This window comes from Paenibacillus sp. 05T425 (assembly GCF_056396205.1).
This window is the reverse complement of sequence record NZ_JBFTLA010000004.1, coordinates 346030-402936: the sequence shown is the minus strand read 5'-3', so window position 1 is coordinate 402936 and position 56907 is coordinate 346030. Positions and strand designations below refer to the sequence as shown.

The following is a 56907-nucleotide window of genomic DNA, read 5'->3' as shown; positions in this document are numbered from 1 at the left end:
AGAAGCGAATGAAGCTTGCGCGAGAAATACGAGTTTCCTTTCATGTTCTTCCTTCTCCTTTCAAGACTGTAGTTGCATACTTTTCCATCTGTAAATTCTAAGCCTCTAAGTTACACCACTTATATGTACTTAGAATTTAGTGCAAAACGTACTTTCACCGCTAGTGACGGTTGAAGCCGTTTCCGCTCATACAAACCATTCACCATTGTAACCCCAGCATGTACCTCCGTCAACAAAACTCGACACAATCTAGCCACACTTTCCATCCTACTCCTTTTCAGCTTATAATGGAATTGCTTATTTTTTATAATTTCTTATAACAAAATGACATAAGGGGATTTTGTCGTGTATGATGAGCTCCATGTATTCTCTGTAATCGTTGAGCAGTCGAGTATGAACAAAGCATCTGCCCTGCTCAATCTGTCGCAGCCTGCCCTATCCCGCAAGATCGCCAAGCTGGAGCAAGACATCGGGTCGCCGCTGTTCCGCCGTATTGGCAAACGGCTAGAGTTGACACGAATAGGCCAGCTTACGTACGAGTATGCGATTGAGCTTAGACAGCTTCATCGCAACTATTTGCAAACGGTATCCGAATTCACCGCGACCGGCCGTTCTTCGCTAACGATCGGCGCAAGCCTCACGACGCTGCAGACGACACTGCCGGATCTGATCCAAATGTTGACGAGCGCACATCCCGAGGTGGATATCAAAGCCGTAACCGGCAAAACGCATGAAATCGTCTCGCTAGTCCGCGAGCATAAGGCCGATATCGGCATCGTCGCTTCCAGTATTGAGGATTCGACGCTGCGCTGCCTGCCTCTCTTCGATGATCATCTGCTGCTCATTCTGCCGCGCAATCAGGTCGTAACCGACAAAGGTTCGCTGGGCATTATGGATCTGGACGGCATGCCGATGATTTTATTCTCCCGCGGAACCTGGTACCGCGTATTGACCGACGAGCTGTTCGATAAGTATCAATTGCAGCCTGACGTTCGAATGGAGATCGATTCCTTCGAAGCTATCCTTCGCCTGCTGCATACATGCCGCGCAGCCACATTGCTTCCGCAATCGTATATGCGCCAACAATTGATCGACGACAATGAGCTTGTTGTCGTACCGATCCGCGAGCTTGAGGATACGAAACGCACGACATCGCTTATTCATGCCGATCCCGCGGGGCTAAGTCCTTCGGTTCGACTGTGGATTAATGAAATTGCGGCCCGCTTCCCGAGCAAGCAAGCTTAACATAATGGACAAAAAACAGCGGCGAAAAGCATTAGCCGCTGTTTTCATCATTTCCAATATATCGCTTTCGAATCCATAAGAACGGCGCTCTATTTAACGGATAACCGTCGCCTCGAATTCCTCGATTTGATCGTTCGTCCCTATAATAACCATAATGTCTCGTTCCGTAAGAACATCTGTTGCCGAAGGAGCAATAATTATACCGTTAGGCTTGTTGATCGCAACGATGCTGCACCCGAATCTTGCCCGGGGATTAAGGTCGCTCAACGACTTTCCGTTCAAGCATTTCGGGACGGCAAGCTCTGCGATCGTATAATCCTTGGATAGCTCGATATAATCAAGCAGGTTTGGCGATACGAGCTGATGCGCAACCCTAATGCCCATATCCCTCTCCGGATAGACGACCCTGTCAACGCCGATCTTCTCAAGCACACGGCCGTGCAGCTCGGACATCGCCTTCGCGACAACCTTCTTCACGCCAAGATCCTTCAATAATATGGCAGTTAGAATGCTCGCCTGAATGTCATCGCCGATCGCAACGACGCCGCAGTCGAAGTTGCGTACGCCTAGCGAGCGAAGCGTCTCCTCATCCGTGCAATCCGCCGATACGGCGTACGTTAGCACGCTGCTCATATCCTGCACCGTTTCTTCATCCTTATCGATGCCGAGCACTTCATGACCAAGCTCGATGAGTTCCCTTCCAAGGCTTGAGCCGAACCGCCCCAAGCCCACAATGACAAACTGACTGCGTTTGATAGCCACCTGTAAATCCCCTATCCAATTGTTATTTTACCTTCCGGATACCGGTACAATTCTTTATCTGTTCCAGGCCCAAGCGCATAAGCGAGCGTTAATGGACCTAGCCGACCGGCAAACATCGTGAATGCAATAATCATTTTGCTAATATCGCTAAGCTCCGGGGTCAATCCAATGGATAGTCCTACGGTGCCGAACGCGGATGTTGCCTCGAACAATATTTTCATGAACGGCTGATTCTCGATCGTTGCAAGAATCATCGTCACGACCACGACGAGCGTTAACGACAAAATCGTAATCGTCAGCGCCTTGAATATGCGGTCCTTGGCAAGCCGATAGCGGAAGAAGACGATATCCTCACGTCCGCGAATCATCGAGATTACGGCGCCGATAAGCACCGTGAACGTCGTGGTTTTAATGCCGCCCCCCGTCGAGCCCGGCGATGCGCCGATGAACATAAGGATGATCGTAAAGAAGACGGTAGCCTGCCTTAGAGCTGTATAATCGAGCGTATTGGCGCCAGCCGTACGCGGTGTAATGGATTGGAATAATGAGGCCCATATCTTGCCTCCCCAATCGAGCGAGCCGAGCGTGAGGGGGTTCGTGAATTCGAAAACAAACAACACAATCGCGCCTAACGCGATCAATGTCCCCGTCATGGCGAGAACGATTTTACTATGCAGCGACAGCTTGCGCTTCTTCCGATATTCCATTAGATCTGACATAACGACGAAGCCGAGTCCTCCGAATACGATTAGCATCATTGCGGCAATATTAACGATTGGATCGGACACATACAGCGTTAAGCTGCGGTAATCTCCGAAAATATCGAAGCCGGCGTTGTTGAACAGCGATACGGCGTGGAAAGCGCCGAAGAAAGCTGCCTTGCCAAGCGGCATATCGAACGAGAACCGGAACGTGAAAAGCAGCATCCCGACGAGTTCAATAGATAGCGAGTAGTAGATGACGCGGCGAATTAGCCTAATAATGCCCTCCATGCTTGTCTGATTCATCGCCTCTTGAAGAATCAGCCTCTCGCGCAGCGATATTTTCCGCCGCAAAACGAGCGCGATTAGCGTTGCCATCGTCATGAAGCCGAGGCCGCCAAGCTGGAACAGCACCATCAGAACGATCTGGCCGGCTGTCGAGAAATAGGTGCCGGTATCGACGACGACGAGGCCGGTCACGCATGTCGCTGAAGTCGCCGTGAACAAAGCGTCTATGAAGTTCAGCCGTTCGCCTGTTGCCGAGGCGAAGGGCAAAGAGAGCAAAAATGCCCCAATGAATATAATGAGCGCGAAGCCGCTAACAAGTATCCTCGGCGGAGACCAGTTCTTCACGTCCCAAATCCATGCGAATTTCATCTTATATTGTGCACCTCAATCTTCGAAAATCTGCTGCGTTATCGTTATAAGCGCACAAAAAAAAGCACTGGAAGCTCAAGTGCTCAAGAAGATGAGTCCTGTTCCAATACGCCTACGAGGTTAGCTGACGGATTCGGGCCTGGACAGGCAGCCCTATTCAATCGCCTGAAGCTGCGCTCCGGCAATGTAGAAATTCACCCCATGCCGCCGGATGCCCGGCAACAATATGGTTCCCCCGTTTTCCTAAGGAAATTCGGCTGTGCTATTCATTTGGTATGACGATAACGATTATAAGCCCAAATACGTCCTTGCATAAAGCTCCCTTTTCTCACATTAGAGGCTATATTCGACCAAAAAGACGCAGTTATGCGCTTCACCTTGCCCTACACTTCATGAACATCGTTATTTCGCGGGTTTATGAAAATAAAGACCTACTTTCAATGGATAATTCAGGGAACGTTGTGATATGGTAGTATAGTATGCTTCATCCTACTCCTATACGCATGAGGTGAACTGATGATCGATTCAATTAAACACAAGGAATGGAAGCGTTACATATGGGCAGCCGTTATTTGTCTTCTAATTTACATGTTCGTCGATATCGTCCCGCTAATAAAGGCGAGCTCTTCAGATGAGCTAGGCGGCAGAGCCATCAGCAAAGCACAAGCAGAGCAGGCAGCCGCGTCGTTCGCCGAGAAGCTCGTAGGACGAGAGGTGGACTCCGCCAAAGCCGTCCATCAATCCGACAAGCTTATGAACGGCTACCTTACGCGCGATGAGCTGACAGAGGCGTATGCTGATCAATACGATAAACAATTTCCAACCGATACGTATCAAGTCGAGGTCGACTTCGAAGGGACAGGCGGCAAAGGATTCGTCTACGTCCATATGCAGAGTGAACGTATCGTGGCCTGGAATCTGCATGGCGGCGAGCCTGTTCGGGACGACGATCCGGAAATCGATAAGCTGAGCATCGCGTTGCTCGAGGAGCAAGGGTTCCGTGCAGAGGAACTTGCAAGCGGAGCGGCCTATCCGAACGGCGAGTGGGGAGTTAGCCCAAGCGACCATTCGATCGGCCAATCGAAGCTGCAAGTGACGATTGCCGTAAGCTTGATCGACGGCAAGCCCGTTATGACGAAATACAAGCCAGCCTTCATTCCGCCGGCAGAGTATAGGGACTATGTGAAAGGCCAAGACAAGTGGGCGCAATTCATGACCGGCTTCGGCTACTTCCTCATGAGCTTTATCCTGTTCGTGCTTGCGGTCATCTACGCCGTCCTTTACCGAGGACATACGTCATTCAAGCGCGGAATCGTACTCACTATCATTTACTTCGTTACGTATGTCATCATCAATATAAACGTACTCGACGGAGTTAGAGCATCGCTAGGCGAAAATGAGCTCGGCGGTCAGACGATTCTGATAACCGCCATATTCACCGTCCTATTGTCTATTCCGATGGCCGGCTCGATCTATATCTCGCTCGTGGCGGGCGACGGCTTGTGGAAGGCGCAAGGACGCGCCTTATGGCCGCGTTTCGGCCAGCCTGGGTACGGAACGTACGTGTGGCGCAGCATGGGGCTTGGCTACTGCTTCGCCGCTATTCTGTTCGCGCTGCAGGCGGCCATCTTCATCGGCTTGAAACTCACGATCGGCACATGGTCGACCAGTGACGTTACGCAATCGCCATACAACATGAGTTATCTATGGCTCATGCCCGTGCTTGCTTGGGCGGCAGCTATATCCGAAGAAGCCGTATTCCGGTTCTTCGGCATCGGCCTGTTCCGCAAATGGTTCAAAAATACGTTCGTAGCAGCCATTATCCCAACCGCATCATGGGCGCTCGGCCACGTCATGTACCCGCTATATCCGTCGTCGACAAGGCTCATCGAGCTTATGATTATCGGGCTCATCTTCAGCTTCATCTTCGTCAGATACGGCTTGATTACGGCGATGTTCACGCATGCGATATTCAACAGCGTCGGCGTAGCGCTTACTATCGTTACCGTCGGTTCGGCGTTCGATATCGCATCAGGCATTTTCTTCGTTATTCTGCCGATTCTAATCGCATATGTGATTAAGTATTTGGACGATAAAAAAGAGAAGAAACCGCCGATTACGACGATTCCTCCTCATTTAGAGCAGCAATAATTTGTCCAGCCAGCTTTTCCCCGATAGAGAGAGGCCTGAAGTCTTCGACGGAGGCCTCTTTTATTTTGCGGATCGAGCCAAAATGCTTGAGCAGCAGCTTGCGCCGCTTCTCGCCAATGCCGGAAATCAAATCGAGCTTCGATTCGACCATCGACTTGGCGCGCTGCTCGCGGTGGAACGAGATCGCGTAGCGATGCACCTCGTCTTGTATGCGCTGAAGCAGATAGAACTCCTGACTGTCGCGCGGCAGAGGCACAACCTCAGGCGGGTCGCCCGTCATGAGCTGCGCCGTCTTATGCTTCGCATCCTTCACGAGTCCGCAGACCGGAATGGATAAGCCTAGCTCGTTCTCCAGCACGTCCAGAGCGGCCGATATTTGCCCTCTGCCGCCGTCGACGACGATTAGATCAGGCGGCGTCAGCTGCTCCTTAAGGACGCGCTCATAGCGTCTGCGAATGACTTCGCGCATCGTTTCGTAATCGTCGGGTCCTGTTACGGTCTTCACCTTATATTTGCGGTATTCTTTCTTGTCCGGCTTGCCGTCCGTGAAGACGACCATCGCCGATACTGGATTCGTCCCTTGAATGTTCGAGTTGTCGAATGCCTCAATGCGGTGCACCTCGGCTAATCCTAACCAATCGGCAAGCGACTCGGACGCCTTCACGCTGCGTTCCTCATCTCGGGCAATCAGTCTGAACTTATCCTCAAGCATGACCTTCGCATTCTCCATCGCCATAGAGACGACTTCGCTCTTGCGTCCGCGCTGCGGCATGAGTACCTTCACCTTAAGCCAGCTGTGCAGCGAAGCCATCACATCATCCGCACGCGAGCCTGCAGCCGCTTCTTCGGATTCGGCGTCACCGTTCAACGAGGCCGCAGACGGTTGCTCCTCAGCTTGCTCCAGCTCAGGAGGCAGCGGCAAGAAAATTTGCTTAGGCAGCGCTGGATTGTCGCTATAATATTGCGTGACGTACGTCATGAAGTCATCATACTCTTCGCCGTAATAAGGGAATGTCGACGCGTGACGTTCGATCATTTTGCCATGGCGCATATAAAGAATTTGTACGCACATCCAGCCCTTCTCTACCGCATAACCGAATACGTCGCGGTCAAGCGCATCGGAGAGCGTAATTTTCTGCTTCTCCATAACAGCCTCGATCGCCACGATCTGATCGCGGAATTCCTTTGCCCGCTCGAATTCGAGCTCCTCGGCTGCCGATTCCATCTTCCGCTGCAGCTCCGCCTTCACGACATCCTGGCCGCCGCCGAGGAAACGGGTAATTTCCTGAACCATCGTGTCGTAGGACTGCTGCTGCACCTCGTACTCGCATGGAGCGAGACATTGACCTAGATGATAATATAGACATACTTTGTCCGGCAGCGTCTTGCATTTCCGCAGCGGATAGATCCGCTCAAGCAGCTTAAGCGTCTGCTGTGCCGCATAAGCGTTCGGATAAGGGCCGAAGTACTTCGCTTTATCCTTCACGACACGCCGCGTCACCTCTAGGCGCGGATGCTTCTCGCTCGTTATTTTAATATAAGGAAACGTCTTGTCATCCTTTAGCAACACGTTATAGCGCGGATGATATTGCTTGATGAGATTGCACTCCAGAATGAGCGCTTCCATATTGCTGCCGGTCACGATAAATTCGAAATCGCGTATTTCCGAGACGAGACGCTGCGTCTTCGCGTTGTGGCTGCCGTTAAAATAGGAGCGCACGCGATTCTTCAATACTTTCGCTTTGCCTACATATATAATGACGTCGTCGCCGTTCTTCATCAGGTAACAGCCCGGCCCGTCGGGAAGCAAGGCTAGCTTGTTTCGTATAAGTTCTTTTGCTGCTATTAACTGCTGATCCATGCTCGCACCTCCGATTGCCATACAATCCTGTTCACATTTTAGCATAAAAGGGCGTAATTTTGTCTCATATTTGTCACGACTGGTTGCTTTACAATTGTTCGACTGTTTCGGTATACTAATATAAGTTGAAATAGCCGATACTGTAGGAGACGACCGCTTGCGGCTGTCGCTGCAGCATCCGGTCTTTCAAGGAGGACGTCTACGATGGAAAACGTAAGAGATCCGCGCGAGCACTTCAATGAAGAGCCGCGCCACGACTTGATGGACGTCGTATTCGGCTTTGGCGGCATGCTCGGTTTCATGACCGTAGTATTCGCTGTAGCTGTAATCGTTAAGTTCATCATCTCGTAAAACATTTAAGGGAGGATAGGCCGCTAGGCTTATCCTCCCTTAATATGTAATTGCCAACATACAAACAAAGAGCTTCGATACCAAGGCTAAGCTAGCCTTAGGAATCGAAGCTCTTCTTCTTGAATTGGACTATTGAACAATTCGCAAGCCGTCACTAGCTGCTGCGTTGTTATCGCGGCCTTTGGTCGACTGCTGCTCGGATTGATTTTGCTTCGAAGAGGGTTGATCGTATCGTGTGCGTTCCAATCGATCAATCTGTACGATTCGGCCGTCATGAACGGTAATCGTAACATGCCCGTAGTGCAATCCGCCGACCTGCTCCGCAATTCGCTCCAGCCACTGTTGATCTACTTCCAACGGTTTCGCCATAATGAATCCCTCCAATGAAATTATAAATATATGCTGCCGCCTTGTTGATTAATGTGAAGACGATGACGACTTCCACTCTACGATGCTCTTCACGATCAACGTGATGACTGCGAGCATGACGAGCAGAGAAGCTACGGCGAATGACGCCGAAAACTGGTATTCGTTATACAAAATTTCGATATGCAACGGGAGCGTGTTCGTCTCTCCGCGAATGTGGCCGGAGACGACGGATACGGCACCGAACTCGCCCATCGCGCGAGCATTACAAAGAATGATGCCGTAGAGCAAGCCCCACTTGATGTTCGGCAAGGTGACTCGCCAGAAGATTTGCCAGCCTTTCGCGCCAAGACTCGATGCCGCTTCCTCCTCTTGCACGCCTTGTGCTTGCATATGAGGAATAAGCTCCCGCGCTACGAATGGCACCGTTACAAAGACCGTGGCGAGCACGATGCCCGGCAGTGCGAATATGATTTGGATGTCATTGTCGTCCAGCCAAGGACCAAGGAAGCCCTGCGCTCCGAACAAGAGCACGTAGACCATACCAGATATGACAGGCGATACGGCAAACGGCAGATCGATCAATGTAATAAGTATATTCTTGCCTCGAAAACGGAACTTCGTAATGGCCCAGGCCGCCGCGATGCCGAATACGGTATTAATCGGAACGGCGATCAGTGCCGTTGTAAGCGTCAGCTTAAGCGCCGACATCGCGTCCGGGTCTGTAATGGAATCGACATAGACGCCTATGCCTTTCTTAAGTGCTTCTACGAATATCGATACGAGCGGCAATAGGACGATAAGACCCAGAAACAGCAGCGCGATCGTAATCAATATCCAGCGAACCGGCCCGGATTCCGTCGCATGTTTCGGACGTTTGGACGCTTCTTTGTCTAAATGAACGGTAATGGCACCAGCCATGCTTGACTCCTCCTCATCCGTTTTTGGTGGTTAGTCGTCTGTTGCCGAGGAAGCGATCACTCGCTTATCTCGCAACAGTCCGCCGATTCATTCGCCATTGCAGCAAGTTGATGACGAGAAGCATAAGGAACGAAACGATCAACATCACCAGCGCAATCGCTGTCGCGCCTGCGTAATCGTATTGTTCGAGCTTCGTCATAATGAGCAGAGGCGTAATCTCCGTCTTAAGCGGCATATTGCCGGAGATGAATACGACTGAACCATACTCGCCAATCCCCCTTGCGAATGCCATCGCGAACCCTGTTAACATCGCTGGCATAAGCTCGGGCAAGATGACTTTCCAAAACGTGCGGAGTCGGTAAGCGCCAAGCATAACCGCGGCTTCTTCCGTTTCTTTCTCTAGATCCTGCAGCACCGGCTGCACCGTCCGTACGACGAACGGGAGGCCGATGAAGATTAAGGCAATCGTAATGCCGATTGGAGAGTAAGCGACCTTGATGCCGAGCGGCGCCAAGTAGGAGCCGATCCAGCCATTAGGAGCGTAGATCGCGGTTAAGGCGATCCCGGCTACCGCGGTCGGCAGTGCGAACGGCAAGTCGACTAAGCTGTCGATGAGCTTTTTGCCGGGAAAACGATACCGTACCAGCACCCATGCAATAAGCAAGCCGAACACCAGATTGACAAGTCCGGCGAAGAAAGCGGTCAGGAAGCTTACCCGGTAAGAGGCGAGAACCCTCGCACTCGTTACCGTCTTCCAGAACTCGGGCAAGCTCAGCTCGAACGTCTTGAACAATACGGCGCTAAGCGGGATCAGGACGATAACGCTTAGATAGAAGATGGTAAAGCCCATCGATAAGCCAAAACCCGGCAAGACATTACGGGGCTTGGAACCTTTCATGTGAAGTCAGCTCCAGTCGTATAGGGATCAAGCATTAAGAACCTGGTGTGTAGATTTTGTCGAACACGCCGTCGTCTGCGAAATGTCTCTCTTGCGCCACTTTCCAGCCGCCGAAGTCTTTATCGATCGTAAGCAATTCAATGTCTTTGAACGTATCTTTGTATTTAGCAAGAATCTCTTGGTTTATTGGACGGTAGTAGTTTTTCGCCGCGATTTCTTGGCCTTCATCTGAATAGAGGTATTTCAAGTAAGCTTCGGACACTTCGCGCGTATCGCGTTTGTCTACAACTTTGTCTACTACTGCTACCGGAGGTTCAGCCAAGATGCTTAGGGACGGATATACGATTTCGAATTTGTCCGGGCCAAGCTCGTTGATAGACAGGAACGCTTCGTTCTCCCAAGCTAGCAATACGTCGCCAATACCGCGTTCTACGAATGTTGTTGTTGAACCGCGTGCGCCGGAATCCAGAACCGGTACGTGCTTGAACAATTCAGCTACGAACTCTTGCGCTTTCGCTTCGTCGCCGCCGTTTTGTTTCAGAGCGTAACCCCATGCCGCAAGGTAGTTCCAACGTGCGCCGCCGGATGTTTTCGGGTTCGGCGTAATGACTTCCACTTTGTCTTTAATGAGGTCGTTCCAGTCTTTGATGCCTTTCGGGTTGCCTTTGCGAACGAGGAATACGATCGTCGACGTGTATGGAGCGCTGTTGTGCTCGAACTTCGTTTGCCAATCTTTATTGATCAGACCCGGTTCAACAATAGCGTCGATATCGTAACCAAGTGCAAGTGTTACTACGTCTGCTTCAAGTCCGTCGATAACGGCACGGCCTTGTTTACCGGAACCGCCATGCGATTGCTTGATTGTTACTTCTTGGCCAGTCTCTTCTTTCCAATGTTTCGCGAAAGCTTCATTGTATTCTACATAAAGCTCGCGAGTAGGGTCATACGATACGTTAAGCAGTTCAACCGGCGGCTTAGGCTCTGCCTTCGGTTCTTCAGTAGCGGCATTCGTTGCTGCCGGCGTGTCCGTTGCTGCATTTGCTGGTTTATTTGAAGTTGTATTCGTGTTGTTGTTGCCGCCCGATTGGCCGCAAGCCGCGAGTACCAACGATAATGCGAGAATAATAAGGACCGAACGTACATGAGTAATCTTTTTCATAAATGATTGCACCCCTTTTTATTGTTCTTCACAGGCCACGACAACGCGTCATGAGCGATTAGGTGTCAACTCCGGTGGTCCGGTCGCAAAACAATTAATTCCTACCTGTTTAGTTGGTTATGGGAGAATTCTACCAGCGCAACCCTAATACTGTCAATAGGTTATTTCAAAAAAAATAATGCGGTACATAAGATCGGCTTATAAGAGGGCTTAACTGTAAGGGATACTTGCGGTTGGATGGCAAGTAGGCAAGGCATCCATAGTTGGTGGACACCACACCACGGGGCAACGTCTCCATTGAAGGGATAGCACAAAATCGTTGCGCTATCTGATCGAATATTGTGTGTGTGAGCTTAAATAGCGAAAGGTTTTTGTGCTATTTCGGTCGTAAGAGCGATTTGCCTCAGCCTCCCAACATAAAAAAGCCTTGGTCAACAGATACGTCATATCTGCCAACCAAGGCTTTGCCCGTTCTATTTGCGACCGCGCTTATTCTCGCCAGTAACCATGACTACTTCGACATAAGGCTTAATCCGGTCCATGATCCGCTGCCCCTTATGGAGCTCTTCGCCGTCCTTGCTGGTGAAGCTGAAATGCTTCTCGAGCGCATCAATCTCGTAATTGGACGTGTAGAAAGTCGGCTTGCGCTCCATCCGGTAGTTGAGAATCGCACCAAGCACATGATCCCGCACCCATGGATTCAAGTTCTCCGCACCTATATCGTCGAAGATCAGAAGGTCGGTCTCCTTCATCATCTCAACGGTCTCCTTCAGCTTGCCAGGCTCATGCATAAGCGACTTCAAATCCTCGACGAAGTCAGGCATATAGACGATAACGCCCGAATGGCCTTGCTTCGCCAGCTCCTGCAGCATGTAACACATAAGGAATGTTTTGCCCGTTCCGAATCGGCCCGAGAGGAACAGCCCCTCCTGCTGAAGGCCATGCTCCTTCGTACGATCAATGTATCGCAGCAGCTGCCCGACTGCCTTCGCACGCTCCAAGTCGTTAGTCAGTATCTCGTCGGACGAGTAGCCGCGGCGAAGCGCCGCGTCGTCCACATAGAAGCTGCGTATGCGGCTGCGAATCTTCTGCTCGCTCTCGCGGGCAACGAACTTCTTGCAGGCGACCTTGCGGTCATACAACTGCACGCTATCGTTCACCGTCTCCGAACTAAGCAACGTATAATGGCCTTCGAAGTCGTTCGGACAGCGATCCAGTCCCGGACAATTGGTGCAGTTGCGATATTCCGTTACATATTGGTACACGCGGTTCAGGTTCAGACGGATCGCCCGTTCGTCGAGCTCCGGGTATCTCACTAGAAGCTTCTCTACGAGCGGATCAGCCATTAGCTCGTCCATCTTCTCCTTCGCCTGTTCCGTTATCGATCTGCCTGTCGGCCAAGCTTTCAACAAATCGCCTAGCGATTCCATCCTCCGTCACCTCGTCTCTATGATTTGCCGTCGATCTTGCGGGCTAGCTTGCGCAGCTCCTCCAGTTCATCAGCCGACACTTTAGCTCCCGGCTGTCCGTCTTGAACGATCGGAATCGATGGCTTGCGGGAAGTACCGCCGCCGCTCCTGCTTCCTCCGCGGCCGCTGACGCTTCTCGCTCCGCCGCTGTAGCTGTTCGCCGCTTCCTTGCGGCGTTCCTTATCCTGCTCAACCTGCGCTTGCTCACGAACGTATTGTACCGCCTTCTCGAAGCTGTCGATCTGCTGCATCAGCATATTGGATGCAACTGCATCGAGAAACGCCTTCGTCACGCGCTGCGCATCATTCGCGCCAATAACATAATGAATGAGGACATTAATAACTGGGGCTGCTAGCCGGTAGTTGAGATCGATACGCTCGAACACACGATCGATCCATTCCGGAACCGCTCCCGGAAAGAAGCGCTGCAAGAACCGCGTATGAGGCTCGTTGCGCATAAGCATATTATATTGATGAATATCGCAGCGCCCGAGCAACTGGCTCGGCACCTGCAAATAAAATTCCTCATTAACCGCGATTTCCTCGTCCGGCTCTTCAGACTCCTCATCCGACCTTGCGGCTGCTTGCGAACGCGCGATAACACGCTGACGATCGCCTTCCCGCTTCTTATCTTGCCGGTAAAGCGAGTTGGCCCGCAGCTGAAGCTCGTCAATCTGAAGCTCACCGTTCGAATCGAATATGCCGTCCTCGTCAAGCAAACGGCATATATCAACGACGCTTAAGCTGTACTTGTAAGCGACGTAATTCACCTGAGCAAGCTGCTCGTTATCGTTACGCAGACGCTCAACGAATCGGCGATTAGCGGAGTTGCGCGGGAAACGCAATATAATCTCGCCATACGCGATACCCGCCGTCTCCAACTGCGGTCTCGGCGCGGCTTGCCTTGCGGGCGCAACCTCAGTTAAAGCTTGCTCCAGCTCGTCATCCACCGATTGCATATTAAGCTTGAATAGCTCATAGAACGGTACGGAAATGTTCTCTTTGGTCAATTGCGCGCTTGCAAGCTCATCCGGTTCGTTAGCTCCGAACGACTCTCGCAGCGAAATAACCGCATATTTACCGATCTTGTCACGAAGCAGCATCGTCAGATGCATGTTGCGGAAAAACTCAGCAGGCGACAACGGCTCAGACAGCTCGTATTCATAAATAACATCGGCATTATCAGGCATTCCTAGCCGGGAGGTCTGAAGCAATCCGACAGCCTCCAGCTTCGAAGCTTGCTCGATCAAATGCTTCCTGCTTCTTTCATTCATCTCAAGTCCTAATCCAAGAAACAGCTTGCGCTGGGGCTCAAGCGCCGAGAAACCAGATAGTCCATCAGCAATTCCGTGATAAAGCTGCTGGTACAATGCCACGGCAAAAGCACCGATCATCGGCTGATAGATCAGCGATAGCATTTTGTAATCCAAGCTGCTTAGCGAAAAATCACGAAATATGTAATAACGGTGGTGTTCCGTATAATGCAATATATTATTGATGCGCATTGCACCGACTCCATCCCAAACTTACTTTCTATCATTTTAGCACAAATCCCGCTCAGAAGGTCGAGTCGAAAAATAGAAAAATCCCCCGAACGAGGGATTTCTGTGAATATAGCAACTAGAACATTTTGTAGCCGCCTCTGCGCAAAGCGCGTATGGCCCAGCCGCTTATGTACGCGCCTACGAGCGCACCGATAACGGGAATATAATCGAACACGGTGTAATCCGCAAAATTCTGAATCGTCGTCTTAGCCGAAGCGTCCCATGGAGCCCATATGCCTAACGGAATAATTCCGATTATGAACAAGTATAATGGAAACCACGTTGTCTTAAGCAGCATGTTCAATATAAAGCCGATTCCGAACAACATGACCATAAAAAGCACTGTCGCAATAACTAGTTGAAGCATCTCAGACTTCCCCTTTCATACTCTCGTTTCCTAGTTTAAATAATGGCAACAGGGAAGTCAATTAGCGATGGACAAATGTCACAAGACCGCCATTTGCTCTGCTAAGAGTGATTACGATACAATGTTAGAAGTCAAGCCTAAATGGAGAGGAGCTTTTATCTATAATGAGTGAAGCCGCACAAACACTAGAGGGCTGGTATGCCCTGCATGATTTCCGTTCGATCGATTGGACCGCTTGGAGGCTCGCAGGAGAGGCTGCGAGAGCGAAGGCGCTCGATGAGCTTCAATCTTTCTTGAGCGAGTGGGCTGCAACAGAAGAAAGCAAGCAAGGCAGCACGGCCGTATACAGCATCGTAGGCCAAAAAGCTGACTTCGTTCTTATGCACCTGCGCGAGACGCTTGAAGAGCTGAATGCGATCGAAACGGCGTTCAACAAAACATCGTTCGCTAGCTTCACCAAACCTGCTCATTCCTATGTCAGCATCGTTGAGCTGAGCAATTATATGGCGCAGCCCGGCAGCGACCCGATGCAAAACCCGGACATCATCGCCAGACTGAAGCCTACGCTTCCGAAAGCGAACCATATCTGCTTCTACCCGATGAACAAACGCCGCGAAGGCAACGACAACTGGTATATGCTCAGCATGGACGAGCGCCGCACGATGATGCGCAGCCACGGCATGATCGGCCGCCAATACGCGGGCAAAGTGAAGCAAATCATTACTGGCTCGGTCGGCTTCGACGACTGGGAATGGGGCGTAACGCTGTTCGCAGACGACGCGTTGCAATTCAAGAAGCTCGTCTACGAGATGCGCTTCGATGAAGTTAGCGCGCGCTTCGGCGATTTCGGCGATTTCTACGTCGGCAACCTGCTCGACAGCAGCAAGTTCGCAGCATTGCTCAGCATCTAGACTCGTTTTCATAAAAAACCGTCTCCAGGCTTTAGGCCACGTGAGACGGTTTTTTAGTAGGTTTCTTTCCTGCTAGTTAGCGTTATTCTCCAAACTATCCAGAACGCTCTTCATATTGTAAGTATAGATCGCCTCGGCGAACGCCTTGTTTGGAAACCCGCGCTGCAACAGCTTAAGCCCACCCGAAGCGCTTGAAATATGATGGTGCAGCCGATAAAATCTCATTCGATCAGGATCAAGATTTTGCCCGCTCAAATAACGATTGTAAACATCGCCAAAGCGAAAAGCCAAAAAGCTATGCTCATGCTCAATGTCATGAAACGCCGCTCCTTCGATATCGATTAAATACGGCTCAAGCCTTTCGTTTACAAGTACGTGATCCGGTCCTAACTCGCCATGGATGAAGCCGTACGTCTCCCTCCCGTCTATTCTAGTCTCCAGCTTATGAATAAGGTTAATTATCATCGTTTCCTTCATCTTTATCTCTTCCGAATGCTTCACAAGGTAAGACAACTGTTCCTTGGCGTTGCGAAGTTGTATATAATGACACGGATCCGCTCGATCCAGCTCACTAACTAAATTTCCATATGACTTGCGGTTAACTGCATGCATACGTTCAAGTAATTCCTTTATTCTTGAAAAAACGACTTTCTGTTCATTCGCAACCGACGACATATACGCTTCAGCGTTGTGCCCGTGCACGAATTCGACGTATGCATAATCAAAGGGATACCGAACTTTATCCTTGCTCATGTAGTAGAGTTTAGCCGTTTGAACACCAATTCGACCTAAATAGTCGTTGTTCAATTCGAATAGGTCACTCCCGTACGAGCGTTCATCCTCGGTATTATCTCTTATTTCGTCCTGAAAATAATTGCTCGCCATATCCCATACGTACAGCATGCACGCAAAACCGTTCTGGCATTCGATCTTGTAAACAACCTTCTGTGCGCCACCGTGCATTTTCGCAACACTGCGCACCAAGTAGCTGTTCCCGAATACGGACCTCATATCTCGTTCCAAATCTTCGAGCGATAAGTGACACCCTTCCGCCATTTGCGTATCCGCCTCCTACACCTATTTGCCGGCCGGCAATCCAACTTTATACAATTCGGCCAAAAAAGTATAGACTGTTTATTCATCTTCGTTTATGATGTTGAATAAGGTCTTTGCAAAATGAACGACTCAAATACAAAAGAGCTGTTACTGTTGGTCATCCAATAGTCGCAGCTCTTTTTTGTTCAACAAAAAAGGCTTCCGCACTAGGGCGGAAGCCTTTATCTTATTAGTCCTCGTCATCCTCTTCGTCCTCTTCAAGACCGAGACGCTTCGCTTCCAAGTACTCCTGGGTTGCTCTGTCCCGTTCACGGCCCTTATCCTTCAGACGCTCGATAGCCGGTTGAATAAGAAGGTCAACTTCCTTCTGCACCGTATAAGCGAGGTCGTAACGCGTTTGCGATTCTAAAAATGAGCCGACCTCCATCAGCGCATTGTAACGATCGAGCTCGTCTCTCGTTAACAAACCGCGTACTTGTACGCTGCAGTGGCGCATTATAGGAACTTTCCTTTACGAAGTACAAGCGGAATACCGCCGATAATGAACAGGTAACGCAAGTCGATCATCTTCTTCAACCAAGCAGCCATCCGGCCTTTGTATTTCTTGCCGAAAGCAATGCCGATTGCTTCGCCCTTGCCAAGCGACGCTACCGTTCCTTTATTGCTGAACGTGAACGTCTTAAGCGGCTGGTTGCGAATCGAAGCGACAAGGTTATGCGCGCATACGACACCTTGCTGCATAGCGATCTGTGCAGTCGGCGGGTATGGACGGCCTTCTTCATTGAACATCAGCGAGTTGTCGCCGACGATATAGATGTTCTCATTGCCCGGCGAACGAAGGAATTCATCCACCTTCACGCGGCCGCGCATCGTTTCGAAGCCAGCTTCCTCAATAAGACGGTTGCCGCGAATGCCGCCGGTCCAAATAACGGTTGCCGACTTGATCTCTTCGCCTTCGCCAACGATAACGCCTTCCGGGGAGCATTCCTTGATAGCCGTGCCGATACGGAACGTAACGCCTTTCTTCGTAAGGACGTCCATGCCGTATTCCACCAGCTCAGGGTCGAAGCCTGGCAGTGCAGTTGGCGCAGCCTCGATGTTATAAACCTTAACTAACGACGGATCAACGTCGAATTGCTTGCACAGCTCAGGAATACGGTCGGACAGCTCGCCAACGAATTCAATACCTGTGAAGCCTGCTCCTCCGACAACGAACGTCAAATAATCGGTGCGGTGAGGCTCGCGCTTGTAACGCGCGAATTGATATTCAATATGTTCACGGATCAGACGAACCGAGTTAATGCTGCGAATGTTCATCGCGTGCTCGCCAAGACCAGGGATACCGAATGTTTCCGGTTCTCCGCCGAGACCGATGACCAAGTAATCGTAAGACAAAGTTCCGTCTTCAAGGATGACTTTCTTGTCTTGCGGACGGATCTGTACAACCGTCGATTTGACAAAGTCGATCTTGAATTCGTCGATCAGCTTCGAGATGCTGACACGCGCATTTTCCGGATTGTCCGTACCTGCTGCAGGCATATGGAGATGCGTAGTAATGTAGTGATAGTCATGTTTGTTAACCAAGGTCACATCCGCTTCGTTGTAGTTCAGCTCTTTCTGCAAACGAAGTGCAGTCAAGACGCCACCGTAGCCCGCTCCCAGTATGACGATTTTAGGTATGTTGCTCATCGTATGATCCCATCCAATCCTAGTCTTTTTTCTCTGTGAAAAATTACACAAACCCATCCGAATATTTAAAATGATACTAACAGTTTGCGCTTAATAACGAACATTTATCAACATTCCAACGGCTTACGGCAATGCCTGAACGATTGACAAAATAGCTTCTGCAATAGTTAAAAAACGCCGCTGTTCTGCTTCTCTAATCTGTCTCTACACAACACTCCGTACTTAACATACATCAGAAATATTACATAGTTTTCATGAAAAGTTCAAGGGCAAAATATACGAAATTGTTTAGAGTTCTATACAAATTAAATATTTCCTTCTTTCCCCTTGAAAGTTTATAATGAAAATCGTACGGATTAAGAACAGTCAGCAATATGGAGGTGCTCAAATTGTCTATTTCTCAATCATCTGTAAATCCCATCGATATCGTCATCATCGGCGGAGGTCCAGCTGGACTATTCGCAGCTTTCTATGGAGGGATGCGCCAAGCATCCGTTAAACTTATCGAAAGCATGCCGCAGCTTGGCGGCCAGCTTGCCGCGCTTTACCCGGAGAAGTATATATATGACGTTGCCGGATTCCCTAAAGTTACAGCCCAGGAGCTGGTTGATCGTCTAAAAGAACAGCTACAGCTTTTCAATCCGGAAATTTGCTTGGAGGAGAAGGTGCAAAACGTAATCAAGCATGATGAGCGCCTCTTCGAGATCGTGACGGACAAAGGCACGCACTTTGCGAAAGCAGTCATTATAACGGCTGGCGTAGGCGCATTCGAGCCTCGCCGTCTTGAGTTGCCGGAAGCAGCCCAGTTTGAGAAAACGAACCTGCATTATTTTGTTGGCGATCTCCAAAGGTTCAAAGGTCAACGGGTGCTTATAAGCGGCGGCGGCGATTCGGCCGTGGACTGGTCGCTTATGCTTGAACCGATAGCTGAGAGCGTAACGCTAATACATCGCAGAGATAAGTTCCGCGCGCACGAGCATAGCGTCGAGAACTTAATGAATTCAACGGTTAAGATCGTTACCCCTACTGAAATTACGAAACTTCACGGCGAAAGCCGCATTGATAAAGTAACGCTTACGAATGTGAAGACGCAAGAGACCACTGAGCTTGATGTCGATGCTGTCATCGTCAACTTCGGCTTCGTATCTTCACTTGGACCTATCGCGGATTGGGGAATTCATATTCAGGGTGGATCAATAACCGTCGATACTCGCATGGAGACGAACATTCCGGGCATCTTCGCGGCTGGAGATATTACCACCTATCCCGGTAAGCTGAAGCTGATTGCCGTCGGATTCGGCGAAGCGCCTACTGCGATCAACAATGCCAAAGTGTACGTGGACCCTAGCGCCAAGCTGTCACCGGGTCACAGCAGCAATATGAAGCTCTAAACCTTTATTATAAATTGTACAAAAGGGTATCCTAACCTTGGCTAAGTCAATCATTCGCTTACGCATTAGCATGCGCGGCGAGCCAAGGAGGATACCCTTATGTTATGTCCGGTGTGCAACGGGCTTGCGTCCATTCAAGAAAGCTGCTCTTCCTGTAAGGGACAGTTAATCGACGGAGGCCGAGTCACCGATTGGATCGGACCTTATGCCCCGTACGAGCCCATTCAGGAACCATTCGCGAATGAATCCTATCAACGGCTGGAAGCTCCCCCCGCCCATTGCAACCATATTATATATTGCCCAGCCTGCCAGCAGACAAGCGAGGTATTGGTTAACGAGTGGATTTAAGCTGCATCTGTTAGCGCCGCTTGCAAGACTGAAACTATGCCGTAATTTTACTGGAATCCGGATTAACCTGACGGCGCTTCAATTCCATCGCAAGCATACGGATAAATTCTTGATCCAGATTGTACTGGATTGCTGCAAAATAAGTGTCGACGAGCATTTCGTCAGAAAGCAACTCCATACCTGCACACCCTTTCTTCAAATAAAAGATTTATAAGGGGTTATTCCTTCGATATTTCTTCTATATAGTAGCATGGCACTATTTGAAAGGACAACAGTCCCATTTATTCACATAAGCTTGTGGATACTGTGTGTATACTGTGTGTATACGAGTCGAAATATGAGGAATTACGGCGTGGATAGTGTGGATAGAGTTATCCACAGGCGCTTTCCTTACTCTTCTTAATAAAAAACTTTAATTGAAATCTATAACTCTATTAATGGAATATATTAACGTCATTAGTTAATAGATGTATTCGGACTTTTCACCTAGTCGTCCCGACAACACAAATAAGGAATTCCGAGCTGCCTGCGCCCGTCTTTCCTCATATGCCCGGCTATATCCAAATGACTATTGCGGTCTCGTATTCACCTCGAAAATCCAAATCTTCCCTTGTTTATCAATACCATAGTCGAAACCCAGCCTGCTAACTCCTGGAAAACGATTCTCTATGATTTCGGTTGCAAGAATCGTAAGTTCGCGCATCTTGCTTTTCTTCGCTTCTACGAGGTTTTCAGAGAAAGAAGCGGCAATTCCTTTGGCTGCCGATATAAGTGTACCGCCTTGGCGAATATTCGTCACGAACAGTCCCGGTCTTGCCATTTTTCCAACGAACGCTTTGATTCTCCACTTGCTGCCTGTCTTCACATATTTGACCCGATAATCAACCGGCTTGCCGCTTAGTTCGGCAAGAAAGATGCCTCGTTGCACGAGATACGGCCTACCCTTGCGCTGTTTGTTTATCGCCGCCAGCAAGTTCCTAAAGTCCGTATAATATCTCGTCCTTGTTAAGTAAGAGAGCGCATAACCCGTTGGCGTTCTGCTAACCTTCATAACACCTACTCCGCCCGAGCCGTTAACCGGTTTGATGACAACCATCCAGTACGTATCCAGCATCGATCTTAATTGTTCAGCTCCGAACGGCTTCGTAAGCGGGATATGCGGACTCACTCTCGGGTGCGACAGCAACGCGATCGTTTTGGCCCATTTGTCCGTAATATGCCTGCCTCTGCGAACGCCCAACTCTATCAAGCTCCTTTCCTACCTTATCATCTATAGCATATGCCGCCGATACACATGTCTCTTGGATGATTGCAGTAGGTTAAGAGCCTTTCTTGCACCTTTCTATTACGGTCCTGTCATTAAGGTTTCACCACCATCAGAAACAAGACGATAATCGGTATGATCGTATTCACCGACCCCCACACATTCCAACGCTTCGATACGAGACTGTATTGTGCAGGAAGTTGACCTGTCTTCAGTCCTTGCTCGCTCAGCTTTACCATCTGCAATTGGCAAGGGAGCAGCACGGTTCCCCATAGGATGCCAGAGATCGCGAAAAGACCAATCGACATTGTAAGCCAATTCCACTCCGCAAGCGAATAGCCGTATGCATGGGCGGTAAGAATGCCGAATACAACGATCAAAGCGATACCCGGAATAGTGAATACGTAATCGGCCTTCATGACGCTTACCGCCATTCGATGAGTCGATTCAGGTGCAGGATAACGATCCTGCGAGACTTTCCAGAAGGCGGTCGTAATAATATTGCCTAGAAAAAGCACCGCTCCAAGAACATGCAGAAATACGAATAGTTTGTCCATCGTCATCCTCCGCTCATTATTAACGTTTGAAGCATAAGGTTATAAAAATCTTCTTTCTCGAACGACCGCGCGGACGACTCTCCCGCCTCGCTCATCATCATATTGCGCATGCACATGCCGTAAGACAACATGACGAAATGTTCGGATGCTTTGCGGGCATCAACCTTTGGATTAATAACACCTTCCCGTTGCCCCATACCGATCCAACTGAAGGCCGCAGCCGCAGAGCGCTCGTGATACTGCTGGAGTAAAGCGACAACGCCTGATTTATCCTTCTGGGCCAGCAAATAAATAATGATCTGATTCACGACGCTATCTTTCTCTTGAAGCTTCGTCAGCCCTTCGGCAATCGCCGCTAGCGGTGCCGTCAGATTGCCTTGCTCTTCTACCGCACGTTGAAAAGACTCATTGATCGCTTCGACCTGCGATGTAAGCAACAGTCCGAACAGCTCCTCCTTGCTCTTCACATAATGATAGATCGCTCCTTTGGATAATCCCGTCGTCTGCATGATTTGTTGCAGTGTCGTGTTTCGGCAGCCATGCTCCGCGATCAGTCGCTCTGCTGTCTCCAGCAACTGCCTATATGTTGCGTTTCCCGTAATACCAACCATTGTTCGCCCCCTTCACATAATTGTTTCTTATTCCCATATTACAGACCGACGGTCGGTTTGTAAAGTGAGAAAACCTTAAATCGTTGAAATAGATCAATAAAAAATCCCCGCTTCCCGACGTGGCGGGATATCAGGGATTTCTTAGCTTGCTATTTTTTCTTGCTCAAGACACAGGGCTACTCGCCCTTCTGCTCCATCGCGGCTCGCAGCTTGTCGGCCAAGCTGTTCGTAAGCGGCGCTTTGTCGCTAAATTGCTCGACGAGCTTCTGTTGCTGCCTCTTGTTCATGCGGCCGCCGCCATCCTTATCCTCCAGCATCTCGATCACGTTGCATGGTCTGCACTGCGCATATTTGCCGGCCTTGCCCGTGTGCATCTCCATCTTTTTATGGCATTGCGGACAACGCTTATTCAGCAGAACGGGGTCGGCTGAGCGGCGATAGCTGCATTCCCGATCCGAGCATACGAGCGAACGGCCACGCTTGCCTTTAATCTCAAGCAATGGCTTGCCGCAATCCGGACACTTCGAATGCGTCACGTTATGAGGCTTGTACTCCTTCGACTCAGCAATGACCTCGGATACCCATTTCGACGCTTGCTCGCGGATCGTCTTCATGAAGGCAGCCGCATTGCCTTTGCCTTGGGCAATCCGCTCCAGCTCCAGCTCCCACTTCGCCGTCATCTCCGGACTGCGAAGGGCGTCAACAACCAGCTCAATAAGCTGCTTGCCCTTGCCTGTCGGTACGAGACGATTCTGTGAACGGTCAATGGTATCGCTCGACAGCAGCTTCTCAATAATATCCGCGCGCGTAGCAGGCGTGCCGAGTCCGTATTTCTCCATCTGCGTCAGCAGCGTCGCCTCTGTATATCTCGCAGGAGGCAACGTCCGCAGCTCCTTGATTTTCCCGTGCTTCACGGCTACCGATTGCCCGGTCGTTAACGCCGGAAGCAATTGCGATTGCTGCTTATCGGCTTTGGCGCTGAAAGACCCATCGGAGTCGTCTTCGTCATCATCATCGCTATTCGCATCGGCAGCAGTGCCGTACACTTCCTTCCAGCCCGCATCCTTCAGCGTCTTGCCTTTGGCATATAAGCGATGCTGACCGACAGCCAGCGTAACGCTCGTTTCATCGTACTTGTAAGGACCATAGAATAACGAAATGAAACGTCTCGCGATCAAGTCATAGAGACGACGCTCATCATTGCTTAACTCGGATAAATTCACGAATTGCTCCGTCGGTATAATCGCATGATGGTCCGTCACTTTGCTGTCGTCGACAATCCGCTTTGTTACTGGAAGCTGTCCTCTAAGCAGCCTGCGGGCAAGCGCCGTATAAGGACCTACCGCAATACTCTCCAATCGCCCTTTGAACGTAGGCACCATATCGCTGGACAAATATTTCGAATCGGTTCGCGGATAAGTGACCAGCTTATGCTGCTCATACAGCTTCTGAAGCACATTGGACGTCTGCTTAGCCGAGAAGCCCAGCCGCTTGTTCGCGTCACGCTGCAGCTCTGTCAGATCATATGCTTGCGGATGCAGCTCCGACTTCTCAACCGTGCGTAGGTTCTCCACCTTGCCGCTGCCCGACTTCCCGATGGCTGCCACTACTGCATCGGCAGCTTCCTTGCTCCACAGCCGTCCATCATGGCCATCCTGCTCGCGCCACATAGCCGAGAAGCCATCAAGATCTGCACCCACGGTCCAATAAGGCTGCGACTTAAACTGCTGAATATCGCGCTCGCGATCCATCATAATGGACAAAGTCGGCGTCTGAACCCGCCCTGCGGACAGCTGTGCGTTGTATTTAGTCGTCAGCGCCCGCGTTACGTTAAGCCCGATCAGCCAATCCGCCTCGGCACGGCATACAGCCGATGCATACAGAGCATCATAGTCCTTGCCTGGCTTCAAGCTATTGAAGCCGTCATTGATCGCCTTGTCGGTCTGGGAAGAAATCCAAAGCCGCTTGAACGGCTTGCGCCAATGGACAAGCTCCATAATCCAGCGCGCGACAAGCTCCCCCTCGCGACCTGCGTCGGTGGCGATAATAAGCTCGTTAATATCTTGCCGCTTGCATAGCTGGGCAACAGCCTTATATTGATGTGACGTCTCCTTCATCACTTTCAAGTTCATCTTTTGGGGCAGTAATGGAAGGTCCTCGAGATTCCAATTGCGGTACTTCGGATCGTAATCCTCCGGCTCGGCGAGTGTTACAAGATGACCAAGCGCCCAAGTTACGACGTATTTAGGGCCTTCCATATAGCTCTTATGCTTCTGTCCGCAGCCAAGCACGCGCGCAATTTCTTTCGCAACGCTTGGTTTCTCTGCCAATACTAACGATTTCATTCTGTCTAACGCTCCATTCCTGACATCTATTAATAACGATTATGATGCAATTATCTCGTCACGATACCATACGCCTTCAGCATGCGCAACGCATCGAACGTGATAAAGCCTTTCCAATCCTGCTTCGCCTCGGGCCATGTGTCTTCATATTGTCCCCATGACCAAGTTGGCCACCATGCACCGTCGTCTTGCTGCTTCGTCAACATAAAAGGCAAATACTGCTCCACGCTTTCCTTCAACTGCCCGTAATAAAGGCTCGATGGAGAACCTGCCGCCTGAACAGGCGTAAGGCAATAGCCTTCCCACTGCTCCGGATTAACGGAAACGCAGCTTCCAACCATCTCGTCAAACACCGGCTTGACCTCATTCAACACCGAGGGCGGCACCAGCTCAGCGAATCGCAAACAGCACAATAGCTCGTGAAAATCTTTTCGCGTGGACTTCTCGTTTATATAAGTAACGGCACGCTGCGTCAGCTCGTCGAGAAGCGCGGCAGGCACTAATTCGGAGTATCGATGGAAGTAACCAACGATCTCGATTGCCGGATTGCCCCATCCGTCATGCTGCTCGTTATAATTCCACCATGGCGCGCGTGGCGCGGATTCAACCCCGCGGGGCACAATGTCCCATCCGCCCGGCTGTGCCGTATTATACGTTTCGATCAGGAAACGTATTGCTTCCCGTACGAGCGGCTCCTTGTAATCGACCTTGATGTATACCAAATACTGCAGCGCAACCGTAGTCGCCAAGGCAGATGAAACCGCGCAACGCGCATCCGGTTCAAGACCATGGCCGAACCCTCCGTCTTTATTTTGAAACTTGGCCAATTGCTCCGTAACCGCGCTCTTCGGTCCGTCTTCGAATTCATACGCATACAATGCTTTCTCCAGCGGGCGAGCCTCTTCATTCATGAAGTGAACCGCTGCCCTCCATTGCTCCTCAGCAATTGTCAATAAAGTCATGCCGATCTCTCCTTTATTCGTCGTAATGAATCTCTCGGCAATTGCCGGACGCTTTATCTTTTCTGCTATAGAATATCGTATCCAATCACCCGCATATAAGCAATGCCGCCTGCTGCTCTATCCTATTTGGAGGTGGTATAGCCAATATGATATAGTAGTTTCAGTTTCATTCCTACTATTATCAATCGCCTACGGGCTCGCAGGGAGCGTTGCAAAAATGAATCGTCGTTTTATCGTTTCGTTAATCGGAATATTGTTATTCTATGGCGGCTTGTCCTTATATCTTGGATGGAACGGCTGGGTCTATCTGTCTGCCTTATACGATTGGAATCATGCGGGCATATACAGCGTAATCGTCGCTCTGCTTGCTCTCGCTTTTATTATTGGAAGAGTAGGACAAACCACATTGCTAAAGCCGATCGCGGGACCGCTTAAGCTCGTTGGCTCATATTGGTTCGCGATTCTAGAGTACGGCGTACTGTTATTCCCTGTTGCCGATATCGTTGCCCTCCTGCTCAAGCTAGGCGGAGCAGAGCGCGACGCTTATGTCATAGGTACTGGCAGTATCGCATTGTTCGTGCTGCTGATTCTATTGATCGTAGGTACTCGCAATGCCTGGTCACCTGTCATTCGCCACTACAAGGTGCAAATTCCGAAGCAAGCTGGCAACAGGCAAAAGCTTCGCATCGCGATGGCTTCCGATATACATCTAGGCACAACAATCGGCAACGGCCATCTGCAGCGCCTGATCCGCAAGGTCAAGCAGATTGACCCGGACATTATATTATTGCCCGGCGACATACTCGACGACGATATCGAGCCGTTCATTCGCCATAAGATGGCGGATACGTTAGGCAAGCTTGATGCACCTTTAGGTGTATTCGCCGTAACCGGCAACCACGAATACATCGGAGGCAAGGTTCCCGAATTTGTAGCAGCGATGGATGCGATCGGTATTCGAGTATTGATGGACGAGACAGCGCTTATCGCCGACAGCTTTTATATTATTGGCCGCAAAGACAAAGCTTCTGCCGGATTCAGAGCCGGTAGCGCTGGGCGTCTTCCAATCAGCGAGCTCGTCTCGCCTTTGGATAACACGCTGCCCCTAATTATGCTGGATCATCAGCCGTCGGATCTAACGAACGCCGCTATGAATGGCATCGATCTATCGCTTTCGGGCCATACGCATCGTGGCCAAATGGCGCCGAACCACCTCGTTACGAAGCGACTGTTCGAGCTTGATTGGGGCTACCTGAAGAAAGGCAGCCTGCACGCCATCGTCTCCTCCGGATTCGGCTTCTGGGGTCCGCCGGTCCGTATCGGCAGCCGCTCCGAAGTGCTTCAGATTGATGTTGAGTTTGTGCCTGCCTAATTAAACATAGAAGCCGAACGCCGGTCATCATTGGATGACAAGGCGTTCGGCTTCTATGCATCAATACGTTCTTTTAATGGGTTACTCATAACCAATGTAGGCCTTCGAGCCGGGAGTCGGCACGCCAAAACCGGTCTTGTCAGCCTCCGTCAACAACGCCTTTAGCTTCTTCGCTGACGACTTTCCTACCGTATACAAGGTGCCGGACGCTTTACTGTTTATAAACTGTACCACGTCATATTTTGGCAATGCATACAGCAGATAGGTTTCTCCATGCAGCTTAAAAGAGTAAGGCGGCGCGCTGATATCGACGACACCTCGATTTTTCTTCGCGAAACGGACAGCATATTCGAACACGCGGATATCATCCTTGGAATTCCATATCATCTCTGTACCCGGCTCTACCTGTTCAAAGTCAAGCATTCGGTTAGCGACAACTTCGTCTTCCGTTATCCGAAACACATACATCCCTATTGCTGCTAACGCAATTAGAACGACAAGCCCCCAGGTCCACCCTTTTCTCATTCGAACCCCCCGCTTTCCATACAGATACTCGATGTCATCGCCAAGAACTTGCAGGTTGATCTGACGCAAATTCCCGTACATGATTACCATTAAGACGATGGTCTGAGGGAAAAGGTTCGCACTTATAGCTTTTTTACAAAATAAAGATTGAGGTCATCGTCTACTACTGTCTGCTGTCCATATCGCAAATACTCGCCGTTCCGATAGATTCCTTGGCCATCCGGAACATATCCGCGCTTTACATACATCGATTGAGCCGCGCCGTAGTCGCTGAACAACCCTACCCCGATGCCGGCAAGCTCTGAACGATGAGCGATGATTTCCTCGGCTCTGTCGAGCAGCAGCGTTCCGTAACCAAGTCTGCGATATTTGATTAATACGTTGAAATCTTGAATTTCGGGTATGGAGCGCTCCTTAAAATATTCATAGTCCGACATCCATACGATATTCACGTAACCGGCAAACTGACCATTTGCTTCCGCCACCAGCGTCTCGCGAAGTCCGCCAGCCTGCTCATTCACATATTTTTCATACAGTTCTACGGGCTTATGCCAGCCTTGACTTGCAAAAGCGTCGGATATCGTTAAAGGGTCATTGTCCTTTAAGCTTCGAATTAGGAATTGGTTCATAGACACACCTCATTTCATTGAATTCACCTTTTAGTATAATGAATAATGATTTAATGAGCTGGTAATAAACGAATAAAATTAAATATTCACTGTGCTTCTCCTCGTTCGGACGGCAACGTAACATACGTGCCTACGCTCGATTGCAAGAGGCCAATCAAATCTTCATTCATATATCCATATTCGTCAGGGATATGGAGGCATATGATCTTTTTGCCTATTAGAGCATACGGGAACTTATCCTGCAACCGCCTAACATGCTTCTTCTCCATCGCGAAAATAACATCTGCCCAGCCAATATGGCCTTCATTCACCTTCACTCGGGCTTGCTCTTCTGTTCCTGCCGACTTGACCTCGATTCCGTCAACGCCTCGGAAGATCGTCTCCGCCGTCAGACTGCGCCATTTATTGCGACTGCATACAAAAAGCAACTTCTGCATATATCGATCCTTTCAATAGGTGATAGTGACAACCGAAGTCGCTTTTGAGCTGATGCACGTTTCTATTCGACATTCCTCCGCTTTTAACAAATGACTCCTTTTTAAATCATAATGTATATTGACAAATAATTATTTTTGTGGTATAATAAAATATTTCGCAGTTTACATGAAATTATCTTCCTGATATGATGTTCTATGCTTGCATGAAGACACGGATCAGCCCGTGATTCTTCAACATCTGATTAGGGAGGTTTTTTTGCATGCAACAACAAAGCGGGATACAGGCCTTATCTATTTCAGCCGAGATGATGGGCAAGACGGAAACGATCTTTCCTACCGTGTTGTGGGACGAGGAGAACGTCATATTGGTCGATGCCGGGTTTCCCGGACAACTTCCGCTGCTGAGAGACGAATTAGAGCGAGTTGGTATTCCAATCGATCGGGTGAACCGCATTATTGTAACGCATCAGGATCTTGATCATATCGGAGGTTTGCCGGCGATTAGGGCTGCTCTCTCGCATAAGCCCGTTGTATATGCTTCCGCTCCAGAAATACCGTACATTCAAGGTGAACGGAGGTTGATCAAAATTACGGAGGCCGCGATCGAGCATGCTATCCGTTCGCTTCCTCCGGAAGTGCCCGAAGAATGGAGATCCGCATTTCGAAAAACGCTTGAGCATCCTCCTTCGGCTTCAGTCGATTCCGTACTGGAATACGGGGAGCAACTCCCTTACTGCGGCGGTATCGTCGTCATCAGCACATCTGGGCATACACCAGGCCACATTAGCCTCTATCATAGACCGAGCAAGACGCTTATCGCTGCCGATGCGCTCAGGGTCGTTGATGGACAACTGCAGCTTCCTGATCCGAGTCTATGCACGGATTATGAGCAAGCCTGTCGCTCCATATCTGAGCTTGCACAATACGATATAGACACTGTCATTTGTTATCATGGCGGCATCTTCACCGGTCTTGCGGGCGAACGCATTCGCCAGCTAGCCAGAGGGACGGCTGGTTAACGTACTGCGAATGATATTGGACCCGGCTATAATCCAGGCTACGAGCATATACAAACAGAGAGGTTACCCCCATCGTCCAATTGGACGCTCTGTTTAGGGATAACCTCTACATATGTGTTTCGAATTGTCAGGAGCACTGCTCTACGCCGTTACTCTCGTACGCCGATCTTGCGCAATTGATTCCGTTCATGGCTCAAGCCCAGATTAGCGAGCGTTCTCATGCATAATAAGAACATTTTGCGGTCATCGGGAATGATTTTTTTGTACTGCAGATTGCGAATGGTCGCAAGCTTCGTCTCCGCGTCGGCTTGTTCGAAAGCGGTTTGCAGAAGCTCGGCGCTTTCCGGCGTATCGTTAGCCACTGCCGATAGGCCCTGGCTGCTCGAACCGGATAACGGCATAACGCCTACCGAATCCAACGTGTGCCGCCGAACGCGAGCTGCACGCTCAGCCTTCACCTCGTCGATATGCGAGGCAAGATCATCTATGGCCTCGATGCCGAATACTCCCATGAGTCGGTTCACCGCATATCGCTGCCCTTCATTTATCTCCTCTGGCTCCCGCTTGTGAACGTCGGCCAAATACGCTTGACCCGATCGATAATTGTTGTACAGCACACTGCGGTCTGTACATACAATTCGGAGAAATTCCTCTATGTTTCTGGCAACTATCGCTATTTCATTGTCGAAATCCATAGGAGAGACAACGGCAATATAGGCGTTCTCCAAGTCGCCCGCCGTACCGAAGTCAGTAACGAAGCAATAATGAATGCCATCCACTCCTGGACTTGCGAACGGGATAAAATCGGGCGGCGTGCAAGCGTAACGAAAGTCCTGCTTCTGCATGAGCAAGCCCAGCTTCAAATCCATATCACGCCCAAGCTCCAGCTCGAGCTCGTAGAGACGGATCACGGTTTGCGGTACAGTATACTTGCCATATTGGCCATGAACCTCTGGGGGAGGCTCTAGAACCGGCTTATCTTCATCGCTTATCCGTCCGAATTTCACTTTGTTCGAAAGATTGTCTCTGTCTATGCTAGCGTAAGCTTGAATGATATCAGGTACATATTCCCTTGTCATCTGAATGCCCTTCATCACCTGGAACAGCGTATGCAGCTTAGGTTGTTCCCACTCTAGAAGCACCTTTTCCGTAATCTCTCCCTGCCAATTGAATTCAATTTCCAGCAGATGATCGATTTGATTCCGGTGCTTGTCGGTCAGCAAATTCATTTCCTTCATGATGAGCTCGATTGCAGATTGCTTGTCCATGCGCAAATCCTCCCGGCTTATTGAAACTCCCAGCATTTGTATGACCTGTTGTTTTATTACGCATCGCGCAACAAGTTGTTTCAACAGAATGCCGGCCGCAGTCAAGCAATCCAATCCTTTTATACAATCTCTATAATATTCTCTTCCGGAATCGGCAATTTCCTTTTCAAAGCCGCGAGATGCTCATCGTTCATATATTTCTCCTGCCGTTCGAACATCCCCAGATAGGAGCCCGTTATGCCTATAGCCTCCGATAGTTCGGCTTGAGTCAGCTTAGACTTTCTCCGAATCGTTCTGAGCTCCAAAACAATAAATCGGTTCGGTCTATTCGTTGTTCCCGGAATACCGTTCTTGCCGTTGCTTTCAGTTCTTGCTGCTTTGTATTGCTCAAGATCTTTGTTTGCCTTTTCAAGTCCCGCCACTCGCTGTCTTAATTCCATAATTTCTTGCTTCAATTGCTCGATGTTGTTATCACCGTTTGTTACGGGATTGCCTTTTGCATCAACAAACAGCAGTACATCGCTAACTGGAACGCCGAGCATGGCGCAAAACCGATTGATCGTTTCAAATGCTATCGGCTTATCTTTATTTATTTTTGCGGTAGTCGTCGATGACATCCCTTCTTCGTTCACGATATCTGTAATTTTAATATTTCGGTAAGCAATGACTTTCCTTAACGGTTCGAAAGATAACATTTTTTCCGTTCACCTCTAGTTGCAAATATTTCAACGAACTTCTCATGACAAGCGTAAACGGCTATCGCCGTCCTCTGGCGGCGTAAGCTAACGTTTCGCGGATGAAATATAAGCCAAGAATAAGCGTACAATTTTATACTTTCTTATATTTTTAAAAAAGAGCTACCCCGTTCAACAAGGACCGTTGAGAAGGGATAGCTCGCCAGCATCCAGGACCCGTTGCCCGCCTAGATAAGCCCGGACTTCATAAGCAATCGTCGGACGATTATGGCTGCCTCTGCTTTGGATATATAGGTTTTTGGAGCCAGCTCGGTACCCGTCATGCCGACAATAATGCCTGCTTGCAGACAGTCGATGACGCTGCTCTTCGCCCAACCCGAGATCAGGCCTGCGTCAATGAACGCACTTAATGTTTGTTCAGCGGAATCGGAAGTGGAAGCCAGCTTCGCCTTAAGCCCTGTCAGCTTCATTGCTTTCGCTATGATTTCAAAAGCTTGCTCGCGAGTAATGAAGTCCGCCGGATGAAACTTGCCGTCCGCGAGCCCGCTGATCAAGCCATAGGTGTACGCCGTGTTAGCCGAGCAGTTGAACCAATCCGCGCTGTTAACGTCCGGGAACGGAGTTATGCCGCTTTGTGGCTTCAGCCCAAGGCCTTTCACGATAGCATCGGTATATTCAGCGCGCGTGATCGATTGATTTGGGTTAAAGCATCCCGAGCTATTGTCTTGGATGATCATCCGCGAGCCCAGATCATTCACGGCTTCTCTCGCCCAATGACCCGCCATGTCGGCGAATTGGGCCGAATGCCCTACGAGCACGAACCGGCTGTTCGTCAAGCTGTTCACTTTGGCGTAATACCTGCCGCCCTCGACAACGACCTTCGTCGGCACATGACGGGTATCCCCGTCCGCCTCGATGACGACAGCAGTCGTTATTTGCGAACAATCAACGCCTTCCGGCACTGCAATCGTTCTTTCCACATAAGACTCGAACGAGGTCACCTCGATCGTTTTGTTGCGATAGGTTGCTTTTACAGTAAAATGGTTAGGATGCACGAGGATTGTAAATTCGCCAGCGATTGCCGCTTGTTCGGCAAGCTGTTCCGATTCCGCGGTCGAGGCGGCGATTTCAACCTCAAACACGATTTCTTGAAGTTTGGTCTTCTTCCCGAACTGATTCAATAGAGGGGCTGTCTTAATCTGACTCACCGGCAGCATATACGATGCTATATCGGAATGCATAACAAGAATTGTCTCTTTTTGTTTCCTTTGGTTGACCATTTGACCACTGAATTGACCTACCATAACATCCGCTCCGTTATTGCCGGAATCGTTACTGTTGCATGGCGGCTTTCCGCCGCAAGCTTCTCTTCCAGTATCGTAAAAGCAGTATAACAAAGGTCGCTAAATGGATTCTAAAACAAAAAAAAAGGCCCTCCAACCTAATCATTTAGGTTAGAAGACCTGATCATTTTCCCTTGCTCATAGCAGCGGACCATACTTTCAGTAGGCCCAATATCAAGCTCGTCTTGAATGAGCGCCACGAATGACTCGTAGTATCGCTGACGAGCTTGCCAATCGTTCAGTCGCTCATAGCCTTCCAGAACAAGCATGCATAGATCCTCGGAATATGGCGATTTCTCATGCGCGGACAATAGCCTGTTGACTGCTTTCCTCACGAGGCCTTGGCTTATTTCGTAGCTTGCAAGCTTGGTAACGAGATGAATATATTTGTCTAGCAATCTGCTTCGGTAGATTTCCGCCCAGTCATAGTCCAGTCCGTCAAGATAGTCGCCTCGATAAAGCGCAAGAGCTCTGTCGACATGAACAACTTCGATCTCGGACATCATCGATTCGGAGCTGTCCGAATGAAGGTCGAATTCAGCCGTGTCGACCTTGACCTCACCCAGCACCAACCGATATTTGTCTAGAGCGTACTCGATCGCAAGAGTTGTCCCCCACTCTTTGAACAGCTTGCGGATTTGGGATACGGACGTATGAAGATAGGTCAACGCTTTGTCATACGGATAGCCTTGCCATATCATGTCCAATATCAATTCCTTCGCAACCCAGCGATCCGGCTGCATAAGCATATAAGCGAACAGCTCCTGCGCTTTAGCCGTCTTCCACTTCAGAACCTGCGTCTTGCCGGATTCGTATTCAAGTGACAAACCGCCGAAGCAGCGCACAATAAGCCGATCCGATGAAATCGTCTCGCGGCTCGGAACCCTTTTCTCGATCTGATTCAGCGTTTTGGCGAACCGCTCCTCCTCGATCGGCTTTAACACATAGTCCAAAGCCTGCACCTCGAAAGCCTCGATCGCATATTGGGAGTATGCGGTTATGTACACAATCCGTATGTCCCCCGGCATTTGGCCAATGTAAGCGCCTGCCTCTAGTCCATTCATCTCGGGCATCCCGATATCTAGAAAGGCTACATCGACTGGCGATTCAGCCAAATGATCCAGCGCCGCCTTCGCGGACGTATATTTCCCCTCAACCCGGAAGCGGCCGTCGGCTGCAAGCAGCATTTCCAGATGGTACAGCGCGGGCTTCTCATCGTCTACCAATATGCAGGTTAACATCTTGATCCCCCTTTGACGCTTCGTAATCTCTCATGGATGATCTAGGCAGCTTGAAGCCGACTTCCGAACCGACAAGCGGCTCGCTGGCTACATGGAGTTCTTCTCCGTAAAGCGAGCGCAGTCTTCTATTAATATTCACTAGACCGACGCCCGAGCCGGAACCCGGCTTCTCTACGAATAGATTCGTAAGCTGCTCGCCCGACATCCCTACGCCGTCATCCGATATAAGCACATGAAGCGCCTCTTCCGACTCCCATACTTTAATCTTAATCGTACCGCCTGCCGCCTTTTGCATAATGCCATGCCTAACCGCATTCTCGACTATCGGCTGAATCGCAAGCGGGGGCAACAGGAGATTCGGGCTCGCCTCGATCTCGTATTGCACTTGCAGACGTTCTTCGAAACGAGCTCCTTCCAGCGTCAAATATGCTTTGATCAACTCAAGCTCCTTCTGCAGCGGAATAAGCTTATCATGACTTTGAAAATCGAAGCTGCCTCGCAAATAAGTGCTTAATTCGGTAAGCAGCTGTGTTGCCTTGCTTGGATTTACTTTCGACATATAAATAATGGTGTTGAGCGAGTTGTATAAGAAATGAGGCTTGATCTGCGCCTGCAGGAAGGCCATCTCCGTACGCACGGCGTTTTGAGCGGAACGCCGCAGCTCAATTAACGTTCGCACTCTCGCACGAAGCTCGCTTGCTTCGACCGGCTTGCTTAAGAAGTCATTGATTCCGGAACGAAAGGCGAGCTCAATCTCTTCCGCCCGCCCACGTGCAGTCAGCATCAGGACAGGCAGCTCGGATAGCGAATATCTGAGCCTGATCGTTCTGCTAAGCTCAAGGCCGGACATTTCCGGCATCATCCAATCCGTAATGACCAATTCAACCTCCGCGCGATCGGTTTTGTCCAACATTACCAGAGCTTCGGCACCCGTCTCGGCGGCAATGACGTCGTAATCGTCCATGATCAGAATATCGCGCAGCACTTGCAAATTGATCGGATCGTCGTCAACAATAAGGACCAGTCCTCTGGCGGCCTCCTCTTTCGATGCGGCAGCTTGCTTCATGGTAACTGCGACTGATGAATCGGATTCCAGAGTCGGAACGATGATCGCCGGTTGATGGCTTTGGCTGTAGCCACTGTAGCCGCTGTAGCCCGCCTCATCGACTGCAGAGGATGAAGCAGCTGGCACGGTAAACTTAAATACGGCTCCTCTGCCAAGCTCCGACTCCGCCCATATCGTTCCGCCTCCAAGCTCGACCAGTTTCTTCGTAATGCTAAGTCCAAGTCCCATTCCCGCAGGATTGTAGACGTCGTCTACGATGTGCAGCGTTTCATTAAAGGAAAGAAATATAGTCTCCAGCCGGTCCGGCGCGATGCCGATACCGGTATCCGCTACGGTAATGACGATCATGGGCCCTTCGACATCGGCGGATATCGTAATCATTCCTTCGCGCGTGAACTTCACGGCGTTGCCGATCAAGTTATACAAGATCTGCTGCAGTCGATCCTCGTCTGCCCGCAATAGCGGCAATTCATCCGGCCATTGCTGCACCCATTCGAGCTTCCGGTTGCCGACCGAATGACGAAATACTTCTAGAATCGTGGAAACGATTGATCGGAGCTCGACATGTCTTTGCTTGAGAACGACGTCGCCGTTCTTCAACTTCGCCCAATCCAGAATATCGTTAACGAGCAAGGATAGCCTTTTGCCCGAAGCCATAATAATCGATAAATGATGCCGCTGCTTCGGATTCATGTCCCCAGCGATGCCTTCCATCAGCGACGATGCCATATTGACGATGCCATGCAAGGGCGTCCGCAGCTCATGCGACGTATTGGCCATAAAGTCGTTTTTCAGTTCGTCAAGCGTTAGCAGCTTCTGGGACAACTGCTCCACCTTGCGGAATGAACCCGCATACCGGTATGCGAAGTGAAACGCCTGCGTCATGACGAACAACAAGATGCCGTAAGAACTAAGCAATTGGTTCTCCATGAGACCGTATACGTTCATCAGGTTAACCGCGACTACGACCATAATACTGATACCATTCATAAGCATGAACAGCACGTTCATGGAACGAAAGCGCAAGCTTCCAGCCATCAAAAAGACGACATAGAGAAATAGGCCGATATTAAGCATGTATATCGCGGTCCCCCACTGGGAGAACAAAAACGGAGAGATCGTAAGTGCGATGAGCACTTGAATGCCGCTTGTCCACTTCACGATATGCATCACGCGTCTGTTTGCCATCGCTGGAGAATCCGTTGCTATGTAATGTACGATGAAATAATAGACGAGTGTAGTCGCTATCAACTGCAGTCTCAGCACCAACTCGTAAGGTGCGGAAGGAAGTATAAAGCCGATCAGCTTCTCTCCATGAGTAAGCACATAGACAAGAGCCGCTACCGCGAAGCCGCCCAAGTATAGCACTTGCTTTTCCTGTCTCCGCAGCCGGTACAGCACGAAGAAATACACGATGGACACCATGAAGCAGACTGCCGTCAAAATATCGCCGAAGGCGTTCGCATCCCTGCTTCTTAATATCGATTTATAGTCGCCGAAGGTGATGGCGTACACCATGCCGCCCGACGCATAGCTGTAGTTCGCCACTTGAACGATAACCTCGACTTCGCCGCCGCTTACCGTGAACACGCCTACATAGGGAATGTTGTCCTGCGTACCTTGCTTGCTTGACTTTCCAGGCACGCCGCTGGCGCCGACTTCCGTTCCGTTCACGAAAATCCGGTTGGAGGAGCGGATATTGTTCGTCTTAATGCCATAGACCGTCTCTCCCTGATCCTCCACCATCACACGCAGCCGATACGTCGCATACCCGTCCGCTCCCGTCTCCCCCGCCTGAGCCATGTAATGATTCCAAATACCCGGCACCTCTACGATGTCATCTGCGACCGGATTCGAAGCCGTTTCCCCATTTTTGTGAAAATCGCTCGGCGTCAACAGCTGCTCCTTATACAATTCCCACTCGCCCTTGAGAGGAGCTATTCCGTTCTCCTGAAAATCCCATTCTCGCAAATCAAGAACGCCGGCTTCGGACGATGGATACATCGACGATTTAATCAATTGATTCGTAATCCAATAAATCGGAAACGCAATAACGACGAATCCGATCAACAGCGCAAGCGCCAACTGTTTTCGCATTGAAGTCTCCTTGACGTCTTTTACAAGTTAAAATATAGCTTACGCGTATTCAGCACGCCTTCAACACCGGGGTGGGTCACTGCGCTACCTGCTGTTCGCTCCATGTCCAGAACTTAGCGGCAAGCTCCGGGTCAGCGCCCCGCTTCGATACTTGCACAGGCTTGCGATCGATGTAGTAAAGTCCCGTCGACGCTCCGCCTGCCTCGCTTGAGGCCAAGTATATCGCGGTATCCGCTCCCTTGAGCGGAGTACGGAAGAACGGACGCACCATTCTGAGAACCGTCTTGCCGAAGCCCGTCGTCCGGTCAACGCCGATATTCGTGCCTACCGCTCCGGGGTGGACGCTATTAACCGTCACATTCGTGCCGGCAAGACGCTTTGCCAGCTCCCTCGTGAACAAAATGTTCGCCAGCTTCGACTGCGCGTACCCTTTTGCCACATTGTAGCCTTTCGTTAAGAAAGGATCGTTAAAGTGAATCCGGCCGGCCTTATGCGCCCCCGAAGAAACGTTGACGATTCGGCCTTGCGGCGCGGCCTTCAGCAAATCTAGCAACTCATGAGTGAGCAGAAAATGTCCTAAATGATTGACGCCCAGCATCGACTCGAAACCGTCCTTCGTCGTCGCGCGCTTCAAGGAAACGACGCCGGCGTTATTCACAAGCACATCCAATCGTCCATAACGTTCCTTGAACGCTTGCGCGAAGCTGCGGATGCTGGCCAAGTGGCCGAGATCGCATAACATCAGCTCGATCTCGGCGCCTCCGCAAGCAGCGCGCGCCTGCTCCAGCGCCTGCTTGCCCCGCTCCTCGCTGCGGCAGGCCATAATGACTTTAGCCCCCATCTTGGCAAGCTCAACGGTCGTTGCGAAACCCATGCCTGAATTTGCTCCGGTTACAATGACCAGCTTTCCGTCCATATTTCCCAATTCTATTCGCCTCCGTTAACTCTTATTTTCTACAGCTTATCATTGTCGTTCATCCGTTGTCTCATATATTCGATGAAAGCACGCACTTGGGGCGATAACTGCTCCTCGTCTCGATAGGCTAGACATATTTGCCTGCGATTCACGTAGCTTGGCAGCTCGCGCATGACGAGCTCACCGGCCTTAATCTCCCGCGCTACGCTGCGGCGCGGCAGGATACCGATTCCCATATTGCACTTCAGCGCCTCCTTGATCGTTTCGATCGCGCCCAGCTCCATAACGGCTGACCACTGGAGTTTGGCTTGATCAGCCCACTCATCTGACAGCGTACGCGAGGTTGTTCCTGTCTCGTGCAAGAGAAAGGTTTCCTCTCGAAGATCGTCGATTGAAATATCCTTGTAATCCACAAGCCTATGCTGCGGAGACATGAGCAGTTGAAGCTCATCGGTCAATAACGGGAGTACGATTAATCCTGCTTCATACGTATGTCCAAGGGAGACGATCGCCGCATCAATCTCATAATTATGCAGCATCGCAAGCACCGATTCAGCCTGCTTCACGTTCAGCATTAAGCTCGCCTTCGGATACAAGCTTCGGAACTCGGTTAAATAGGACGGCAGCACATAGGTCGCCGGCGTATAGCTGGCCCCGATCCTAAGCTTTCCTTCTCCTTGCTCCCGCCGCTCAGCCATCGTCTGCTTAGCTTCGTCCATGAGATAGACGATCCGTTTGGCGTATGGGAGAAGCTCGGCGGCGGCATCGTTCGGATGAAGGCTGCGCGAGCGCTTGCGGAACAGCTCGACACCCAGCTCCTCCTCAAGCTTGCGCAGATGAAAGCTGACCGTCGGCTGTTTGAGTCCGAGCTTGCCCGCGGTTTCGGCTAAAGTCTTCCCCCCGCATACTTCCAAAAACACTTTCAACTGCTGCACATTCATTATTCCGCCCCCATCAGCCTTCTTCTCTTCGTTTATTTTAATATAGATAAAATCTATATGAACATCAATATTCATAGAGCATATTTAATAAAATCTGAAACTCTACTTTACGCCCGTCTAACAAACGATTGCTACATTTAACTTGTACGAAAATAGATTATCGGAGGGAAACACAGAAAATGAATAAAACGTGGAGTCGTAAATTGGGGTTCTTGTTATTAGCAGCTGTCATGATCGTAATCGCCGCATGCGGCAACAACGGCACGAACAATGCCGGCAACAACAGCAACGCTGCTGGGGGAGAGGCTGCAACGAACGCGCCGACCACTGAAGCGCCTGAAGCAAGTCCCGAAACCGTCCAAGACGCAGGAACGCTGACCGTCTACTTAAATGATTTTGATGAAATGATCGTTCCTCTGTTCGAAGAAGCGACAGGTTATAAAGTCGAGGTAGTTGTCGGCAACGGCGCAGAGATTATGTCCCGTGTCGAAGCAGAGAAAGGCAATCCCCATTGGGACGTACTCTGGCTCGACTCCATGCCGTCCATCCACAGCTTAGGGGCTAACGGACAGCTGCTTGAGGGCTGGACACCGAATAATGCGGCTAATCTGACGGACTTCGCGAAAGCTTTCGTCCCGGAGAAGCAGTGGTACTTCCCTACCGGCGCGCATGCAGCAGGCGTTATCGTTTATAACAAGGACAAAGTCAAAGCCGAAGATGCTCCGAGTACGTGGGAAGCATTCGCAGATGCCAAGTACAAAGGCATGCTCGGCATGGCCGACCCTGCCGTCGCTGCGCCTGCTTATCCGTTCGTATCGTGGTTTTTCAATGAAAAAACGTTGGATGGCGGCAAGGAATACTTTAATTCTCTCATGAAAAACGATCTGCATGTGTACCCGAAAAACCCGAACGTCGTTAGCGCGCTGACATCAGGCGAGATTACAGTAGCTGCCTTGCAGGAAAGCAATGCCTACAAAATGAAAAACGACGGCGAGCCGATCGAAATCATTTGGCCTGAAGAGGGAGCCCCTGCATCCGTTCGCGTAGCCGCAATCCAAAAGGATACGAAAAATCCGAATGCAGCCAAAGCATTCGTCGAGTTTCTGCTTGATGCCAAGACGCAGCAGGCGCTCATCGATCAAGGCGAGGAAAGCTACTTCGAGCCGTCCGTTAACGGCGTACAGCCGAAAGCGGATCGCGCTGCCGGAGCGAAGCTGGTAGCTACAGAAGCAGCATGGGCATCCGAGAATGAAGCGGCGATCAAGCAATGGTTCGCCGACCAGTCCGTGCAATAGCGATGGGACACATCATTAGGGATCGTCTCGGATGGTCCGTCAGCATTATTTTGTTCATTCTTGTTCTCTATCCCTTGGCAGCAGTCATGATTCAGGTGCTGCTGCCCGGGGTTTTCTTCGGCAGCTGGCAGCTAGGCGACGTTAAGCTTCTATTGGAAATTTTCCACCGCCCGCTTTGGCAGAAGTCGCTTGAGAACTCCGTTCTGCTCGGTGTCGGCACAACGGCTCTTGCCGCAACGCTTGGCGGCGTACTCGCCATGATTCGCTCGGCTTGGTCGTTCCCGACTGCCAAGCTGCTGGACGGTGCCGTATGGCTGCTGCTCATCACGCCTTCCTTTATATTGGCGCAAGGCTGGGTACTGTTTGCTTCAGGCAACGGGATCGCCGCAGGTGTGCTCGGATGGGATTGGGTAACGGACGCCGTCTTCCAGCCCATGGGACTTATTGCCATTATGACGCTTAGCAAGTTCCCGTTCGCTTATCTCAGCGTACATGCCGCCATGGAGTGGAAGGTCGATCAGCTGTCACACGCAGCAAGGTTAAGCGGAGCAACGCCCTTCACCGTCTGGCGAACCGTTCAAGCACCGCTGCTCATGCCATCCTTTCTTGCGGGAGCGGCGCTTGTATTCATGGATACGATTGGCGACTTCGGGCTTCCGGCCTCTATCGCCGCCGTCTACAAGTTTCCGACCTTGCCTTACTCGATCTATTCCGCGATCTACACGTCGCCAATCCGGTTCGACATGGCCGGCGTATTGTCGTTCTACCTTGTCGTGCTGATCGGCATCGCCATGTTCGTCCAGTTCTATGCGATGCGGCGCGCCCGCTTCGACTTCCTGTCTGCCCGCGCCGTGCCTTCCGTGCCGAAGCCCGCCGGCAAATACGCGGCTCCGCTAGCGATCGCGAACATCTTGTTCTTATGCGTCGTTATTGGCATACCGTTCGGCGCAAACGCCATGATGTCGCTGCTGAAGCAGCAGTCTGGCGGACTATCAATGAGCAATTTGACGCTCGATCACTACCGGAAGCTGTTCGAAGGCTCGCAAGAGCTGCTCAGCGGGCTTGGCCACTCTTTAATGATAGCGGCAGCAGCCGCTTTGCTAGGACTGCTCGTCGGTCTAGGAGTCGCTTATGTGCTCAGCTACTCGCAGTTCCGTTACAAGCGGACGATCGAAGTATTCTCTATCGTTACGCTGGCCGTTCCGGGCGTCGTGCTTGGCATCGGATATATTTTCGTATGGAATCAACGCTGGCTCTCTTCCATCGGCCTGCTGCTGTACGGCACGCCATGGATTCTTGTCCTTGCCGCGATTGCAGGCGCCATCCCCGTCATAACGCGGCTTATGGTCGGAGCAATGGCCAAAGTACCGCATAGCTTATTAACAGCGGCTCAGCTTCAAGGCGGATCTTTCTTCAGCCGGATTCGTTTCATTCTTATCCCGCTTATTCGCGGCGCTTTGCTCTCTGCGGGACTGGCGGCTTTCGGCTCAAGCGTATTCGATCTTGCCGTTAACTCGATCTTGTTCCCGCCGAATTTTATGACGCTTCCCGTCTCTATTAATAAGGCGTTCGAAGACTTGGACTTCGGGTATGCTTCAGCCGCTACCATTGTCGGCTCTATTATTGTCATTACGATTATTCTGGCGATTGAGCTGCTGCTTCGCCGCAAAGAGGTGCGACTATGAACATGAATCTATCAGCTATTGCCATGGAACAGCTTCCTGCTCCCACCGAAACCAATCCTAAGCCGCAAGCGGCAATGCTGCTGGAAGTAAGCCGACTAACGAAAAACTACGGCTCCTTCCAAGCGCTTAGAGGCATTTCATTCGATATGCGCCAAGGTGAAATCATTAGCGTGCTCGGCCCTTCAGGATGCGGCAAGTCGACTCTGCTTCAGCTTGTCGCCGGGCTGGCCAGTCCCGATGAAGGCCACATTAAGTTGGACGGCCGCGTTATTGCGTCTAACAAAAGCATGCTCCCGCCTGAGAATCGCGGGGTAAATATGGTATTCCAGGATTATGCGCTTTGGCCGCATATGAACGTCACCGAAAACATCGTTTATGGCCTTCGGAGACAGCGTATGGATCGCCGCGACATCGATCAGCGGTTGACGGAATTACTGGAGATGCTCCATCTGGAGGGGCTGGAGCATCGGCTGCCCCCGCAGTTGTCCGGCGGTCAGCAGCAGCGTGTTGCGATCGCGAGGGCTTTAGCTACCAGACCGAACCTAATGCTGCTCGATGAACCGCTCTCCAATCTCGATATGAGGCTGCGCGTCGAGATGCGTACCGAGATGGCCTACTTGTTCCGCAAGCTCGGCATCAGCGTCTTCCATGTCACGCATGACCCGGATGAAGCGTTCGCTATGGCTGACCGGCTGCTCATCTTGCGAGCGGGCGGAATCGACCAATTCGGGACGCCGCAGCAATGCTACAGCAAGCCTGCCAGCCGGTGGGCTGCTTCGCTGCTCGGCGCCATTAACGGCCTGCGCGGGACGTTCGTCCATACGCCTCAGGGGGCTGCGATACGGATGGGCGATCGTTTGCTGCATGGCATAACACCTAACGCTGACGAACATTTTATCGAAGGAAGCGAAGCCATTCTGATGTTCCGGCCGGAAGAAGCGACGATCCTTCAAGACGTAAATGTCGAAATCAGCAACGCCTTGCAAGCGGTCGTGCTTCATTGCACTTTCGAGGGCATACGCTGGCGGTCGGTCGTTCAGACCCGGGAGGGGCAGAAGCAGAAGCTGTACGTCTTGCATGAGGAGCCGTTGTCTCCCGGTGACCGCATTGCGGTCAACCTAAGACCAAGCTCCGCTTTCATATACAACTTTGAGGAAGAAAGGTAGACGATCGATTTTGCCCAAAAGCAGACTGCTTGCCATATCCGATATTCACGGACATCAAGACGCTCTTAATCAGTTATTGCAACAAGCAGACTATGACTCTAGCAGTGATCGGCTCATTTTGCTGGGAGATTATATTAACGCAGACGATGAATCCTCCTACGGAACGCTTGATCAAGTCCGTCATCTAGTCTCTCATGGAGCAATCGCGTTGCTCGGCAATCAAGAACTGAGGCTTGCCAAACCACGTAACGGGGAGTTGCGATTCCCTAAGCAATGGTCTTGGCTAAGCTCGCTGCCCCTATATACCATTCAAGATCACTTTTTACTTGTGCACGCAGGAATCCGTCCCGGCATTCCGCTCGAACGGCAGAGCGTCCGCGATCTGACGGAAATTCGCGACGACTTCATCCGATCCAAGTCCGAACGGTTCGGCGAAGAGGGACGTTATACGATCGTGTTCGGACATACGCCAACCCATCGCCTGGGGACCCCGCCAGGGAAACTCTGGTATGGCGACAACCGAATCGGCATCGATACGGGCGCCAAGCATGGCCACCGGCTAACGCTCGTCAATCTGCATGAAGGCATCAGCTACGGCTGCTCTACGGCGCCAGCTTTATAAGCATTGTTGTTAGCAAATGAAAACGAGCCGGAAGCTCTCTTGTTTCCCATAGGAGCAGCTCCGGCTCACGCCTTGTCCTTACATGAATTTTCCGTAATTTTTGATTACAACCTCCGTGCTGCAGCTAACCTCTATCCTCGGGTACACCTCGTCCCAATTCAAGCTTTTCCATTCCGCATAGCTCATGCTGTTCCTGACATGCTTCCCGATGCCTAAGCTGTCGGCTTTATGCTGCTGCATGTTGGCAATCAACTTCTTCGCCTGCAGCGTTACATACTCCGCTACCAGCTTCTCCAGCTTATGGCGGTCTTGATCTTCGCCAATCTTAAGAGCGCCGACGTATTCCAGTACGGAGCCCTTGACGACCATTCGGATTTGAACGCGGGGTACGCCGTCTCCCCCATGAGTGACCTTGATTTTCCGGCTGCTGACCATCGAGCTGAACAACAACCGTTCATTTCCCAATCCGGCTTTTTTCAGATCGATGCTCATCTCGCCGCGTCTGAAGTTCTGGCGCAAAATCGCGAATATTAGTGCGTCGTCAGCGTCGATTCGGCTTACATAGCGATCTCCCTGGAACAGGGCAATGCCGTCCAAGGCAATGTTCTTGCCCTTCTGCTTCAATATGGGCGCAACCGAATCAACGCCGTCGTCATAGAAGTCTCTTGTAAAATCGTACAAGGTGACCGTCGGAATCATCATGACGGAAGCTTCCTTATCCAGCATGCGGTCCATATACTGACCCGGCCTCGGATGCTCCGGATATCGTTTAATGAGCAGCTCATAGACGCTTCCGTTAACGATCGTGATCTTCACGCGCTGAGATATGGCCGGATCGCGCAAGAGCGTATCGATATGCTCCCGAAGCCCTTTCTGGGCAAGCGTGACTCCGAACAGCGTATTGCGGGTTTGTCCGCTGACGAGCGAAAGCTCGGTTTGTCTCGAAAATTCGATTCTCGCTTCCTTGCTCGACGCCACGACGGCCGACATCGTCTCCCGTTTGATTTTTCCTTCCGGATCGGCTTTCGGAACGGCAATCGTCACTCGCAGCTTATCCTTCTCCCCTTCGTTCTCCGCCGGAACGAGATCATATCCCGTGGAATGGATGAAACCCATCTTCTCCAGTATTCTCTCGTCTCCGCAGCCCGTGAGCAGCAGAAGCGCCGTAAACGGCAGAAGCCACGCAAGCTTGCGCAGGAGGGTCATTGCCTTGCTCTCTTGTTCACGAGCAGAATGGCGATCAGCATGAGAGGAAGGCCGAACGCAACACCCGTCTCCGTATATCCCAAATATTGAAGCCACTCTCCTATCTCGGGAATTGTATCCGGTATCCAAGCAACGAAGAACACCGCAATAATGATTATGAAAGTGATCAGATTATCCTTTACTTTCGGCACCATCCGTTTCACCATTTCCTGCGATGCCCACACGTACATAGCTATCGTCGCGACCGTCGTGAACAAGAAGAACGCGAACAGCAGGTTGTCAACGCGTTCAATGAACGGCAGATTAACATACGACAGTAGGTCAAGCATCGGATAGACCATCAGCTTCAACTGATCAAAGCTGTAAAATCCGAAGCATATGAAGCAAATGAGCGTATAAGTAAATGCGGTCATTAAATTGCCGTATTGCACCGCCCTCATAAATTTTTTGCTTTTTTCAACGTAAGGAAACAATAGGATGCAAAGCTCGTATCCAATGAAAGAAGTGAATACGCTCATCCCCCCTTGTACAAAATGCGTCTCTCCGGTAAAGAAAAATGGGGTCAATCTTGCCCATTCGAAGTCTCTTACATAAAATAATAAAATCAAATACATCCATGATGTCACCCAATAGAAGGTCGTAAGCGCCTTGGAGATGTTATAGATGCCTTTGATGACGAGAAAATAAACGAGAATATCGACCAGCAGCTTGACCAGCATGACATGTGTTGTGCTTAACGACACCATTTCGAAGATAGATACGTAGTTTTTGGCGACTATGCAGCCCGTGGTTGCCCATAAGCAAGCCAAAAACGCATACAGCGGATACAACAGAAATTTGGGCAAAGACATTTCTAATATTTGAAAAATGGACTTCCCTTTGCCGAAGCGATATACGAGCGAGATGATGAAGATGTTCAGAGCGGCGACACCGGTGAAACCAAGCAAGGCAGCCCACCCGTTGTACCCGAAATTTTCCGCAAGCATACGAGGCAAGCTTAGGACGACAACACCCGTCTGAGTCATATAGGTAAGGATCATGACGTGAAAAGGATAAAGCTTCTCCTTGGCCAACTCCCGTTCTCCCCCTACTGCTTCATTTTGTTTCTGCGCATATTCGGCGATCTAGATATGGTAGGCCTCTCCTTCAGCCATGCGAAAGGCGCTCTCATGAATACATCCTGCCAATCCTTGATTTTCATAGGCGCAACAGGGGACAAATAGGAGGCCTTCAAGCTCGTTAACCCCGACAAGTGGATAACGATCATGATAAGTCCCATCATGAGTCCAAGATTTCCGAGCAGCCCCGCCAAAATAATCAGTCCGAATCGGATAAGACGAATCGATGCGCTCATCACATAACTCGGAATAACGAAGGAGGCAATGGCCGAAGAAGCTACGGCGATGATCAATATATTGCTTGTAAGTCCCGCTTGAACGGCCGCTTGGCCAATAACGATACCGCCGACGATGCCGATCGTTTGACCGATCTTGGTGGGCAGTCTTGCTCCCGCTTCCCTTAGCAGCTCGATAGTCGATTCAAGCAACAGCGCTTCGTATATTGGAGGAAAAGGCACCCTTGAACGCGATTCCGTTAACGTTAGCAGCAAATCCTCCGGAATCATCTCATAATGAAACGTCGTTACGGATACATACATCGCCGTGAACGTCACCGTTATAATAAAAGCCACAAACCTTAACAGCCTGGTCGCCGTCCCTAACATCCATCGCTGATAGTAATCGTCTGGCGAAGAGAAAAACTCGAAGAAAGAAGCAGGCGCCGAAATAACGGAAGGGCTGCCATCGACGATTACAATGATCCGGCCGGATATAAGCTTCGATACTGCCGCATCGACCCTCTCGGTCGTTGGAATAAGCGGGAATATCGAGTTGGGAAAATCTTCGATATATTGAACGAGCATATTGCCGTCCAATACCGCATCGATCTCGATCTTCGAAATCCGCGAATGCAGCTCGTTAACATACTCCATATTAGCCAAATCCTTAATATAGAGAACATATACGCTCGTTTTTGTAACCTCGCCAACCTCTAGCCTCATCGTTTTCAGATGCGAGCTTTTGACCCTTCTCCTAACCAAAGCTAAGTTGGTCTCCGCGACTTCGTTGAACGAATCATGCGGACCGGTAATGATCGCTTCCGTCTCCGATTGTTCAATCGAACGGGAGTCAGGCTTAGAGACGTCGACCACATAACTGCTGTTCTCAAAGAAGATGGCTACCGCTCCATCTAATATAGCCTTAATGAAAGGTTTGTTTTCATTGATCTCAACATATTGGGAGTGGTTGAGAAGCCGTCTAGCCTCATCGCTGCTCGCATTCGAGAAGGGCACGGTAACATCTCTCGTGAAGTGATCGCTCCCGACCAAATGCTCGAAGAATAACATCTCCATCCCAATTTCGGGAAATGTATAATGCACGAAGTCCACACAATCATTAAACTCTTCCAACGTATGCTGAAGCGTAGGCTTCATGTTGTCCTTATCGTTCTCGGATTTCGATAAAACCATAAGTCGTCAACTCCCGCCCGTATAGCTATTAACTACCTTAATTTGAGCTTCAGGCAGGATATTTATACCAAAGCAAAAAAAAACGCACGGAGCAGGATTGCTGCTCCGTACGGTTTTGCAAATGGTATATTAAGCCGTTGCTCCTCGCAGCATGCTCTTCATGTAGTTGCCGCAAGCAAATAGGAAGTAAATCGTTTGCATCGCAATGTAGATGCCGATAACAACGAAAGAATAGATCCAATTGGACGATTCCATTAAGTTGTCGAGCGACTTCATCGCGAATAAAGTATGGACGATGCCGACGACGCATGGGACAAAGAAAACGATGCCGATCTGCGTCACTACGATTTTGCGTATTTCTGCTCTTGTCATTCCGATTCGGGACAACGACTTGAACTGCGCCTGATCCTCCTGCATCTCCGTGAACAGCTTGAAGTAGATCATGCTGCCCGATGCGATAAAGAAGAGCAGCGCAATGAACATGCCGATGAATAAGGTAAGGGAGATCTCTTCCGTAGATGACGCATAACGGATCGAACGATCGAAGTCCGTCTGCGGAAGCAGTTCCTCCGGCACAAGCTGCTGCAGCTTCGCGGCTGTTTCGCCCGCCTTCTTCCAATTGCTAAGTTCGAACGCATAAGTGACAAGAAGCTTGTCATCCGGTACGCCGGACAGCAATTGGGCGAACGACAAATCATCCATGACTACTGTGACATAATTTAGGTTGGTCGTGTTCATGACCGTATTATTGATCGCTTCAGCCATTTCGAAGTTATGCTGAACATCGTTCACCTTGCCGGTCACCGTTCCGCTGCCGAATGGATTGACGTTGTAGATTGGAACGGATAATTTCACCGTCCCTTCTTTTAACGTTTGAATCGGCTCCCCGACGCTTTCGGCCAACTTATTGTAATCGCTAAGGCTAATGATTTGAGCGCCGCCCCAGCTCGAATCATAAGTTCGTTCAACCTCACCGGACTTCACGACCGGATCGGTCAGCTTCACCCCTGTGAACTTCGCTTCGCGGGTTACCTTGAACCCATCCTCATGGAGGATATCCTCCATCTTCTTCGGTTCGATAACTTCATGACTGTTCAAGCCTTCTTCGATATAAACGATCGAGTACGGCGACCGCTCCACCATTTGTTTCGTCGTACCGATTTGCAAAATATAAACGGCGCCCAACGCCGTCATAATAACCGCGCTTAACAACGACACCGTGAACAAGATGCGGGCATTATCTTTTATTTTATAGCCTAACTGCGCAAAGACGATCATATTCGTTCGTTTGTAATAAACACCGTGGCGCTTCTGAATGAATCGTAGAAACAGGACGCTAAGCTGCGTGAACAGAAAATACGTGCCGATGACAACCGAGACAAGAACGATAAGCGGACTCGTCAGTCCCGCGGAGGTCTCCGGGTTCATCGAGAGTGCGACGCCATAAGCCGTAACTAGACAAGCGATTGCCAGTGCGACCAGCCATTTGGAATAGGCAAGCTGTCCCTTCGGCTTACGCGCCGCGTTAAGCAAATCGATAATTTCATTTCGTCCGATCCGAAGCGCCGTCCACAATGAAATGACCATAAATAAGAGGAAGAAGCCTCCTCCCGTCATCCATACGGCCTTCAGCGGCACCGCGAATGGGATCGTCTCGTCCATGTCGAGAAGGACGCCGAGCGCCATAAAGAACAGCTTGCTGAACAGCATGCCTAGTCCGATGCCTACGGCAATTGCCAGTACCGCGATCGCTGCATTTTCGTAGATAACGAGGCGTCTAAGCTGCGCCTTCGTCATGCCGAACAAGGAGAATAATCCGAATTCCTGTTTCCTCGTCTTCAGGAAAGCAGAATTGGAGTAAAGAACGAACAGGAACGAAAAGATAACGATCAAGTATTCACAGAACACCATGCCTCGGCGCACCTTCGCAGCCGCCATAATATTTCCGTTAACGACGTCCGGATGAGCTAGAAACGCTGCATAGATGTAGAAGATCAGAACGGAAAATACGCTGCTAAGGAAAAACGCGCTGTAGGATCGCCAGTTGCCTCTAATATTGCTAAGCGCGAGCGAACGGAACGTCATCGAAGTTACCTCCCAGCACGCTAAGCGCATCTAATATTTGTTGGAAGAACGCTTGGCGATTCGCTCCCCGTCTAATCTCGGAGAAGAACTTGCCGTCCTTGATGAACACGATGCGCTGGCAGTAGCTTGCCGAGAACGGATCATGCGTCACCATCAGAATAGTAGCTTTGTAACGCTCGTTCATATCCTTCAGCGAATCCATGACATCCTTCGCCGCTTTGGAGTCGAGGTTGCCCGTCAGCTCGTCGGCTAATACGAGTGAAGGTTGATGGATGATGGCACGCGCAATCGCGGCACGCTGCTTCTGGCCGCCAGACACCTCGTAGGTCCGCTTCTCCAATATCGATGCAATCTGTAGAAACTCCGCAATCGGAGCCAGCTTTTGTTCGATAATCTTAGGAGTCATTCCTTCAAGTACGAGCGGTAAAATAATATTTTCCTTAATCGATAATGTATCGAGCAGGTTGAAGTCTTGGAAGACGAAGCCAAGCTCGCGGCGGCGGAACAGCGCCAGCTTCTTCTCGTTAAGCCTGCTCGGATTGACTCCATTAATCTCGATCTGCCCGGAAGTTGGACGATCGATCGTAGCCAGCAGATTCAGCAGCGTTGTCTTGCCGCTGCCCGAAGGGCCCATGACGCCGACGAATTCTCCGGCTTCAACCTGCAGCTCAATATCCTCCAGCGCTTTGTATGCCACATTTCCTTTGCTGCTGTATATTTTGCCTAGCCCTTGTGCTTTTAGTACGCTCATGCTTTGTTCCTCCCAGAAACATTATTTTCATTTGTATAACCCAAGTATAGCTGCTGGGAGTGCCCTGACCCATCGATTTACCTTTCATCTAATCGATCTTACCTTACAAAAATGTCATGTTTATCGGCCATTAACGATCACTTATGATCCTGGGCGATCTTATGTATACCTTGCGAAACGAAGCTGACCATGAACGTTGTCCCTTTGCCTGCCTCAGACGATACCGACAGCGTATGCCCTAATCGGGAGCACACCTGCTTCGTCAAGTATAAACCCATGCCCGTCGATTCACCCGTCGTCCTGCCGTTCTCCCCTGTAAAGAAAGGCTCGTAAATACGGGAAATGTCATGCGCCGGAATGCCGATACCTTCGTCTTGGATCGATAGCATCGTCGCATTGACTCCCTTCGGTTCAATCCGAAGAAGCAGCGATTTCGATCCCGGCTTATTTTTGCTGTACTTGATAGCATTGCTTATGAACTGATTCAATACAAAGGTCATCCATTTGGGATCTGTCTCTACCCAGGCCTCGCCATCCAGACGCGGGAAGATGGAATAACGAATGCATAGCCGTTTATGGGCATTCAGCACGGAACGAGCAAGCTCATGAAGCGCCGTCCGCTCGATCCGCAGATCGAATTCGAATTTATCGATGCGCGCGGAATAAAGCATCATCTCCAGCCCGCTCGTAATACGTTCCGTTTCCTCCTGCACACTTGCAGCGAATTGCCGCTGATCCTCCGGTGTGTGCTGAGATTGTCTTAGCGCTTCTTGTGACAGCAGGTCAATGACCGATACCGGCGTCTTCATATGATGCACCCATTGCAGCGCAAAATGATTATGCAGCTCTTGCTGGCGGCGATACTTGCCCAGCTCGTCCAAGTAAGCTCGGTGCTGCTCCTCCAATAATTTGGCGGCCAGCCTCTGCTCCTTCGTAACGGCCTCCTGGACAATAGCGGTAGTAAATAGACCATCCGAGCGTTCAATCGCGATTAATAATTGCTTGTAATAGGGGCGCATTCGCAAATAATCGAATACGAGCCATAACGTTAAGAAAAATAAAGCCAGTACGACAAAATAAATAACGGTGTTCAATTCGATCATCTTCAGCTTCGAATAACGTTCCCGTTCCAGCAGCAGCATAAAAACGGATAAAAAAATAATGAATAAATTCACGAGAATATAGAAGAGCCTGTCCTTCAAAAAAACAACCAGCGTCACCCGGTTCATGACGTTACTCCTTCTGTTTCTTCTGGCAACACAAGCTTATAGCCTTGACCGCGGATCGTTTCGATCGCTCTAGGCAGTGACAGCTCCTCCAGCTTCTTGCGAAGACGGGTGACGTTGACCGTTAACGTATTATCATCGACGAATTGAACATCGTCCCATAATGTCTCGAGCAGTTGCTCGCGGGAAGCGATTAGACCGAAATGCCTCATTAAGCACTCGGCAAGCAGCTGCTCGTTCTTGGTTAACTCCACTCGATTCCCGTTCCATTCCAGCTCATTCCTGCTCAGGTGTAATCGCAGACCGTGCACTTCAAGCTCCGCACCGCCGCCTGATGCAGCCGTACCTGCTGAACTGCTCATTCCCGCTGCCGCATATTCACCGTATGCGCGCCGCAGCACGCCTCTCACCTTCGCCATGAGCAAGTCGAGATGAATCGGCTTCGTTATGTAATCGTCCCCGCCGTTCTCAATCGCCATCACCTGATCCATCTCGCCCGCGCGGGCGGAGATGAATACGATTGGCATGCTGGATCTTGCCCTTATTTGGCGACACCAATAGAAGCCATCGAAGTAAGGCAAGTTAATGTCCAGCAATACCAGATGGGGATCGAAAGCGACAAGCTCCGGCAGCAAATCGCGGAATTGCGAAGCGCTGGCGGCTTCAAAGCCGTATTTCTCCATGTTGTTTTTCAAAATCGCGGCTATCTTCGCATCGTCCTCAACGATGAATATTCGGTACATAAATAATCCTCCTGCATCATAATAACTATTACACTTACGATAGCAGGATACATAAAGCCAAGCAAACTATTCCATCCAGCTCGTCTGCGGCTTGAAGACCGCCTCAATTCCTCTGACCGGCGCCGGAAACGGCAATCGATATTCAAAGTTATAGGCGAGCACCGTCACAAGCGACAGCATAAGCACGAACACAACGACCGCCTTCTTCTTCCTTCTTACATAAAGTCTTGGCGCTTCGAACAGCAGCAGGACAACAACCGCGATACATACGAACAACAGCATTAGGGATTCCTCCTAATCTAACGAATTCTGTAGGATGGGTTGCCACCGCATCCGTTCATCCATCAGCATCCATCTATTGGAATATCGTTAGATTGTCCACATTCCCTTGATCTATGCTATTACGCCAAAAAAGCCCTGCACTTACCGCACTTAGCGCGCAGTTTGCAAAGCTTCTCCATGTTGAGTCTGTAGTTAGGCTATTCTATACGGCGTAAACAATGGCTCCAGCGCTTGATGTTTCTTCATCGGCTTCCTGTTGCGTGTTGCCGCTATGCTCCGCTTTATCGGTCTCTAACATGTATACCGTCTCGCTGACGAACATAACGATAATCGCACCGATAACAAGCAGCATCTTAACCGACGTCGATCGGCTGCCGACCCTTTTCACCGTGTAATCAGGGTCGAAGCTCCACTTGCTGTTATCTTTGCCCGCAGTACGGGCCGTTATGCCGCAAGCGCAAGTGACTGGGGATTGGAATTGATAGCCTTCGGCTACGGAAGTGTATTGGCTCTTCTGAACCGTATGTTTCTTACCGCATGACGTACAGCCTACTTCGATAAAATGCCCATAATCCTTAATAAATTTCATTTGCGGTATCCCCCACGATGTCTGAATGTCTACGATTATTACATTAACTTGTCCAATTTATGTTTGTTCAAAACAAAAATCCTCCGGCGCGTGCATCGGTAACGATACACAGCTCCGGAAGATTATTACAGAGCGTCTATTAACATTCTCCTGCAGCTGCTGGCTTGCCTGCGTCGGCTGCCGTCCGGAATGAGCTTCCGCAACCGCAAGTTGCGCTCGCGTTCGGATTCTCAATCGTGAAGCCTCCGCCCATTGCAGACTCCTTGAAGTCAATAACGAGTCCGTGCAAATACTTGACGCTGTCGCCGTCAACAACAACTTTGAGCCCTTTAAGCTCTAGTTCGTTGTCGCCGTCATGGTGTTCATCATCGAAGCCCATGCCGTACGAGAAACCGCTGCAGCCGCCTTCTTTGACTCCGATACGTAGGAACATATCCGGTGTTCCTTCCGCATCGAGCATTTCTTTTATTTTGTCAGATGCCGTGTCACTAATCGTGATCATGCTACATCCCTCCATTTGCTTGTCTGTGCTTGCTTGGCACTTCACTTACTTATCCATAGTATACTCCTATTCATTCCGTTGCTCAAGAGCAACCCGCACAGCTAACATCATTTTGGGATTGCCCGTACTACGTATGAGGTTTATAATAGTTACAGCTTCTTCACCGGAAAATCATGTACCTTTTTTCACAAACCACCTCAAAGATATGGAGGCTATGCAATGAATATCGTAATTCCGTCAGAAAATACGCAAATGCAAAGCATCATCGAAAAAGTGCGTCATGGCCAAAGACTATCGCTGGAGGATGGCGTTTTCTTATATCAATCGGATGATTTGCTCACCATTGGCCAATTAGCGAACGAAGTTGCAATGCGCAAAAACGGCAAGAAAGTGTATTTTATCGAAAACATGAGCCTTTATTTCACGAATGTGTGCGAAGCGCACTGCGCCTTCTGCAACTTCCGCAAGGACGAGGGCCAAGATGGGTCTTATACGTTGTCCGGTCAGCAAATGATCGAATACGTGGAGCAGCATTTCCATCCCGGTGTCCGCGAATTCCATATTGTTGGGGGACATAATCCGCATGTGCCGTTCCAATATTATGTAGACTCGCTTGCCGCGCTGAAGCAGCGTTTCCCTGAAGTAACGCTCAAAGCCTACACCGCTGCGGAGATCGACTTTTTCTCGCGTATAAGCGGTCTTACCTACAAAGAAGTGCTGCAAGAGCTCATGAAGGTAGGTCTTGAATCGCTTACGGGCGGCGGCGCAGAAATTTTGTCCGATCAATATCGCAAAAAAATGCGCGTAGACAAAGCCGACGTTTCTCAGTACCTGGATGTGCACCGGACTGCTCATCAGCTTGGCTTACGTACGCATACAACGATGCTTTACGGTTCGATCGAGACGAAGGAAGAAAGAATTCGCCATATGATGCACGTACGCGAGCTTCAAGATGAGACGAACGGCTTCCTCGTATTCATACCGCTGTCCATGCAGCCGATTAACCCGCGTGCCGGCATTCGCCGCCGCAACTCGGCTTTCGAGGATTTGAAGACGATCGCGATCAGCCGACTCATGCTGGACAATATTCAGCATATCAAAGCGTATTTCATCAATATCGGCGTGCAGCTTACGCAGGTTGCGCTGACGATGGGCGCATCCGATGCGCATGGCACGATCGTGAAGGAAAAGATCAGTCATGCGGCAGGCGCTCTTACGCCTGAGGGCATTACGCGCGAGGATCTTATCTGGCTCATTAAAGGTGCCGGCCGGATTCCTGTTGAGCGGGACACGTTCTATAACGAAATCAAGGTGTACGAGTAAGGAAATAGACATAAAAGGGCATACTGTATAATCATCATCTAGAAGTGTGGAGATGGAATCATATGAGAAAAATAGTTATTTTGGGTGGAGGCTATGGCGGACTCGCCATAGCTAATGAATTATTAGAGAAACAAGTACCTCATGACGTATCGATCGTATTGGTCGACCGCATGCCATTCCAAGGACTCAAAACCGAATATTATGCATTGGCGGCAGGAACGGTATCCGATCTGGAGCTGCGGGTTAAGTTCCCTGTAGACCCGCGTATATCGTATGCTTACGGAGAAGTGAGTGATGTCGATATGGAGCAGCGTCTTGTGTATATAGACGGACATGATCCCATCGCTTACGAATGGCTTGTGATCGGACTTGGCTGCACCGACAAGTATCATGGAATCGAAGGCGCAGAACAATATTCAACGAGTATTCAGACATTCTCGGCAGCTAGAAGAACATATGCTCAGCTGAATGACGTTAAACCTTATGGACAAGTGACTATTGTAGGCGGCGGACTTAGCGGCGTTGAAGTAGCCGCGGAGCTGCGCGAGAGCCGTCCTGATCTCAACATCCGTATTTTGGACCGCGGACCGAAAGTATTGTCTGCTTTTCCTAGCAAACTTCAATCTTTCGTAGCCGAATGGTTTACGGAGCATCAGGTGGAGATGAGAGGAAATATCGCAATTACGAAGCTTGAATCTGGGGCGTTGTATGATTCCAATACATCGAGCCTTATTTATACCGATGTAACCGTATGGACGGCAGGCATTCAGCCCGTTCCGCTCGTACAGCGAATGAATCTTCCTAAGGACAAGACGGGTCGTCTTCTTATTAACGAGCACCATCAGCTTCCGGACTATAATGACGTATTCGTCGTCGGCGACTGCGCATCGTTGCCACTCTCGCCTAGCGGCCAAGCAGCCGGCGCGCAAGGCAAGCAGATCGCCGAAGTGCTTCAAGCGATCTGGCATGACAAGTCGCTGCCGCATCTCGGCAAGCTCAAGCTGAAAGGCGTGCTTGGCTCGCTCGGCAAGAAAAGCGGCTTCGGCCTCATGGGAGGTACAGCGATTATGGGCCGGGTACCGCGGCTCGTTAAGAGCGGTGTGCTCTGGCGCTCTAAGCGTCATCTAGGTTAATTACAGCGCCGCTTACAGGTCGTCTAACAGCTTGTCGAGCGCCTCGCGATCGGCTTGCTGTTGCTCCAGCGACTTCAGGATATTGTCATAGAGCTCGTCTACCGTTTCAGCAGACACGATCGTTCCGTCAACCAGTGCGAATGGGTTATTGTAGCATTCACCGCAATTGCCTAAGCAACCGTACTCGATGACCTCGAATGTATCGTCTTCCTGAAATTTTGCCATAATACGATCAGTTCCATGATGCATGTTGCTGGCACAAAATTCAATCATTGGTTTAAACATAATAATCACCTAACTTTACTCAGTTGCTAACCATTTTCAATTGGTTCACTTTGTACTATAATAGGGGAGAAAGGAGATGATTGCAATGAGTGAACAAGTACAAGACACAATGTACGATGAGGTTCTTGACGTATTAGATAAGCTTCGTCCGTTTTTGCAACGGGACGGCGGCGACGTAGAATTGGTCGATGTCGAAGACGGTATCATTAAGCTTCGCCTTATGGGCGCTTGCGGCAGCTGCCCGAGCTCCACGATCACGTTGAAGGCGGGTATCGAACGCGCACTGCTTGAAGAAGTTGAAGGTGTCGTTGAGGTTGTTCAAGTATTCTAGGAATACTTGATCACGTGATAC

Annotated in this window: 56 protein-coding genes and 1 riboswitch (1 of these 57 only partly in view); of the genes, 15 read left to right on the top strand and 41 right to left on the bottom strand. The window is 50.2% G+C overall.

The window, feature by feature from the left end; translation table 11 throughout:
* Positions 1-44 carry the 5' end (the start) of a succinate dehydrogenase cytochrome b558 subunit gene (locus tag AC1DF0_RS10900; protein WP_442051755.1) on the bottom strand. The gene continues 628 nt to the left of window position 1, outside the view, so the window shows 44 of its 672 coding nt (coding positions 1-44); its start codon is at positions 42-44; the stop codon falls past the left edge of the window.
* A gap of 301 nt (positions 45-345) precedes the next feature.
* Between AC1DF0_RS10900 and AC1DF0_RS10895 the strand changes: the two genes are divergently transcribed.
* Complete coding sequence (locus tag AC1DF0_RS10895; protein ID WP_442051754.1) at positions 346-1245, top strand: LysR family transcriptional regulator; 900 nt, start codon at positions 346-348, stop codon at positions 1243-1245.
* A gap of 93 nt (positions 1246-1338) precedes the next feature.
* On the opposite strand, the gene AC1DF0_RS10890 is transcribed toward AC1DF0_RS10895, so the two are convergent.
* Positions 1339-2001 carry a potassium channel family protein gene (locus AC1DF0_RS10890; RefSeq protein ID WP_337098427.1) on the bottom strand — a complete coding sequence of 221 codons (663 nt, stop codon included), beginning with the start codon at positions 1999-2001 and terminating at the stop codon, positions 1339-1341.
* Between the two features lie 17 nt (positions 2002-2018).
* Positions 2019-3365 carry a TrkH family potassium uptake protein gene (locus tag AC1DF0_RS10885; protein ID WP_477573929.1) on the bottom strand — a complete coding sequence of 449 codons (1347 nt, stop codon included), beginning with the start codon at positions 3363-3365 and terminating at the stop codon, positions 2019-2021.
* A 94-nt stretch (positions 3366-3459) separates the two neighbouring features.
* Positions 3460-3634: riboswitch (cyclic di-AMP (ydaO/yuaA leader) on the bottom strand.
* A gap of 247 nt (positions 3635-3881) precedes the next feature.
* Here AC1DF0_RS10885 and AC1DF0_RS10880 point away from each other — a divergent pair.
* Positions 3882-5516: a lysostaphin resistance A-like protein gene (locus tag AC1DF0_RS10880; RefSeq protein WP_477573928.1), complete on the top strand. Its 1635-nt coding sequence runs from the start codon at positions 3882-3884 to the stop codon at positions 5514-5516.
* Here AC1DF0_RS10880 and uvrC read toward each other — a convergent pair.
* Entirely contained in the window at positions 5482-7377 is a 1896-nt protein-coding gene (gene uvrC / locus AC1DF0_RS10875) for an excinuclease ABC subunit UvrC (protein ID WP_477573927.1), read from the bottom strand. The two genes, AC1DF0_RS10880 and uvrC, sit on opposite strands and share 35 nt — an antisense overlap.
* Before the next feature lie 204 nt (positions 7378-7581).
* On the opposite strand from uvrC, the gene AC1DF0_RS10870 reads away from it, so the two are divergent.
* Positions 7582-7728 carry a YqzM family protein gene (locus AC1DF0_RS10870; RefSeq protein WP_337098051.1) on the top strand — a complete coding sequence of 49 codons (147 nt, stop codon included), beginning with the start codon at positions 7582-7584 and terminating at the stop codon, positions 7726-7728.
* Between the two features lie 129 nt (positions 7729-7857).
* Here the strand turns inward: AC1DF0_RS10870 and AC1DF0_RS10865 are convergent, their stop codons facing one another.
* The 7 genes from AC1DF0_RS10865 to AC1DF0_RS10835 form a co-directional block, all read right to left on the bottom strand.
* A complete protein-coding gene (locus AC1DF0_RS10865) occupies positions 7858-8097 on the bottom strand; it encodes a YezD family protein (protein WP_337098052.1) in 240 nt (79 codons plus the stop codon).
* A gap of 48 nt (positions 8098-8145) precedes the next feature.
* Positions 8146-9015 carry a sulfate ABC transporter permease subunit CysW gene (gene cysW / locus AC1DF0_RS10860; protein WP_442051750.1) on the bottom strand — a complete coding sequence of 290 codons (870 nt, stop codon included), beginning with the start codon at positions 9013-9015 and terminating at the stop codon, positions 8146-8148.
* A gap of 64 nt (positions 9016-9079) precedes the next feature.
* Positions 9080-9913 (bottom strand): sulfate ABC transporter permease subunit CysT, encoded by an 834-nt coding sequence (gene cysT, locus AC1DF0_RS10855; RefSeq protein WP_442051749.1) that lies wholly within the window; start codon positions 9911-9913, stop codon positions 9080-9082.
* Between the two features lie 34 nt (positions 9914-9947).
* Positions 9948-11072 carry a sulfate ABC transporter substrate-binding protein gene (locus AC1DF0_RS10850; RefSeq protein ID WP_477573926.1) on the bottom strand — a complete coding sequence of 375 codons (1125 nt, stop codon included), beginning with the start codon at positions 11070-11072 and terminating at the stop codon, positions 9948-9950.
* A gap of 473 nt (positions 11073-11545) precedes the next feature.
* Positions 11546-12502 carry a primosomal protein DnaI gene (gene dnaI / locus AC1DF0_RS10845; protein ID WP_337098057.1) on the bottom strand — a complete coding sequence of 319 codons (957 nt, stop codon included), beginning with the start codon at positions 12500-12502 and terminating at the stop codon, positions 11546-11548.
* A gap of 17 nt (positions 12503-12519) precedes the next feature.
* Positions 12520-14046 carry a replication initiation and membrane attachment family protein gene (locus AC1DF0_RS10840; protein WP_442051747.1) on the bottom strand — a complete coding sequence of 509 codons (1527 nt, stop codon included), beginning with the start codon at positions 14044-14046 and terminating at the stop codon, positions 12520-12522.
* A gap of 115 nt (positions 14047-14161) precedes the next feature.
* Positions 14162-14452: a YuiB family protein gene (locus AC1DF0_RS10835; RefSeq protein ID WP_337098059.1), complete on the bottom strand. Its 291-nt coding sequence runs from the start codon at positions 14450-14452 to the stop codon at positions 14162-14164.
* A gap of 164 nt (positions 14453-14616) precedes the next feature.
* On the opposite strand from AC1DF0_RS10835, the gene hemQ reads away from it, so the two are divergent.
* A complete protein-coding gene (gene hemQ, locus AC1DF0_RS10830; protein WP_442051746.1) occupies positions 14617-15363 on the top strand; it encodes a hydrogen peroxide-dependent heme synthase in 747 nt (248 codons plus the stop codon).
* A 72-nt stretch (positions 15364-15435) separates the two neighbouring features.
* Here hemQ and AC1DF0_RS10825 read toward each other — a convergent pair whose 3' ends face one another.
* The 3 genes from AC1DF0_RS10825 to AC1DF0_RS10815 all read right to left on the bottom strand — a co-directional run bounded on the left by AC1DF0_RS10825 (position 15436) and on the right by AC1DF0_RS10815 (position 18108).
* Entirely contained in the window at positions 15436-16419 is a 984-nt protein-coding gene (locus tag AC1DF0_RS10825) for a phosphotransferase (RefSeq protein WP_477573925.1), read from the bottom strand.
* 229 nt (positions 16420-16648) lie between these two features.
* A complete protein-coding gene (locus AC1DF0_RS10820) occupies positions 16649-16915 on the bottom strand; it encodes a hypothetical protein (RefSeq protein WP_477573924.1) in 267 nt (88 codons plus the stop codon).
* Positions 16915-18108 (bottom strand): NAD(P)/FAD-dependent oxidoreductase, encoded by a 1194-nt coding sequence (locus AC1DF0_RS10815; RefSeq protein WP_337098063.1) that lies wholly within the window; start codon positions 18106-18108, stop codon positions 16915-16917. Before AC1DF0_RS10815 ends, AC1DF0_RS10820 begins: the two co-directional genes overlap by 1 nt.
* Positions 18109-18497: 389 nt before the next feature.
* On the opposite strand from AC1DF0_RS10815, the gene AC1DF0_RS10810 reads away from it, so the two are divergent.
* Positions 18498-19499 carry an NAD(P)/FAD-dependent oxidoreductase gene (locus AC1DF0_RS10810; protein ID WP_442051743.1) on the top strand — a complete coding sequence of 334 codons (1002 nt, stop codon included), beginning with the start codon at positions 18498-18500 and terminating at the stop codon, positions 19497-19499.
* Positions 19500-19598: 99 nt separating this feature from the next.
* Positions 19599-19847 carry a hypothetical protein gene (locus AC1DF0_RS10805; RefSeq protein WP_442051742.1) on the top strand — a complete coding sequence of 83 codons (249 nt, stop codon included), beginning with the start codon at positions 19599-19601 and terminating at the stop codon, positions 19845-19847.
* Positions 19848-19881: 34 nt separating this feature from the next.
* Here AC1DF0_RS10805 and sda read toward each other — a convergent pair whose 3' ends face one another.
* The 6 genes from sda to AC1DF0_RS10775 all read right to left on the bottom strand — a co-directional run bounded on the left by sda (position 19882) and on the right by AC1DF0_RS10775 (position 25586).
* Positions 19882-20025, bottom strand: a complete 144-nt coding sequence (gene sda / locus AC1DF0_RS10800; protein WP_337098066.1) for a sporulation histidine kinase inhibitor Sda — start codon at positions 20023-20025, stop codon at positions 19882-19884.
* Positions 20026-20415: 390 nt separating this feature from the next.
* Positions 20416-21087 carry a YheC/YheD family protein gene (locus tag AC1DF0_RS10795; RefSeq protein WP_477573923.1) on the bottom strand — a complete coding sequence of 224 codons (672 nt, stop codon included), beginning with the start codon at positions 21085-21087 and terminating at the stop codon, positions 20416-20418.
* 119 nt (positions 21088-21206) lie between these two features.
* Positions 21207-21668, bottom strand: coding sequence for a DUF2269 family protein (locus AC1DF0_RS10790; protein ID WP_442051740.1), 462 nt, complete (start codon positions 21666-21668; stop codon positions 21207-21209).
* Positions 21669-21670: 2 nt separating this feature from the next.
* Complete coding sequence (locus AC1DF0_RS10785) at positions 21671-22279, bottom strand: TetR/AcrR family transcriptional regulator (RefSeq protein ID WP_442051739.1); 609 nt, start codon at positions 22277-22279, stop codon at positions 21671-21673.
* Between the two features lie 176 nt (positions 22280-22455).
* Entirely contained in the window at positions 22456-24624 is a 2169-nt protein-coding gene (locus tag AC1DF0_RS10780; protein ID WP_442051738.1) for a DNA topoisomerase III, read from the bottom strand.
* 50 nt (positions 24625-24674) lie between these two features.
* A complete protein-coding gene (locus AC1DF0_RS10775) occupies positions 24675-25586 on the bottom strand; it encodes a hypothetical protein (protein WP_477573922.1) in 912 nt (303 codons plus the stop codon).
* Between the two features lie 217 nt (positions 25587-25803).
* Here AC1DF0_RS10775 and AC1DF0_RS10770 point away from each other — a divergent pair, with 217 nt between their 5' ends.
* Positions 25804-26958 (top strand): metallophosphoesterase, encoded by a 1155-nt coding sequence (locus AC1DF0_RS10770; protein ID WP_477573921.1) that lies wholly within the window; start codon positions 25804-25806, stop codon positions 26956-26958.
* Positions 26959-27039: 81 nt separating this feature from the next.
* On the opposite strand, the gene AC1DF0_RS10765 is transcribed toward AC1DF0_RS10770, so the two are convergent.
* The 3 genes from AC1DF0_RS10765 to AC1DF0_RS10755 all read right to left on the bottom strand — a co-directional run bounded on the left by AC1DF0_RS10765 (position 27040) and on the right by AC1DF0_RS10755 (position 28549).
* A complete protein-coding gene (locus AC1DF0_RS10765; protein WP_477573920.1) occupies positions 27040-27483 on the bottom strand; it encodes a hypothetical protein in 444 nt (147 codons plus the stop codon).
* Between the two features lie 122 nt (positions 27484-27605).
* Positions 27606-28112 (bottom strand): GNAT family N-acetyltransferase, encoded by a 507-nt coding sequence (locus AC1DF0_RS10760; protein WP_477573919.1) that lies wholly within the window; start codon positions 28110-28112, stop codon positions 27606-27608.
* 86 nt (positions 28113-28198) lie between these two features.
* Positions 28199-28549 (bottom strand): low molecular weight protein tyrosine phosphatase family protein, encoded by a 351-nt coding sequence (locus tag AC1DF0_RS10755; protein ID WP_477573918.1) that lies wholly within the window; start codon positions 28547-28549, stop codon positions 28199-28201.
* 260 nt (positions 28550-28809) lie between these two features.
* Here AC1DF0_RS10755 and AC1DF0_RS10750 point away from each other — a divergent pair, with 260 nt between their 5' ends.
* Entirely contained in the window at positions 28810-29568 is a 759-nt protein-coding gene (locus AC1DF0_RS10750; protein WP_477573917.1) for an MBL fold metallo-hydrolase, read from the top strand.
* Positions 29569-29717: 149 nt separating this feature from the next.
* Here the strand turns inward: AC1DF0_RS10750 and AC1DF0_RS10745 are convergent, their stop codons facing one another.
* The 7 genes from AC1DF0_RS10745 to AC1DF0_RS10715 all read right to left on the bottom strand — a co-directional run bounded on the left by AC1DF0_RS10745 (position 29718) and on the right by AC1DF0_RS10715 (position 39135).
* Complete coding sequence (locus AC1DF0_RS10745; protein ID WP_477573916.1) at positions 29718-30836, bottom strand: hypothetical protein; 1119 nt, start codon at positions 30834-30836, stop codon at positions 29718-29720.
* 119 nt (positions 30837-30955) lie between these two features.
* On the bottom strand, positions 30956-31531 hold the full coding sequence (locus AC1DF0_RS10740; protein ID WP_477573915.1) for a helix-turn-helix domain-containing protein: 576 nt from the start codon (positions 31529-31531) through the stop codon (positions 30956-30958).
* A 227-nt stretch (positions 31532-31758) separates the two neighbouring features.
* Positions 31759-32772, bottom strand: a complete 1014-nt coding sequence (locus AC1DF0_RS10735) for an S-layer homology domain-containing protein (RefSeq protein WP_477573914.1) — start codon at positions 32770-32772, stop codon at positions 31759-31761.
* Between the two features lie 200 nt (positions 32773-32972).
* A complete protein-coding gene (locus AC1DF0_RS10730) occupies positions 32973-34115 on the bottom strand; it encodes a response regulator (RefSeq protein ID WP_442051728.1) in 1143 nt (380 codons plus the stop codon).
* Complete coding sequence (locus AC1DF0_RS10725) at positions 34087-37278, bottom strand: ATP-binding protein (protein ID WP_477573913.1); 3192 nt, start codon at positions 37276-37278, stop codon at positions 34087-34089. Before AC1DF0_RS10725 ends, AC1DF0_RS10730 begins: the two co-directional genes overlap by 29 nt.
* Positions 37279-37354: 76 nt before the next feature.
* A complete protein-coding gene (locus tag AC1DF0_RS10720; protein WP_475823845.1) occupies positions 37355-38194 on the bottom strand; it encodes an SDR family NAD(P)-dependent oxidoreductase in 840 nt (279 codons plus the stop codon).
* Positions 38195-38232: 38 nt separating this feature from the next.
* Entirely contained in the window at positions 38233-39135 is a 903-nt protein-coding gene (locus AC1DF0_RS10715) for a LysR substrate-binding domain-containing protein (protein WP_442051725.1), read from the bottom strand.
* 179 nt (positions 39136-39314) lie between these two features.
* Between AC1DF0_RS10715 and AC1DF0_RS10710 the strand changes: the two genes are divergently transcribed.
* The 4 genes from AC1DF0_RS10710 to AC1DF0_RS10695 are packed head-to-tail and all read left to right on the top strand — an operon-like array spanning position 39315 to position 43903.
* Positions 39315-40430, top strand: a complete 1116-nt coding sequence (locus AC1DF0_RS10710; RefSeq protein WP_442051724.1) for an extracellular solute-binding protein — start codon at positions 39315-39317, stop codon at positions 40428-40430.
* Positions 40403-42115, top strand: coding sequence for an ABC transporter permease (locus AC1DF0_RS10705; protein ID WP_477573912.1), 1713 nt, complete (start codon positions 40403-40405; stop codon positions 42113-42115). Before AC1DF0_RS10710 ends, AC1DF0_RS10705 begins: the two co-directional genes overlap by 28 nt.
* Entirely contained in the window at positions 42112-43281 is a 1170-nt protein-coding gene (locus tag AC1DF0_RS10700) for an ABC transporter ATP-binding protein (protein ID WP_477573911.1), read from the top strand. The genes AC1DF0_RS10705 and AC1DF0_RS10700 overlap by 4 nt, the downstream gene beginning before the upstream one ends.
* 10 nt (positions 43282-43291) lie before the next feature.
* A complete protein-coding gene (locus tag AC1DF0_RS10695) occupies positions 43292-43903 on the top strand; it encodes a metallophosphoesterase (RefSeq protein ID WP_477573910.1) in 612 nt (203 codons plus the stop codon).
* A 78-nt stretch (positions 43904-43981) separates the two neighbouring features.
* Here AC1DF0_RS10695 and AC1DF0_RS10690 read toward each other — a convergent pair whose 3' ends face one another.
* From AC1DF0_RS10690 to AC1DF0_RS10645, 10 genes are all read right to left on the bottom strand, one after another.
* Positions 43982-45109 (bottom strand): Ger(x)C family spore germination protein, encoded by a 1128-nt coding sequence (locus AC1DF0_RS10690; RefSeq protein ID WP_442051536.1) that lies wholly within the window; start codon positions 45107-45109, stop codon positions 43982-43984.
* Positions 45106-46182 carry a GerAB/ArcD/ProY family transporter gene (locus AC1DF0_RS10685; protein WP_442051535.1) on the bottom strand — a complete coding sequence of 359 codons (1077 nt, stop codon included), beginning with the start codon at positions 46180-46182 and terminating at the stop codon, positions 45106-45108. The genes AC1DF0_RS10690 and AC1DF0_RS10685 overlap by 4 nt, the downstream gene beginning before the upstream one ends.
* A gap of 14 nt (positions 46183-46196) precedes the next feature.
* Positions 46197-47636, bottom strand: a complete 1440-nt coding sequence (locus AC1DF0_RS10680; RefSeq protein WP_442051534.1) for a spore germination protein — start codon at positions 47634-47636, stop codon at positions 46197-46199.
* 129 nt (positions 47637-47765) lie between these two features.
* Entirely contained in the window at positions 47766-49721 is a 1956-nt protein-coding gene (locus AC1DF0_RS10675; RefSeq protein ID WP_477573909.1) for an ABC transporter permease, read from the bottom strand.
* Positions 49696-50472: an ABC transporter ATP-binding protein gene (locus tag AC1DF0_RS10670; RefSeq protein ID WP_442051532.1), complete on the bottom strand. Its 777-nt coding sequence runs from the start codon at positions 50470-50472 to the stop codon at positions 49696-49698. The genes AC1DF0_RS10675 and AC1DF0_RS10670 overlap by 26 nt, the downstream gene beginning before the upstream one ends.
* 137 nt (positions 50473-50609) lie before the next feature.
* A complete protein-coding gene (locus tag AC1DF0_RS10665) occupies positions 50610-51701 on the bottom strand; it encodes a sensor histidine kinase (protein WP_477573908.1) in 1092 nt (363 codons plus the stop codon).
* On the bottom strand, positions 51698-52441 hold the full coding sequence (locus AC1DF0_RS10660) for a response regulator transcription factor (RefSeq protein WP_477573907.1): 744 nt from the start codon (positions 52439-52441) through the stop codon (positions 51698-51700). Before AC1DF0_RS10660 ends, AC1DF0_RS10665 begins: the two co-directional genes overlap by 4 nt.
* A 66-nt stretch (positions 52442-52507) precedes the next feature.
* Positions 52508-52723 (bottom strand): hypothetical protein, encoded by a 216-nt coding sequence (locus AC1DF0_RS10655; protein WP_442051529.1) that lies wholly within the window; start codon positions 52721-52723, stop codon positions 52508-52510.
* Between the two features lie 202 nt (positions 52724-52925).
* A complete protein-coding gene (locus AC1DF0_RS10650) occupies positions 52926-53312 on the bottom strand; it encodes a hypothetical protein (protein ID WP_442051528.1) in 387 nt (128 codons plus the stop codon).
* 139 nt (positions 53313-53451) lie between these two features.
* Entirely contained in the window at positions 53452-53814 is a 363-nt protein-coding gene (locus AC1DF0_RS10645) for a HesB/IscA family protein (RefSeq protein ID WP_442051527.1), read from the bottom strand.
* Positions 53815-54033: 219 nt separating this feature from the next.
* Between AC1DF0_RS10645 and mqnE the strand changes: the two genes are divergently transcribed.
* Together mqnE and AC1DF0_RS10635 are read left to right on the top strand one after the other, a co-directional pair.
* Complete coding sequence (gene mqnE / locus AC1DF0_RS10640) at positions 54034-55137, top strand: aminofutalosine synthase MqnE (protein ID WP_477573906.1); 1104 nt, start codon at positions 54034-54036, stop codon at positions 55135-55137.
* Between the two features lie 62 nt (positions 55138-55199).
* Entirely contained in the window at positions 55200-56270 is a 1071-nt protein-coding gene (locus AC1DF0_RS10635) for an NAD(P)/FAD-dependent oxidoreductase (protein ID WP_442051525.1), read from the top strand.
* A gap of 12 nt (positions 56271-56282) precedes the next feature.
* Here the strand turns inward: AC1DF0_RS10635 and AC1DF0_RS10630 are convergent, their stop codons facing one another.
* Positions 56283-56543: a YuzB family protein gene (locus tag AC1DF0_RS10630; RefSeq protein ID WP_442051541.1), complete on the bottom strand. Its 261-nt coding sequence runs from the start codon at positions 56541-56543 to the stop codon at positions 56283-56285.
* A 97-nt stretch (positions 56544-56640) separates the two neighbouring features.
* Here AC1DF0_RS10630 and AC1DF0_RS10625 point away from each other — a divergent pair, with 97 nt between their 5' ends.
* Entirely contained in the window at positions 56641-56886 is a 246-nt protein-coding gene (locus tag AC1DF0_RS10625) for a NifU family protein (protein ID WP_442051524.1), read from the top strand.
* The last annotated feature ends 21 nt before the right edge of the window (positions 56887-56907 follow it).

What these genes read in the sequence shown, in the direction of transcription:
- AC1DF0_RS10885 (WP_477573929.1), bottom strand. Translation starts at nt 3,365, where the DNA reads ATGAAATTCGCATGGATTTGGGACGTGAAGAACTGGTCTCCGCCGAGG.
- AC1DF0_RS10880 (WP_477573928.1), top strand. Translation starts at nt 3,882, where the DNA reads ATGATCGATTCAATTAAACACAAGGAATGGAAGCGTTACATATGGGCA.
- uvrC (WP_477573927.1), bottom strand. Translation starts at nt 7,377, where the DNA reads ATGGATCAGCAGTTAATAGCAGCAAAAGAACTTATACGAAACAAGCTA.
- AC1DF0_RS10870 (WP_337098051.1), top strand. Translation starts at nt 7,582, where the DNA reads ATGGAAAACGTAAGAGATCCGCGCGAGCACTTCAATGAAGAGCCGCGC.
- AC1DF0_RS10865 (WP_337098052.1), bottom strand. Translation starts at nt 8,097, where the DNA reads ATGGCGAAACCGTTGGAAGTAGATCAACAGTGGCTGGAGCGAATTGCG.
- cysW (WP_442051750.1), bottom strand. Translation starts at nt 9,015, where the DNA reads ATGGCTGGTGCCATTACCGTTCATTTAGACAAAGAAGCGTCCAAACGT.
- cysT (WP_442051749.1), bottom strand. Translation starts at nt 9,913, where the DNA reads ATGAAAGGTTCCAAGCCCCGTAATGTCTTGCCGGGTTTTGGCTTATCG.
- AC1DF0_RS10850 (WP_477573926.1), bottom strand. Translation starts at nt 11,072, where the DNA reads ATGAAAAAGATTACTCATGTACGTTCGGTCCTTATTATTCTCGCATTA.
- dnaI (WP_337098057.1), bottom strand. Translation starts at nt 12,502, where the DNA reads ATGGAATCGCTAGGCGATTTGTTGAAAGCTTGGCCGACAGGCAGATCG.
- AC1DF0_RS10840 (WP_442051747.1), bottom strand. Translation starts at nt 14,046, where the DNA reads ATGCGCATCAATAATATATTGCATTATACGGAACACCACCGTTATTAC.
- AC1DF0_RS10835 (WP_337098059.1), bottom strand. Translation starts at nt 14,452, where the DNA reads ATGCTTCAACTAGTTATTGCGACAGTGCTTTTTATGGTCATGTTGTTC.
- hemQ (WP_442051746.1), top strand. Translation starts at nt 14,617, where the DNA reads ATGAGTGAAGCCGCACAAACACTAGAGGGCTGGTATGCCCTGCATGAT.
- AC1DF0_RS10825 (WP_477573925.1), bottom strand. Translation starts at nt 16,419, where the DNA reads ATGGCGGAAGGGTGTCACTTATCGCTCGAAGATTTGGAACGAGATATG.
- AC1DF0_RS10820 (WP_477573924.1), bottom strand. Translation starts at nt 16,915, where the DNA reads ATGCGCCACTGCAGCGTACAAGTACGCGGTTTGTTAACGAGAGACGAG.
- AC1DF0_RS10815 (WP_337098063.1), bottom strand. Translation starts at nt 18,108, where the DNA reads ATGAGCAACATACCTAAAATCGTCATACTGGGAGCGGGCTACGGTGGC.
- AC1DF0_RS10805 (WP_442051742.1), top strand. Translation starts at nt 19,599, where the DNA reads ATGTTATGTCCGGTGTGCAACGGGCTTGCGTCCATTCAAGAAAGCTGC.
- sda (WP_337098066.1), bottom strand. Translation starts at nt 20,025, where the DNA reads ATGGAGTTGCTTTCTGACGAAATGCTCGTCGACACTTATTTTGCAGCA.
- AC1DF0_RS10790 (WP_442051740.1), bottom strand. Translation starts at nt 21,668, where the DNA reads ATGGACAAACTATTCGTATTTCTGCATGTTCTTGGAGCGGTGCTTTTT.
- AC1DF0_RS10785 (WP_442051739.1), bottom strand. Translation starts at nt 22,279, where the DNA reads ATGGTTGGTATTACGGGAAACGCAACATATAGGCAGTTGCTGGAGACA.
- AC1DF0_RS10780 (WP_442051738.1), bottom strand. Translation starts at nt 24,624, where the DNA reads ATGAAATCGTTAGTATTGGCAGAGAAACCAAGCGTTGCGAAAGAAATT.
- AC1DF0_RS10775 (WP_477573922.1), bottom strand. Translation starts at nt 25,586, where the DNA reads ATGACTTTATTGACAATTGCTGAGGAGCAATGGAGGGCAGCGGTTCAC.
- AC1DF0_RS10770 (WP_477573921.1), top strand. Translation starts at nt 25,804, where the DNA reads ATGAATCGTCGTTTTATCGTTTCGTTAATCGGAATATTGTTATTCTAT.
- AC1DF0_RS10765 (WP_477573920.1), bottom strand. Translation starts at nt 27,483, where the DNA reads ATGAGAAAAGGGTGGACCTGGGGGCTTGTCGTTCTAATTGCGTTAGCA.
- AC1DF0_RS10760 (WP_477573919.1), bottom strand. Translation starts at nt 28,112, where the DNA reads ATGAACCAATTCCTAATTCGAAGCTTAAAGGACAATGACCCTTTAACG.
- AC1DF0_RS10755 (WP_477573918.1), bottom strand. Translation starts at nt 28,549, where the DNA reads ATGCAGAAGTTGCTTTTTGTATGCAGTCGCAATAAATGGCGCAGTCTG.
- AC1DF0_RS10750 (WP_477573917.1), top strand. Translation starts at nt 28,810, where the DNA reads ATGCAACAACAAAGCGGGATACAGGCCTTATCTATTTCAGCCGAGATG.
- AC1DF0_RS10745 (WP_477573916.1), bottom strand. Translation starts at nt 30,836, where the DNA reads ATGGACAAGCAATCTGCAATCGAGCTCATCATGAAGGAAATGAATTTG.
- AC1DF0_RS10740 (WP_477573915.1), bottom strand. Translation starts at nt 31,531, where the DNA reads ATGTTATCTTTCGAACCGTTAAGGAAAGTCATTGCTTACCGAAATATT.
- AC1DF0_RS10735 (WP_477573914.1), bottom strand. Translation starts at nt 32,772, where the DNA reads ATGCATTCCGATATAGCATCGTATATGCTGCCGGTGAGTCAGATTAAG.
- AC1DF0_RS10730 (WP_442051728.1), bottom strand. Translation starts at nt 34,115, where the DNA reads ATGTTAACCTGCATATTGGTAGACGATGAGAAGCCCGCGCTGTACCAT.
- AC1DF0_RS10725 (WP_477573913.1), bottom strand. Translation starts at nt 37,278, where the DNA reads ATGCGAAAACAGTTGGCGCTTGCGCTGTTGATCGGATTCGTCGTTATT.
- AC1DF0_RS10720 (WP_475823845.1), bottom strand. Translation starts at nt 38,194, where the DNA reads ATGGACGGAAAGCTGGTCATTGTAACCGGAGCAAATTCAGGCATGGGT.
- AC1DF0_RS10715 (WP_442051725.1), bottom strand. Translation starts at nt 39,135, where the DNA reads ATGAATGTGCAGCAGTTGAAAGTGTTTTTGGAAGTATGCGGGGGGAAG.
- AC1DF0_RS10710 (WP_442051724.1), top strand. Translation starts at nt 39,315, where the DNA reads ATGAATAAAACGTGGAGTCGTAAATTGGGGTTCTTGTTATTAGCAGCT.
- AC1DF0_RS10705 (WP_477573912.1), top strand. Translation starts at nt 40,403, where the DNA reads ATGGTTCGCCGACCAGTCCGTGCAATAGCGATGGGACACATCATTAGG.
- AC1DF0_RS10700 (WP_477573911.1), top strand. Translation starts at nt 42,112, where the DNA reads ATGAACATGAATCTATCAGCTATTGCCATGGAACAGCTTCCTGCTCCC.
- AC1DF0_RS10690 (WP_442051536.1), bottom strand. Translation starts at nt 45,109, where the DNA reads ATGACCCTCCTGCGCAAGCTTGCGTGGCTTCTGCCGTTTACGGCGCTT.
- AC1DF0_RS10680 (WP_442051534.1), bottom strand. Translation starts at nt 47,636, where the DNA reads ATGGTTTTATCGAAATCCGAGAACGATAAGGACAACATGAAGCCTACG.
- AC1DF0_RS10675 (WP_477573909.1), bottom strand. Translation starts at nt 49,721, where the DNA reads ATGACGTTCCGTTCGCTCGCGCTTAGCAATATTAGAGGCAACTGGCGA.
- AC1DF0_RS10670 (WP_442051532.1), bottom strand. Translation starts at nt 50,472, where the DNA reads ATGAGCGTACTAAAAGCACAAGGGCTAGGCAAAATATACAGCAGCAAA.
- AC1DF0_RS10665 (WP_477573908.1), bottom strand. Translation starts at nt 51,701, where the DNA reads ATGAACCGGGTGACGCTGGTTGTTTTTTTGAAGGACAGGCTCTTCTAT.
- AC1DF0_RS10660 (WP_477573907.1), bottom strand. Translation starts at nt 52,441, where the DNA reads ATGTACCGAATATTCATCGTTGAGGACGATGCGAAGATAGCCGCGATT.
- AC1DF0_RS10655 (WP_442051529.1), bottom strand. Translation starts at nt 52,723, where the DNA reads ATGCTGTTGTTCGTATGTATCGCGGTTGTTGTCCTGCTGCTGTTCGAA.
- AC1DF0_RS10650 (WP_442051528.1), bottom strand. Translation starts at nt 53,312, where the DNA reads ATGAAATTTATTAAGGATTATGGGCATTTTATCGAAGTAGGCTGTACG.
- AC1DF0_RS10645 (WP_442051527.1), bottom strand. Translation starts at nt 53,814, where the DNA reads ATGATCACGATTAGTGACACGGCATCTGACAAAATAAAAGAAATGCTC.
- mqnE (WP_477573906.1), top strand. Translation starts at nt 54,034, where the DNA reads ATGAATATCGTAATTCCGTCAGAAAATACGCAAATGCAAAGCATCATC.
- AC1DF0_RS10635 (WP_442051525.1), top strand. Translation starts at nt 55,200, where the DNA reads ATGAGAAAAATAGTTATTTTGGGTGGAGGCTATGGCGGACTCGCCATA.
- AC1DF0_RS10630 (WP_442051541.1), bottom strand. Translation starts at nt 56,543, where the DNA reads ATGATTGAATTTTGTGCCAGCAACATGCATCATGGAACTGATCGTATT.
- AC1DF0_RS10625 (WP_442051524.1), top strand. Translation starts at nt 56,641, where the DNA reads ATGAGTGAACAAGTACAAGACACAATGTACGATGAGGTTCTTGACGTA.